Source organism: Nitrosomonas sp. Is79A3 (genome assembly GCF_000219585.1).
GTDB lineage: Bacteria > Pseudomonadota > Gammaproteobacteria > Burkholderiales > Nitrosomonadaceae > Nitrosomonas.
The window spans coordinates 1499460-1552801 of record NC_015731.1 but is presented as its reverse complement, the minus strand read 5'-3'; the positions used below and the strand labels follow the sequence as shown (position 1 = coordinate 1552801).

78 protein-coding genes and 1 pseudogene (2 of these 79 cut by a window edge) are annotated in these 53342 nt (G+C 44.9%); 39 read left to right on the top strand and 40 right to left on the bottom strand.

What is annotated here, in order from left to right:
• From NIT79A3_RS07160 to NIT79A3_RS17825, 13 genes are all read right to left on the bottom strand, one after another.
• Nucleotides 1-433, bottom strand: the 5' portion of a protein-coding gene (locus tag NIT79A3_RS07160; protein ID WP_013965548.1) for a hypothetical protein. 347 nt of this gene lie to the left of the window's left edge; only the first 433 of its 780 coding nucleotides appear in the window; it begins with the start codon at nt 431-433; the stop codon falls past the left edge of the window.
• Nucleotides 434-761: 328 nt separating this feature from the next.
• Entirely contained in the window at nt 762-1568 is an 807-nt protein-coding gene (locus NIT79A3_RS07155; protein WP_013965547.1) for a hypothetical protein, read from the bottom strand.
• A gap of 78 nt (nt 1569-1646) precedes the next feature.
• The gene (locus NIT79A3_RS07150) at nt 1647-2345 is read right to left on the bottom strand and encodes a hypothetical protein (protein ID WP_013965546.1); all 699 of its coding nucleotides are present in this window, start codon (nt 2343-2345) and stop codon (nt 1647-1649) included.
• Between the two features lie 33 nt (nt 2346-2378).
• The gene (locus NIT79A3_RS07145; protein WP_013965545.1) at nt 2379-4244 is read right to left on the bottom strand and encodes a hypothetical protein; all 1866 of its coding nucleotides are present in this window, start codon (nt 4242-4244) and stop codon (nt 2379-2381) included.
• A gap of 6 nt (nt 4245-4250) precedes the next feature.
• Complete coding sequence (locus tag NIT79A3_RS07140) at nt 4251-4757, bottom strand: hypothetical protein (RefSeq protein WP_013965544.1); 507 nt, start codon at nt 4755-4757, stop codon at nt 4251-4253.
• 57 nt (nt 4758-4814) lie between these two features.
• Nucleotides 4815-6509 (bottom strand): hypothetical protein, encoded by a 1695-nt coding sequence (locus NIT79A3_RS07135; RefSeq protein WP_013965543.1) that lies wholly within the window; start codon nt 6507-6509, stop codon nt 4815-4817.
• A gap of 130 nt (nt 6510-6639) precedes the next feature.
• A complete protein-coding gene (locus NIT79A3_RS07130) occupies nt 6640-7128 on the bottom strand; it encodes a hypothetical protein (protein ID WP_013965542.1) in 489 nt (162 codons plus the stop codon).
• A gap of 7 nt (nt 7129-7135) precedes the next feature.
• On the bottom strand, nt 7136-8221 hold the full coding sequence (locus tag NIT79A3_RS17830) for a hypothetical protein (protein WP_013965541.1): 1086 nt from the start codon (nt 8219-8221) through the stop codon (nt 7136-7138).
• A 9-nt stretch (nt 8222-8230) separates the two neighbouring features.
• Nucleotides 8231-8563, bottom strand: coding sequence for a hypothetical protein (locus NIT79A3_RS07120; RefSeq protein WP_013965540.1), 333 nt, complete (start codon nt 8561-8563; stop codon nt 8231-8233).
• An 11-nt stretch (nt 8564-8574) separates the two neighbouring features.
• Nucleotides 8575-9063: a hypothetical protein gene (locus tag NIT79A3_RS07115; protein WP_013965539.1), complete on the bottom strand. Its 489-nt coding sequence runs from the start codon at nt 9061-9063 to the stop codon at nt 8575-8577.
• Nucleotides 9060-9392: a hypothetical protein gene (locus NIT79A3_RS07110; protein ID WP_013965538.1), complete on the bottom strand. Its 333-nt coding sequence runs from the start codon at nt 9390-9392 to the stop codon at nt 9060-9062. Before NIT79A3_RS07110 ends, NIT79A3_RS07115 begins: the two co-directional genes overlap by 4 nt.
• On the bottom strand, nt 9392-10117 hold the full coding sequence (locus tag NIT79A3_RS07105; protein WP_013965537.1) for a hypothetical protein: 726 nt from the start codon (nt 10115-10117) through the stop codon (nt 9392-9394). Before NIT79A3_RS07105 ends, NIT79A3_RS07110 begins: the two co-directional genes overlap by 1 nt.
• A gap of 8 nt (nt 10118-10125) precedes the next feature.
• Nucleotides 10126-10974, bottom strand: a complete 849-nt coding sequence (locus NIT79A3_RS17825; RefSeq protein WP_013965536.1) for a hypothetical protein — start codon at nt 10972-10974, stop codon at nt 10126-10128.
• Nucleotides 10975-11137: 163 nt separating this feature from the next.
• Between NIT79A3_RS17825 and NIT79A3_RS07095 the strand changes: the two genes are divergently transcribed.
• From NIT79A3_RS07095 to NIT79A3_RS17815, 3 genes are read left to right on the top strand one after another with little or no spacing between them, the layout of a single operon-like run.
• Entirely contained in the window at nt 11138-12793 is a 1656-nt protein-coding gene (locus NIT79A3_RS07095) for a hypothetical protein (protein WP_013965535.1), read from the top strand.
• A 3-nt stretch (nt 12794-12796) separates the two neighbouring features.
• On the top strand, nt 12797-13708 hold the full coding sequence (locus NIT79A3_RS07090) for a hypothetical protein (protein ID WP_013965534.1): 912 nt from the start codon (nt 12797-12799) through the stop codon (nt 13706-13708).
• A gap of 8 nt (nt 13709-13716) precedes the next feature.
• The gene (locus NIT79A3_RS17815; protein ID WP_013965533.1) at nt 13717-15738 is read left to right on the top strand and encodes a transglycosylase SLT domain-containing protein; all 2022 of its coding nucleotides are present in this window, start codon (nt 13717-13719) and stop codon (nt 15736-15738) included.
• Between the two features lie 129 nt (nt 15739-15867).
• Here the strand turns inward: NIT79A3_RS17815 and NIT79A3_RS07080 are convergent, their stop codons facing one another.
• Both NIT79A3_RS07080 and NIT79A3_RS07075 read right to left on the bottom strand, forming a co-directional pair.
• Nucleotides 15868-16245: a hypothetical protein gene (locus NIT79A3_RS07080; protein WP_013965532.1), complete on the bottom strand. Its 378-nt coding sequence runs from the start codon at nt 16243-16245 to the stop codon at nt 15868-15870.
• Between the two features lie 16 nt (nt 16246-16261).
• A complete protein-coding gene (locus NIT79A3_RS07075; RefSeq protein ID WP_013965531.1) occupies nt 16262-16915 on the bottom strand; it encodes a hypothetical protein in 654 nt (217 codons plus the stop codon).
• 487 nt (nt 16916-17402) lie between these two features.
• On the opposite strand from NIT79A3_RS07075, the gene NIT79A3_RS07070 reads away from it, so the two are divergent.
• From NIT79A3_RS07070 to NIT79A3_RS07040, 6 genes are all read left to right on the top strand, one after another.
• Nucleotides 17403-17789 (top strand): Mor transcription activator family protein, encoded by a 387-nt coding sequence (locus NIT79A3_RS07070; RefSeq protein ID WP_013965530.1) that lies wholly within the window; start codon nt 17403-17405, stop codon nt 17787-17789.
• Nucleotides 17790-17800: 11 nt separating this feature from the next.
• Nucleotides 17801-18214 (top strand): hypothetical protein, encoded by a 414-nt coding sequence (locus tag NIT79A3_RS07065; RefSeq protein ID WP_013965529.1) that lies wholly within the window; start codon nt 17801-17803, stop codon nt 18212-18214.
• Between the two features lie 436 nt (nt 18215-18650).
• A complete protein-coding gene (locus tag NIT79A3_RS07055) occupies nt 18651-18869 on the top strand; it encodes a hypothetical protein (protein WP_013965527.1) in 219 nt (72 codons plus the stop codon).
• A complete protein-coding gene (locus NIT79A3_RS17810) occupies nt 18866-19339 on the top strand; it encodes a hypothetical protein (protein WP_013965526.1) in 474 nt (157 codons plus the stop codon). Before NIT79A3_RS07055 ends, NIT79A3_RS17810 begins: the two co-directional genes overlap by 4 nt.
• A 51-nt stretch (nt 19340-19390) precedes the next feature.
• Nucleotides 19391-20131 (top strand): phage Gp37/Gp68 family protein, encoded by a 741-nt coding sequence (locus NIT79A3_RS07045; protein ID WP_013965525.1) that lies wholly within the window; start codon nt 19391-19393, stop codon nt 20129-20131.
• A 34-nt stretch (nt 20132-20165) separates the two neighbouring features.
• Nucleotides 20166-21437 carry a three-Cys-motif partner protein TcmP gene (locus tag NIT79A3_RS07040; protein WP_013965524.1) on the top strand — a complete coding sequence of 424 codons (1272 nt, stop codon included), beginning with the start codon at nt 20166-20168 and terminating at the stop codon, nt 21435-21437.
• Between the two features lie 235 nt (nt 21438-21672).
• On the opposite strand, the pseudogene NIT79A3_RS07035 reads toward NIT79A3_RS07040, so the two are convergent.
• The 22 genes and pseudogenes from NIT79A3_RS07035 to NIT79A3_RS06935 form a co-directional block, all read right to left on the bottom strand.
• Nucleotides 21673-21948, bottom strand: a pseudogene (locus NIT79A3_RS07035) (dUTP diphosphatase); the annotation flags it as partial.
• A 15-nt stretch (nt 21949-21963) separates the two neighbouring features.
• Entirely contained in the window at nt 21964-22293 is a 330-nt protein-coding gene (locus NIT79A3_RS17805; protein WP_198009398.1) for a phosphopantetheine-binding protein, read from the bottom strand.
• Nucleotides 22294-22309: 16 nt separating this feature from the next.
• Entirely contained in the window at nt 22310-23830 is a 1521-nt protein-coding gene (locus NIT79A3_RS07025) for a hypothetical protein (protein WP_013965521.1), read from the bottom strand.
• Complete coding sequence (locus NIT79A3_RS07020; protein WP_013965520.1) at nt 23823-24686, bottom strand: hypothetical protein; 864 nt, start codon at nt 24684-24686, stop codon at nt 23823-23825. The genes NIT79A3_RS07025 and NIT79A3_RS07020 overlap by 8 nt, the downstream gene beginning before the upstream one ends.
• A gap of 6 nt (nt 24687-24692) precedes the next feature.
• Nucleotides 24693-25346, bottom strand: coding sequence for a helix-turn-helix transcriptional regulator (locus NIT79A3_RS07015; RefSeq protein ID WP_013965519.1), 654 nt, complete (start codon nt 25344-25346; stop codon nt 24693-24695).
• 57 nt (nt 25347-25403) lie between these two features.
• Entirely contained in the window at nt 25404-25898 is a 495-nt protein-coding gene (locus tag NIT79A3_RS07010; protein WP_013965518.1) for a hypothetical protein, read from the bottom strand.
• The gene (locus NIT79A3_RS07005) at nt 25895-26077 is read right to left on the bottom strand and encodes a hypothetical protein (RefSeq protein ID WP_041360223.1); all 183 of its coding nucleotides are present in this window, start codon (nt 26075-26077) and stop codon (nt 25895-25897) included. The genes NIT79A3_RS07010 and NIT79A3_RS07005 overlap by 4 nt, the downstream gene beginning before the upstream one ends.
• On the bottom strand, nt 26070-26441 hold the full coding sequence (locus NIT79A3_RS07000) for a hypothetical protein (RefSeq protein WP_013965516.1): 372 nt from the start codon (nt 26439-26441) through the stop codon (nt 26070-26072). The genes NIT79A3_RS07005 and NIT79A3_RS07000 overlap by 8 nt, the downstream gene beginning before the upstream one ends.
• Nucleotides 26442-26458: 17 nt before the next feature.
• Complete coding sequence (locus NIT79A3_RS06995; RefSeq protein ID WP_013965515.1) at nt 26459-26785, bottom strand: hypothetical protein; 327 nt, start codon at nt 26783-26785, stop codon at nt 26459-26461.
• A gap of 476 nt (nt 26786-27261) precedes the next feature.
• On the bottom strand, nt 27262-27990 hold the full coding sequence (locus tag NIT79A3_RS06990) for a phage antirepressor KilAC domain-containing protein (RefSeq protein ID WP_013965514.1): 729 nt from the start codon (nt 27988-27990) through the stop codon (nt 27262-27264).
• A 2-nt stretch (nt 27991-27992) separates the two neighbouring features.
• Nucleotides 27993-28403, bottom strand: a complete 411-nt coding sequence (locus tag NIT79A3_RS06985) for a hypothetical protein (protein ID WP_013965513.1) — start codon at nt 28401-28403, stop codon at nt 27993-27995.
• 10 nt (nt 28404-28413) lie between these two features.
• Nucleotides 28414-29121 carry a hypothetical protein gene (locus tag NIT79A3_RS06980; protein ID WP_013965512.1) on the bottom strand — a complete coding sequence of 236 codons (708 nt, stop codon included), beginning with the start codon at nt 29119-29121 and terminating at the stop codon, nt 28414-28416.
• Nucleotides 29118-29810, bottom strand: coding sequence for a DNA methyltransferase (locus NIT79A3_RS06975; RefSeq protein ID WP_013965511.1), 693 nt, complete (start codon nt 29808-29810; stop codon nt 29118-29120). Before NIT79A3_RS06975 ends, NIT79A3_RS06980 begins: the two co-directional genes overlap by 4 nt.
• Nucleotides 29811-29813: 3 nt before the next feature.
• Nucleotides 29814-30023 carry a hypothetical protein gene (locus NIT79A3_RS06970; RefSeq protein WP_013965510.1) on the bottom strand — a complete coding sequence of 70 codons (210 nt, stop codon included), beginning with the start codon at nt 30021-30023 and terminating at the stop codon, nt 29814-29816.
• Nucleotides 30024-30037: 14 nt separating this feature from the next.
• Nucleotides 30038-30370 (bottom strand): hypothetical protein, encoded by a 333-nt coding sequence (locus NIT79A3_RS06965; protein WP_013965509.1) that lies wholly within the window; start codon nt 30368-30370, stop codon nt 30038-30040.
• 4 nt (nt 30371-30374) lie between these two features.
• A complete protein-coding gene (locus NIT79A3_RS06960; protein WP_013965508.1) occupies nt 30375-30725 on the bottom strand; it encodes a hypothetical protein in 351 nt (116 codons plus the stop codon).
• A 74-nt stretch (nt 30726-30799) separates the two neighbouring features.
• Nucleotides 30800-31018 carry a hypothetical protein gene (locus tag NIT79A3_RS06955; RefSeq protein WP_041360221.1) on the bottom strand — a complete coding sequence of 73 codons (219 nt, stop codon included), beginning with the start codon at nt 31016-31018 and terminating at the stop codon, nt 30800-30802.
• A 19-nt stretch (nt 31019-31037) separates the two neighbouring features.
• Nucleotides 31038-31628: a hypothetical protein gene (locus NIT79A3_RS06950; protein ID WP_013965507.1), complete on the bottom strand. Its 591-nt coding sequence runs from the start codon at nt 31626-31628 to the stop codon at nt 31038-31040.
• Complete coding sequence (locus NIT79A3_RS06945) at nt 31600-32421, bottom strand: helix-turn-helix domain-containing protein (RefSeq protein WP_013965506.1); 822 nt, start codon at nt 32419-32421, stop codon at nt 31600-31602. Before NIT79A3_RS06945 ends, NIT79A3_RS06950 begins: the two co-directional genes overlap by 29 nt.
• Nucleotides 32422-32432: 11 nt before the next feature.
• Nucleotides 32433-32660 (bottom strand): hypothetical protein, encoded by a 228-nt coding sequence (locus tag NIT79A3_RS18670; protein WP_156797037.1) that lies wholly within the window; start codon nt 32658-32660, stop codon nt 32433-32435.
• Between the two features lie 24 nt (nt 32661-32684).
• Nucleotides 32685-33284: a hypothetical protein gene (locus NIT79A3_RS06940; protein WP_013965505.1), complete on the bottom strand. Its 600-nt coding sequence runs from the start codon at nt 33282-33284 to the stop codon at nt 32685-32687.
• Between the two features lie 41 nt (nt 33285-33325).
• Nucleotides 33326-33580: a helix-turn-helix domain-containing protein gene (locus NIT79A3_RS06935; protein ID WP_013965504.1), complete on the bottom strand. Its 255-nt coding sequence runs from the start codon at nt 33578-33580 to the stop codon at nt 33326-33328.
• Between the two features lie 87 nt (nt 33581-33667).
• On the opposite strand from NIT79A3_RS06935, the gene NIT79A3_RS06930 reads away from it, so the two are divergent.
• From NIT79A3_RS06930 to NIT79A3_RS06800, 29 genes are all read left to right on the top strand, one after another.
• The gene (locus tag NIT79A3_RS06930) at nt 33668-34030 is read left to right on the top strand and encodes a hypothetical protein (protein WP_013965503.1); all 363 of its coding nucleotides are present in this window, start codon (nt 33668-33670) and stop codon (nt 34028-34030) included.
• A 96-nt stretch (nt 34031-34126) separates the two neighbouring features.
• Complete coding sequence (locus NIT79A3_RS19400; protein WP_013965502.1) at nt 34127-34903, top strand: PEP-CTERM sorting domain-containing protein; 777 nt, start codon at nt 34127-34129, stop codon at nt 34901-34903.
• A gap of 21 nt (nt 34904-34924) precedes the next feature.
• Nucleotides 34925-36010: a molecular chaperone DnaJ gene (locus NIT79A3_RS06920; protein ID WP_013965501.1), complete on the top strand. Its 1086-nt coding sequence runs from the start codon at nt 34925-34927 to the stop codon at nt 36008-36010.
• Nucleotides 36011-36347: 337 nt separating this feature from the next.
• Nucleotides 36348-36665: a hypothetical protein gene (locus tag NIT79A3_RS06915; protein ID WP_013965499.1), complete on the top strand. Its 318-nt coding sequence runs from the start codon at nt 36348-36350 to the stop codon at nt 36663-36665.
• A complete protein-coding gene (locus NIT79A3_RS18665; RefSeq protein ID WP_013965498.1) occupies nt 36662-36811 on the top strand; it encodes a hypothetical protein in 150 nt (49 codons plus the stop codon). The genes NIT79A3_RS06915 and NIT79A3_RS18665 overlap by 4 nt, the downstream gene beginning before the upstream one ends.
• Before the next feature lie 93 nt (nt 36812-36904).
• Complete coding sequence (locus NIT79A3_RS06910) at nt 36905-37720, top strand: PD-(D/E)XK nuclease family protein (RefSeq protein WP_013965497.1); 816 nt, start codon at nt 36905-36907, stop codon at nt 37718-37720.
• A gap of 5 nt (nt 37721-37725) precedes the next feature.
• Entirely contained in the window at nt 37726-38706 is a 981-nt protein-coding gene (locus NIT79A3_RS06905; protein WP_013965496.1) for a hypothetical protein, read from the top strand.
• A gap of 2 nt (nt 38707-38708) precedes the next feature.
• Nucleotides 38709-39281: a hypothetical protein gene (locus NIT79A3_RS06900; RefSeq protein ID WP_013965495.1), complete on the top strand. Its 573-nt coding sequence runs from the start codon at nt 38709-38711 to the stop codon at nt 39279-39281.
• A 15-nt stretch (nt 39282-39296) separates the two neighbouring features.
• Entirely contained in the window at nt 39297-40184 is an 888-nt protein-coding gene (gene rdgC, locus NIT79A3_RS06895; RefSeq protein WP_013965494.1) for a recombination-associated protein RdgC, read from the top strand.
• A gap of 2 nt (nt 40185-40186) precedes the next feature.
• Complete coding sequence (locus NIT79A3_RS06890) at nt 40187-40489, top strand: hypothetical protein (RefSeq protein WP_013965493.1); 303 nt, start codon at nt 40187-40189, stop codon at nt 40487-40489.
• A 2-nt stretch (nt 40490-40491) separates the two neighbouring features.
• Nucleotides 40492-42210, top strand: coding sequence for an AAA family ATPase (locus NIT79A3_RS06885; protein WP_013965492.1), 1719 nt, complete (start codon nt 40492-40494; stop codon nt 42208-42210).
• A 3-nt stretch (nt 42211-42213) separates the two neighbouring features.
• Nucleotides 42214-42381 carry a hypothetical protein gene (locus NIT79A3_RS18660; RefSeq protein ID WP_013965491.1) on the top strand — a complete coding sequence of 56 codons (168 nt, stop codon included), beginning with the start codon at nt 42214-42216 and terminating at the stop codon, nt 42379-42381.
• The gene (locus NIT79A3_RS06880; protein ID WP_013965490.1) at nt 42374-43015 is read left to right on the top strand and encodes a hypothetical protein; all 642 of its coding nucleotides are present in this window, start codon (nt 42374-42376) and stop codon (nt 43013-43015) included. Before NIT79A3_RS18660 ends, NIT79A3_RS06880 begins: the two co-directional genes overlap by 8 nt.
• Entirely contained in the window at nt 43002-43565 is a 564-nt protein-coding gene (locus NIT79A3_RS06875) for a hypothetical protein (protein ID WP_013965489.1), read from the top strand. The genes NIT79A3_RS06880 and NIT79A3_RS06875 overlap by 14 nt, the downstream gene beginning before the upstream one ends.
• Complete coding sequence (locus tag NIT79A3_RS06870; RefSeq protein WP_013965488.1) at nt 43558-44172, top strand: hypothetical protein; 615 nt, start codon at nt 43558-43560, stop codon at nt 44170-44172. The genes NIT79A3_RS06875 and NIT79A3_RS06870 overlap by 8 nt, the downstream gene beginning before the upstream one ends.
• 2 nt (nt 44173-44174) lie before the next feature.
• Nucleotides 44175-44372, top strand: a complete 198-nt coding sequence (locus tag NIT79A3_RS06865; RefSeq protein WP_041360217.1) for a hypothetical protein — start codon at nt 44175-44177, stop codon at nt 44370-44372.
• A complete protein-coding gene (locus NIT79A3_RS06860; RefSeq protein WP_013965487.1) occupies nt 44365-44553 on the top strand; it encodes a hypothetical protein in 189 nt (62 codons plus the stop codon). Before NIT79A3_RS06865 ends, NIT79A3_RS06860 begins: the two co-directional genes overlap by 8 nt.
• Nucleotides 44546-44926, top strand: coding sequence for a hypothetical protein (locus NIT79A3_RS06855; protein WP_013965486.1), 381 nt, complete (start codon nt 44546-44548; stop codon nt 44924-44926). The genes NIT79A3_RS06860 and NIT79A3_RS06855 overlap by 8 nt, the downstream gene beginning before the upstream one ends.
• A gap of 10 nt (nt 44927-44936) precedes the next feature.
• A complete protein-coding gene (locus NIT79A3_RS06850; protein ID WP_013965485.1) occupies nt 44937-45209 on the top strand; it encodes a hypothetical protein in 273 nt (90 codons plus the stop codon).
• Nucleotides 45206-45460 (top strand): hypothetical protein, encoded by a 255-nt coding sequence (locus tag NIT79A3_RS06845; RefSeq protein ID WP_041360213.1) that lies wholly within the window; start codon nt 45206-45208, stop codon nt 45458-45460. Before NIT79A3_RS06850 ends, NIT79A3_RS06845 begins: the two co-directional genes overlap by 4 nt.
• Complete coding sequence (gene ssb, locus NIT79A3_RS06840; RefSeq protein ID WP_013965484.1) at nt 45444-45908, top strand: single-stranded DNA-binding protein; 465 nt, start codon at nt 45444-45446, stop codon at nt 45906-45908. The genes NIT79A3_RS06845 and ssb overlap by 17 nt, the downstream gene beginning before the upstream one ends.
• 19 nt (nt 45909-45927) lie before the next feature.
• On the top strand, nt 45928-46455 hold the full coding sequence (locus NIT79A3_RS06835) for a hypothetical protein (protein ID WP_013965483.1): 528 nt from the start codon (nt 45928-45930) through the stop codon (nt 46453-46455).
• Between the two features lie 42 nt (nt 46456-46497).
• A complete protein-coding gene (locus tag NIT79A3_RS18655) occupies nt 46498-46872 on the top strand; it encodes a hypothetical protein (protein ID WP_013965482.1) in 375 nt (124 codons plus the stop codon).
• Nucleotides 46873-47031: 159 nt separating this feature from the next.
• Nucleotides 47032-47220, top strand: coding sequence for a hypothetical protein (locus NIT79A3_RS06825; protein ID WP_013965481.1), 189 nt, complete (start codon nt 47032-47034; stop codon nt 47218-47220).
• Entirely contained in the window at nt 47204-47431 is a 228-nt protein-coding gene (locus NIT79A3_RS06820; protein ID WP_013965480.1) for a hypothetical protein, read from the top strand. Before NIT79A3_RS06825 ends, NIT79A3_RS06820 begins: the two co-directional genes overlap by 17 nt.
• Nucleotides 47424-47627: a hypothetical protein gene (locus NIT79A3_RS06815; protein ID WP_013965479.1), complete on the top strand. Its 204-nt coding sequence runs from the start codon at nt 47424-47426 to the stop codon at nt 47625-47627. The genes NIT79A3_RS06820 and NIT79A3_RS06815 overlap by 8 nt, the downstream gene beginning before the upstream one ends.
• Nucleotides 47627-47953 carry a DUF4326 domain-containing protein gene (locus NIT79A3_RS06810; protein WP_013965478.1) on the top strand — a complete coding sequence of 109 codons (327 nt, stop codon included), beginning with the start codon at nt 47627-47629 and terminating at the stop codon, nt 47951-47953. Before NIT79A3_RS06815 ends, NIT79A3_RS06810 begins: the two co-directional genes overlap by 1 nt.
• 2 nt (nt 47954-47955) lie before the next feature.
• Nucleotides 47956-48180 (top strand): hypothetical protein, encoded by a 225-nt coding sequence (locus NIT79A3_RS06805; protein WP_013965477.1) that lies wholly within the window; start codon nt 47956-47958, stop codon nt 48178-48180.
• A gap of 14 nt (nt 48181-48194) precedes the next feature.
• Nucleotides 48195-48428: an AlpA family phage regulatory protein gene (locus tag NIT79A3_RS06800; RefSeq protein ID WP_013965476.1), complete on the top strand. Its 234-nt coding sequence runs from the start codon at nt 48195-48197 to the stop codon at nt 48426-48428.
• Here the strand turns inward: NIT79A3_RS06800 and NIT79A3_RS06795 are convergent.
• The 3 genes from NIT79A3_RS06795 to guaB all read right to left on the bottom strand — a co-directional run bounded on the left by NIT79A3_RS06795 (nt 48415) and on the right by guaB (nt 53000).
• Nucleotides 48415-49611: a site-specific integrase gene (locus tag NIT79A3_RS06795; protein ID WP_013965475.1), complete on the bottom strand. Its 1197-nt coding sequence runs from the start codon at nt 49609-49611 to the stop codon at nt 48415-48417. The two genes, NIT79A3_RS06800 and NIT79A3_RS06795, sit on opposite strands and share 14 nt — an antisense overlap.
• Nucleotides 49612-49961: 350 nt before the next feature.
• Nucleotides 49962-51524 carry a glutamine-hydrolyzing GMP synthase gene (gene guaA, locus NIT79A3_RS06790; RefSeq protein WP_013965474.1) on the bottom strand — a complete coding sequence of 521 codons (1563 nt, stop codon included), beginning with the start codon at nt 51522-51524 and terminating at the stop codon, nt 49962-49964.
• A 12-nt stretch (nt 51525-51536) separates the two neighbouring features.
• Complete coding sequence (gene guaB / locus NIT79A3_RS06785) at nt 51537-53000, bottom strand: IMP dehydrogenase (protein ID WP_013965473.1); 1464 nt, start codon at nt 52998-53000, stop codon at nt 51537-51539.
• A 172-nt stretch (nt 53001-53172) separates the two neighbouring features.
• Between guaB and NIT79A3_RS06780 the strand changes: the two genes are divergently transcribed.
• Nucleotides 53173-53342, top strand: the start of a protein-coding gene (locus NIT79A3_RS06780) for a DUF4124 domain-containing protein (RefSeq protein WP_013965472.1). It continues 280 nt past the right edge of the window; the window shows 170 of its 450 coding nt (coding positions 1-170); the start codon lies at nt 53173-53175; the stop codon falls past the right edge of the window.

The following is a 53342-nucleotide window of genomic DNA, read 5'->3' as shown; positions in this document are numbered from 1 at the left end:
TTCCAGATATGTCTGGAATTTCACCGCTTACACGCTCAATTGATTCTGCCATCGCGCCGGTTAGGTGCCTTATATGCCAGATATCCCCACCAACTTCACCGATCTTGATATGGGTTTCGATTAAACCGGAATCGTTGCTACCATCTAAATAGTCTGTATACCGGCCTTTGCCAATCGTGAAATCCGGTTCGCCATCTGAAGTGGATGCCAAGTAGTGACAGACAGTCATGATTCTTTCTTGAACTGTCCAATGCGCGGGATCTTCGATAATATCCTTGCCCTTCACACTTTCGACGGCATACCGAAGCATGGCGGTGTTGGTCGCCTCTTCTAAATGCACCGGCATGGATGCAATCTTTATCGATTCGCCAATTGATAGTTCTCGCAACTGCACTGTTAATCGCCGCATTCTGAGAACGGGAAAATAAATCACCAGCAACACCTCTTATGGTCATGAAACTACATGCCATGATTGTGCTAAATTGTGTTGATGGAATTTGGTGGATTTTCCGCTATTGAATTTCTATCAAGAAGTACGTTTTGTTACCTACCGCACAGATGTATTTGAGAATTATATTCATAATTAAATTTCATACTAACTCCCAGTTAATATGAATACCGCATGACGAAGTGCTTTCTGAGCATAGCCGGATTCGTCAAGGAAGTAGGTTTAAGCCATATCCCAGTGCCCTTTTTCGGACTCTCTCTCGGGGCACTGGATTCATCTGTATTTAATTCATGGAATATTTCGCGGCTAAAAGTTACAAACTGCCGTACTTAACCCAATCATCCCGATCTATAGCCGTCAGTGTTGCAAGTGTCATCGTTACCGCCTTCTCAACATACCGGCCATTTCTATCAATGGGCGATGCTATCGGGTCATTTATGGCCTCAATAACCAATGGGGAATAGATGCGATTCTTGTACTTCATAGCTACTGTGGTGGGCGCGATGGATGGCACCAAGGCATCAATAAATCCGGTGTTGCCTTTGACGGCCTGAGCGGATCTTGCTAGCACAGAACCATCGGGAGAAAGTTTTACTGGCAATGCCCACTCCATTAACTTGTTAAATGGTGCCTCTACTTCAGCAAATGGATCACTCCATGCCCGGAATAAAGCGGTAACCTGAAACTTAACAGGCGGCATGCCATTGAATACTTGCGTTGAATTCAGTTTGGTAATGCCGGTTCTGCCCTCGAATTGTCGAATAAAGTCATTTGATCTTTGCTGCGCTTGCGTGGCCATGCTTGAAGCATCATCGCCTTTCAGAAAGGCATCAATTAATGGCATCAATGCACCCGATTGCAACATAGCAAGCAGCGTGGGCGCGCGCGATTCCGGTCCGGCATGCTCAAATGGACTCTGCCAGCTCAAAGATATTTCCATGCTGGCTTCAGACAACGGAGCAAGTACGGTCACTGGATCTGCTTTGGCTCTCGACCAAACACCGTCATCATTTTTCTTGATTTCATAGAAACTGGCTATCAAATGTGGCGATAGGCCATCCCAAAGTGATGAGAGTGATTGCCCTTCCAGGCTTGGCGGTTGCGATGATGTTCTATTCATAATTTAGATGTAAAAAAGCGCTACCGGACGTTTTTCTCGATACGGTAGCGCTCAAGGGCTGCAGTTAATCTAATGTTATTACTTCAATCCAGCTTTTCTGCGAATCTTCATCGATTTTGCCCGGCGCATTCTTGCTGTGGCTGAGTGGCTTTTCATGCGCGCCTTACGAAGCCCAACCTTCTGGGCGGCACTCAATCGAACGGTTCCAGATACGCGCTTTCTGATGCGCATTTTCTTGCCCTTGCGAATCGCCATTTTCATCTTGTATGCCGCATCCAAAGCCGGTTCCTGATCGCTGGCACTAAAGGCGAAGTTATCAATATCAGAATCAGATTCATCCTCGCCTTCTGGCAATACGGACGCTACTAGGTCGCGCACGCGGTCAGCAACGTCGCCATCCCAGTCATTTAGCAGCACGTCAAGATCCTCGTCTGAGGCACCTTTACTGGATAAATAGTCCCATGCTGCATTGAGCGCCATATCCAGAACGCCTTGCTCATCATCAGTGATATCGCCGTCATGATTTTCATCAGCGATTCCAACCATTAATGCCAGCAAGCGATCCGCATACGTTTCGCCATCATCAAGATCATCCGTTTCCACCCATTGTTGTATGACTGCGGCAACAGATAATTTAATATCTTTCAACGTGAAGTCATCAGCGCCCATCAATTCAGATCCGGTATCTTCAACCGAATCCAGAACAGGCTTAGTTGAAGCTCCGCTCTTCATTGCGTCTCGCAATACGTCAGTCACTGCTCTATTTGCTAATTTCATGTTCTAATCCTCTTTTAATAAATACCCAAGAAATTACCGGGACAATGTTTGCGTGACAAAAATCTGTCTTGCAACACCGTCGTAACGCAGCCAATACGAAACATCCATGTTGTCATAAGGCCGTATCGCATTAGGCCGAACGTCGAATTTCCACGCCTTGCCGCCCATATCCGGCGAATCGCTTGGAACCAGCCAACCCGAAGCTTCCGCGCCCTCAAACAACAAGGTGAGATAACTACTCATTCGATTTACCGCTACCTGCATTGGCAATAGCAGAACATCTTTGCCATAGCGGGTAACCGCATCATCAATACTGGTTGACATATCAGCTACCGAGATTAATTTCTTCAAGCTGTTATCCACCAAAGCGCAGGTAATCTCATCTCTGAACACGTAACTTCCGCCGCCTGAGAATACTTCCCATAACACAGGATTTATCTTGGCTTTTGCAAGCGCATTCAATTCCTGGTTACTTGGGAAATACGTCTGAACCATGCCGGATCTGCGAACAGGCCATTCTTTACCAGCTATCGGGTAATTCTTTGGAGCAAAACCCCTGGCATTTTTCTGTGCGTTACGCAGGCACGCATAAGCAATGTTCAGCGTGGCTGTGCCAAAGAAGCCCTTGGGATTGATGCCGGTAGGGTCGATTGATTTAATCGGGGTCCAGAAAGCCTGCATCAAATGCGATGTTTGGCTCGCGCCCATATTCAGTTGCTCTACAAATGCGATAGCTGCATCCACATCAAGACTTCCCGGCACATCGAAACGCAGTTGACGGTTAGTATCAAACGCCAATTGCGCCAATTCACTTAACAATGCCACGGCCTGAGACCCGCCCGAAGCAATATAAGCGTAGTCGTGAACCGTATCGTTCAGCTTGATTCGCGCAGCTGCGTAATCATCGTTTGAATAGGTCGTACTGCCCTCAACAAAACACGTCAAAACGCTTGATTTAGCCCATTTCTCCTTGCCGTTTGAGTCATAACCATAAGCATCCGAAGTAGGCTCAATATCAGCCGCAGCACCGGTTACACCGACAGTCACCACAACAGAATCGGTGATTGCCGCCACAACATCAGGCAGATAAGCAGATGCGCCAAAATCATCCTTCGCAAGCGGATCTAAAGAGCCAGTGAATTCATACAGCAGCAGACCGTCTTTATCCTTGATGCGCAGAGTAAGCGTAGCGTTTGCTACCGCAGATCCACCAGATTTCTTTTCATCCGCGCGAATTTCTACTTTAATGCCGTCGTTAAAGCATTCCAGGTGTTTAATTGCAATCAGATACGTTCCCACCGGCTCCGTTGCTGCTGGCAAGCACGATAATGCTGGCGCAGTTGAATATCCGGTTCCAGGGGTTGTTACCGTAACCGAAGTGATAACCCCGTTACTGAATACCGGCGTTAGCACCGCGCCAGTACCAGGACCGCCCACGGTGATTGTCTCAGTACCGGCGTAATCCTTGCCGCCACTCACAACAGTTACCGAAGCAACGGCCCCGGCATTGACCGTGGCCGTTAAAACAGCGGGTGTATGTGAAGTTGCGAACGCTGGTGTATCGGTTGTCGCTGTTACAACAGCCCACTTCAGCACCGCCGCACTGGTAACGAGGCGCTGAACGACGGCTTCATACGCGCCATTATTCAATGCCTCCACCACATGCACCCAGGCTTCATTCAATGCCGATACCCGGATTTGCTCACCATTACCCAGCTTTCTCTTGACGTTTCCACGATCCACCTTGAAAGGTTTGTCGATTCGACCGCGTAGAGAACGCATCATGATTGCAAATACCTGATCTCCATTTACAGAGGCTGGTATTTCTGAATTGTCGCGCAGCGGGTTAAGCTGCACGCCCACTTCAGAGCCAAGCTGTCTCACAAAATTAACGGACATGGTTTATTACCCCCCTTTAGTTTTGTGGGAACTAGACGCTTTTTTTGCATCAGCTTTGGCCTTTGCCTCTGCTTCAGCCGCTTCCTTCTCAGCATCAGCCTTAGCCTTTTCAGCGGCAGCTTCAAGTTCAGCTTGAACTCTTGCAGCATCCGCTTCAGCCTCAGCGCTGGCCTTGGCTTCCGCTTCAGAATCATCTTGCACAGGCTCATCAACCACTTCCTCAACGGTCATGGCCGCATACTGGTAATCATTCAGCATGGATATTTGCCCGATATTCGAGGCCAGGCGCTGCAATTGATCGAAGCCTTGTAACTCAACTTCGCGCCTGTTCTCGCCTTCCGGATTGCATACATGCCGCAGGAATAATCCAATGTCAGGCAAGGAAATATCCCGTGGCATGTTGTTTGTGATAACCACCTTAACCGGGTAGGTCGCGTCAGCGAATGCCCCGATTAAGCTGGCAATGGCCACCTTCACGAATGAAGGTGATCCCAGTTCTATTTTTCTTGCCATAATTGCTAACTCCTTATTAACGTTACTTTGAATTTGCTTCAGTTATTAATCTGACGCTTAGATCATGTTTGTAACGTTGATAATCGCGCACCCAAGAGAAGCTTGCTTGTATGGGTTAACTGCGGTGAAATTGCGCGCATAGAACGCAGCCCCACGCTTCATGTCAGCATTAACGGCTAATGGTTGAACGATTGGCGCTGTCGCATCACCCAAGACAAACGGATTGAGCGCAACGTTAGTAGCTTTACCGATGCAAAGAATTTGCCCAGCAGCCGCTGTGTCAGTCAAACCTTTTGGTGTGTAATACACGTCAATACGACCGAACAAACGACCGATACGGTATATGCCGGGTCTTTCAGCGATTCCAGAAGGCTCAAATATTTCGCGCGGCAATGACATCCAAGCAGAGGCAATGTATTTGCCGACATACATGTGCGTAATGCCGTGATCCATCGTATCAACAGCCATTTGTTGCGATACCGCGCCCAGTGGAGTGGCGAAGTCGAGCCAAATTTGCGCACGGGTTTTCTGTCCTTTTTGGTTAGGCCAGTCGAAGTCATAATCAATGCTGTTGTTTTTGGCCAAACGACGCGCCTTGAGCAGAACCTGGTAATGCCGCTCATTGGAGAATTGATTTTGGATAGAAAGAATGCTCTCGCCATAGGGATCAAGACCAAGCTCATTTGACATTTGCGTGGCTGAATCAATGGTTATTTGAGTGATCGCTCTCCATGGTGAAGCGTACAATTCGTACATGGTGGCGGCGGCTATGATGGATGGCGTGAATTCTGGTGCGCGCTCGTAATCAACAAAACCTTCCACCGCCACAGGAACGGTTGTGCCTAATGCCGGGGTTGTGGTCAGTGAATAAACGCCGGTATCGGTATTGATCGATCCGCCGATGACATAATCAGTTCCAGCAACATTGATCGTCCCGCTAATTGTGGAACTGCCAGAACCTGTTTGATCCACCTCTTTTGCAGCAACCACGCCATTGACATAAACCAATGTTCTGCCACGCAACAGTTTGATTGTTGCCGCTGCTGAATCACAAGTTTCATCGGTTGCCTGAACCGCTGTTAGCGCGCCCGTAACGGCACCGGTAGATACCGCTGGCAAAGATACGTGAACGCGCGATGCTGAGATGTATGAATTGCCTGAGTTAGCACCATCCATTGATCCGCCTGCAGCGTACTGACCGTAGGTGTTGCCTGCCTGATGCGCCATAACAGCCAGAACGCCTTTGTTAGAACCAATATCCGCTGGCAGATAATGTGCAAAAGGAATTGCATCACCCATGGTAGACAATATGGCAAGCACGGCGCGATTCGGCTGCAATCCAAGATTGTCTTGATGGTCTGAAGTGGCAGAATCAAACTTGTACTTTCTTTTCGCGGTATCGCTCGTTGAGTATGCTAAATGCAAGCCAAGCTCAATAATGTCTGCGGGGGCATTGCAACCGTGCTGCGATTCGTAGATATCAATACCGTCAAGAATCGCCCGTGTAACAGCATTCCGCGCAGCATCGCCTTTTTCTCCAGATGGCATTTCATCCAGGACTATTTGCAGGTTTTCCGGAACTTTTACGCCAGTATTATTCTGGTTGATCGCCGCTGCCATAAAATCATTAGCAGCCGCAGAATCGAAGGTGCCGTCTTTGTTTGTGCCTTGATCTCGCAACCCAGCCGCAAATACTGCTACTTCGGCGGTTTGTTTCTTGAGATATTCTTGGTGAACCGTTCGCTTGGTCATAATTCTTCTGTCCTATGGTTAACATTTCTCACCCGGACGGATGACCGGGCACCTCCAACGTTTTAAAACATTGGTAAGTGCCTATTCTGGAATCTGGAAATTTGCTGAAACGGGGGTTTTTCCGGTTTTATCAACCGAGCAGGTCTAAATCACCACGGCGGTTTGTTACATAGCGCATTGCGAACGGACTGATATTCATAACCGTCTCAGGTTCTACTATCTCGTATGCCAATCTAACCTCATCTGATATCACGATAAGCATCACATCGCCTTTCTTTATCATGAAGCTGCCATCTGCCCCGGTAGGCTGTTCTGGCTCAATCAGGAAACGAAATTCATTGGCAAATCCATTATTCGCATCCTGCCGCTCCATCATCGGCGATGGCGAGAATGGCTCAGCCTGAAGCGCATAGCCGCTGCCAAGGAAATCGTAGGAAATATCCTCCTCATCTTCCGCGCTCATGACACCAATCCCGCCAATCGTTGGCATACCAGAAATCATCGATTCATTGTTTCTATTAACATACTTCCTGTAGATCTGGCACTCAAATGAATTAGGGTGATTGATGACGATATTGCGCGCCATGCGATTAATTCCTTTCGGTACATTCGTTAACATATCGCTCCTATTCTTTTAATTTTGCAGCAACCTGCTTATCGGTGAATCCCAGCCTGCGTAATACTTCAAGATCCGATGCAGACAATTTTCCCGCTGCAAGCGCGGCTTCTATCCTGCGCGTGGCGGCTGGTTTCTTGGTCATGCGTGTTGCCTGCTTTGCTTTTTTATGCAGGGATTCGCGCTCTTTGGCTCTTTTTCTCTCTGCTGCACGCTGATCACTGGTTTTGATGGCGTTTACACGCGCCTTCGCTTTCTTTTTGATCTCATCGTCATGCTCTTTCTGCTTTATTCGATGCTTGGCTGTGTTGTCTTGGGAATCACGCAGCTTTTCCATGTGTTTCGATAGGAAATTCAGCATAGACGTGGATGACTCGACCTCAGACATGACGCGCAGAACGTGCTTGCACGCCACGCCCTTCAGGTTTGGATTGCGTATTTTTGGAAACCCAAGTTCTTTTCGACCGGCGTTGAAATTCCCGATAGTGCTGATATAACGAAACCAGTACCGATGCCGCCCGCAATCACAATCGAATGCCAGCTTTTGTTTTCTGAGCCAATTGGCGGTTTGTTTGGGATCTTTACGCTCTTTGGCGGTCGATGCCATCAGCTTATTGGCGGCTTCAGCAAACGCATTGAAGCGCACAAGAACATGATGCCTGGTAACATCGGAGTTCGGGCCAGCATTGGTAATGAAGCGTACCTCATTGTTAAATGCCGAAACCGGAACCGCCATTTTGATCTCGTTTCTAGCTCTATCGATGTCGCTATCTGATCCAGGAACCTTAAGCGGTTTGGATGACGCAAGGTCTATAACCTGACGGGCGGTAATACCATCGCCGTTAAAGTTCTTTTGCGCCATCCGCATATTGTGACGGAATTGCGCCAGATCATTGGTTGTGATCGGGCGCACGGCACCACCTAAGGTTGTAAAAAGCACCCGGCTGGCATCCCATTCGCCTTGAACTTCGCGCTTAGTAAGTATTATAGAATTGGGTGACTTTTCCGCAGCCTCCCGCTCAAGCCTGTCGGCTTTGGCGCGATCTTTGGCCTCGCTGATATGTCCCTTGATCTTGCCTAAGAATACATTGACCATGATTTGACGCTAGGCCGCCCAGGTGGGGGAGAAATTAAACCGGCTATCTGCCTTTGATTCAAACCCTGTTCTGCGTTTAATGGCGTATAGCTGCGCCTCAGTAGGCAATGTCAGGCGCTTTTGCGGCAAAGCTTGATCGACCATATCCAGACCTGCAGCTGCCATAATCACCAGAAATTCATCACGGCGGCCATAGACACGTTGCGAAACCAGCGTCAGATCATGCGCCTCATCTGGTTTGGTTTCATACGATATCTGCGTTTCCCAGGATTTGGTTCTTTCAGAGAATAGGCGTATTTCTTTATAGAAATTTTTGGCCGCAGTGGAGTTCTTATCTATCATCAGCGGAATCCTCAAATAGTGATAATTTCGCCGCGTGTAAGTGCGTTAAGCGCATCAAACATATCCAGCGCTTGCTCAATCGTGCCGGAACGCGAAGCGTGCAAGCAGGTTGCTAATGCCGCCATCTGCCCGCAGGTAATGCCTTCAGATATGCGAAAACGCGGTCCGGATGAATCCATTCCATCCTTTTCAATCGTTTGTTCTGGGTTTGATCTAGTAGCCCGCTCCGAAAACACCAATCTTTGGCTTTTGTTGTCATTGGCAAAGCCGGTCTTGAACGCAAAGAAAGCGGATATCGCAGCCTTGATATCGTCATCAGTAAATAAGCTGTCGTAGGGTATTTCTGGGTTGTTGGTTATGACGATACAGCCATCCATGCGGTCAGTTCTGTAGTCAGATTCAACGCTGACAACCAGAACATTAGAATCAGGATCAATAGCCGAAAACAGGGTGCAGGCGCGCCCGCCATAGCCAATGAATGTGGCTTGGATTTTGATCATAGCGCTCCGACAAGAAAGGCGATAATGACAGAAGCAATTAAGGGGTAAACCACTACAACCATAAATGTGGGAGTGCTCTCACCCCATAACACATCTTTAGCAGGCATTAACCACCCGGGCCATGAGAATATCCAGCAGAACAAGTTGTACGGCCATCCGATAACAGCGGCCAGAATGACAATCCCAAGCTTCTGATTGATAAACTCATAATCATCCTGATTCCTCGCGCACATCCGCAGCACGATTAGCGCCCAGACCAATCCGATTAATAGCCAACCCAGGGCAAGGTTATTTAGCAGATCAACATCAGCATCAATGTAGATTTCCATCAAAGCACATCCTCCTTATCGTAGTTAACTTGCACAACCACTTGATATCCAGACGGGTCGCTTGGATCTCCATCGGTGCCCTTACCATCATTCGGGTCGCTATCTGCAGGCGCGCTGAATAATGGTATCGATGCTCTTAATGTGACATCGCATGCCAGTATTGTTAAATTCTTCGAGTCCGTTTGAATGGACATGGCGGGATTGTCTGGGGATTCAATTTGCACCGGCCAAGTGAGATCCTGACCGGCAAACGTGTAGGTGGCGAAAAAACGCCTATTCTCCATGTTGTCCAGATATAAAAGGAACTGGGCTGCCAATGATCTGGCGGTTGGTTCATCGAATGCACAAAACACAACCTGCGCGCGAACATCGCCAGAAATAACCCGCACCTTGAAATCACGCTCTTTGGTATCGCCCGGCAATATGACTTCCACTTGTTCGGATATTTGCCGCGTGTAATCACGTCCGGAGGGCGTGTAATCTTTTGCTATGGCCACAAAGATAATGGGCATCTTTGCCGGTTGGGTGGGTGCGCCATCGGTATCGTTGCGCTGCCATGCTGAAAGCATATCTTCTATAGCATCAACCATTCTCGAAGGTGCCCACGCAATGCTTTTTGCGAGACCGCGCGCAACATATTCATGCAGCCCGCTGGTGGTAGGCGCTATTCCCGCGTAGAACGCGCCCATATATTCACCAAAAGCTACTTTGACTGGCTCAAGCATTCCCCGCCCTACCGTGCAAATCTATTAAGCATGCGACTGACAACAGAACCGGCTTCTTCCTTTACCTCTTTCACGGGGGAAACAAAACCTGGTAACGAATCCATGTTTTTGAAACTTTCCATATCCCGCTGGATTGAATCAAGCGTTCCACCGGATACCATGATGGGCGCAATATAAGACGCATCAAGCACCATGGAAGGGTCGATACCTTTCTTTGCCAGCATCGATAGCAATTGCTCGTTTTCTTGCTGCAACCGCTCTATTGTTTCGCTGGAAACGTTGCGCTCACGATCCAAGCTATCCAGCAGCATAACCATTGCTTGTTTCTGCTCGTCTTGCTCAGCCGCGTAGATGTCGTCGTAAGTCAGCTCACCTAAATTGCCGCCCATGACATCATCCAAAACCACGCCACGGAAAGAATTGCCCAGGTAATTCGGCTGCATCACGTAGTCAAAACCGTAGAACGCTGGCTTTTTCTCATCAATCGCGGAAGAAAACCCGCCAACCCTGCCATTCCATGCCTTAGCCGCAATTATTCCCGCTGCGGTATCCAGGAATTCAGCCTGATGCCGGATGATTCCCTCTGGTGTTGCGCTCAGGTGTGTGGTAACGAATGCGGGATCGACCGGCACATACTTGCCGCCATCCATACCGCCCTCCGATGGCATCATGCCAAAGCGCACGCGCGGGAAATGGCCGTAATATCCCACCATCCCACGGGATGAAACCATTTCCTGACAAGCTGGGCTATTAATAGCGTCGCATATCAATTTAGTATTGAAATTACGCGCCTGCCCGGTATGCTTTCGCCCCCTGTCTTTGAGGGAATACTGAATCATTGGTGTAGATATAGGCATATTGACTCCTTGTTTTGTCTAATTGAGTCAATAATGCCTTCTGAAAAAACGCGCTTACCCGCAGTTTTCCGGTAACGCGTATCTGTTGCGGAAAATCAAGGCATTTCTGGGGTTGCAAAACCATAACATCATGGAATTATCATGTTCATGGTGCAATCACCTTATGCCGCAACCTAAAGAGAAAGTAAAAGCCAATAGCTTCCTTGCCAGCATCGGCATGACAGCACGCAAATTTTCCGCGTCTAATGTGGTTCCAGTAAGCGAAATCAAGGAATCTGACGCATATCTGTATGGCTCTGGCCAGACCACGGTCGCATCATTGCTTGGCAGCACAAGGCACGTAGCAAGATCGCGGCAGCAGATTTACAACAAGTGGTCAATGATGGAATCGGACCCTATTGGATCGACTGCAATAGGATTATTGGTTACCTGTGCGCTTGGTGGGCATGAGACAAGCGGGGATCTGGTTTTCATCGAGAAAACGGTGGAAGCTAAAAAGAATAAAAGATTGGAAGCGGTTGTTGATGAAATATCAGCTTCTTTGTCACCGATTATCAACCGCGAAGCGCGTTCAATAGCCTACACCGGGACTGCTTTTGGGGACTCTTACGCGCGTATTTACACACAAGGATCGCGCGGCGTTGTGGATCTTTACACCGGAGAAATGATCAGGCCGCAATTGGTGCAGCCGTTCGAGAGGGGGAATAGAACAGTAGGTTACGCCGTATACACGGGACCCCGTAACTTTGACCGGCTTGACATCACCCAAATGGCCAGACTCAAAATGCCGCGCACGCAATGGGTGGCGCAGTTCGGTGTTGTAGAGAAGGCCGCTAAGATAGCCATCACCGAAGATAATATTGATAACCTGCCAATCATGCCTAGCATGGCCGGTGGGTCGCTGTTTTATAACGCGGAAGGACCTTACGATAATCTGTATTCATCGCTTGTCGGCATTGTTGGCCAACGCTGGCTTGATTCGATTGATGAGCAAATGCTGCAAGTAAATCTAACGTCTATGACGATTGAGCAACAAAACAGATTCCTGGCTTCCATAAAAGCCATGCTGACCTCTTCAAAACAACGCGCTGAAGATGCTGTTAAGAATGGTCAGCCGGTGTTGGAGCGGATCAGACACATTATCCCCACATTCAATGAGAAACAACTCACCACTGTGAGTAATTCCAATGGCGGGCAAACCGGTCGAACCAACAACATCAGTATTGAAGATATCATGCTTCACGCGCGCATGTATGCGGGCGCTATTGGCGTCGATCTGGCTATGCTTGGCTTTGCCGACCAGTTAGCTGGCGGGCTTGGTGAAGGCGGTTTCTTTAGGATGTCGGCACAAGCAGCAGAAAACTCAAGGATTATTCGTAATTCACTGGCAGAGTTTATTTATCATGTTATTGATATCCATACGATGCATAAGTATGGAACGGTGTTTGATCCTGATAAGCGGCCATTTACCGTTAATTTCTATGGCTCAATATCAGCGTTGGAAGCAGAGAAGCAGCGAACTAAAGCCGATTCGATGAATTCCGGCATGATGCTGGTGCAAGCCATGCAGCAGATGAAGGACTTGGGCGCAACGGAAGAAATGATGAAAGAATTCTTATCCAAGACCATGATGCTCGACGAAGATCAGGCAAAAATGTACGCGCCAATTGTAAAAATGAAGGACGAAAACCCGGATGACGGACCAGGCGGCGGTCCAGGGTTTGGTCAGGGATTCGGTCAAGGAAAAATGGATAGCGCAATAGAAGTCGAGCCTCCAATCATCCAAAACCGCAAACAACGCCGCAGAAAAGGCAGATAACCCATGTCCTTATACAATAACGTATCAGAATCGCTATCCAGGCAAGGAACGATTGGAGCGACCATTTCTGGCACCACGTCAATCACAGGCGCAATAAGCAGCAAAGCAGCAAGCATGATGGGTGGCGGTGAGTTAGCTCAGGCCGTAACGAACATTGGCGGAGCCATGGCAACCAATGTGGTCAGGAATGCGATTAACCAGCATATCCCTATCGAAGCCCATAGAGCATTGAACGTGGGCGGCGGTGTCGTGGGCGATTTAATGCGCGGCGATGTTAATGCTGCCGGTCTGCGCGTACTCGATTCCGGATTGCTGAATGATTTTCTACCGGGAATGAGCGGCATCGCTTCACAAATCAAATATTGGGGCAGACCAACGCCACTATTTGGCGGCATCACGCCTACTGAAGCCCGGCAAATCTACCAAACGATGCGAAATGCCCGGCTATCGAAAAAGAATCTGTTTCTGATTGAGGTATCAAGCGCGCTTATGGGTGATTGGATATCGCAGTGGTTCAATCTGTTCGCCACGGAGCTTGATTACACACCACTGACCATATCCGCAGATAAACGCAAGGTAGGCGGTGCTGTTCTTGATTTCCCTCAAAGCAGCGAACCTGTTGAGTTGCGCGTAACCACAATGGATGATCAGTACGGCACGATAAAACGCTGGTATGAGCAACATCATGCGGCAACCATATCCCAGGATGGCACCACCGGCACTCCTAGCCAGTACGCCATACAGTTCAAGATCGTGCATTCCTTTATCACTAGACAAAGCACACCAGCGGAAGCTTACGAGAGCATTGGATGGTTCAGGCCATCGAATCTGGAAATAAGCCTATCCCGGCGCGATGATGCGATGCAGGAAATCCAAATGGTTTTTTCCCAACTAGACACTTTTATTAAATTGTAGATAACCACATGGCAAATATTAAAAGCGACAATCAAGGATTCCTGATAGGCGAACCGCTCGACCTAAATAGAACGTTCGATCTATGGAGCGATATCAGGAATGACATGAGAGCCGTTAGACTGGCGCTCAGTGGAAAGGTTGTGTCCGGATTACCATCTGACAGGCAAGTATCAACCAATCGCAAGAGTGACAACGAACGCATACCGCAGCAACCCGTAGCCGTACCGCAGCGAAGGGATGATGTCGCACGCCAATCCAATAATAATTCGCCTGTCTCAGCAGCACCGGCCACCGTCACCCGCAAGGCTTTACTAGAACCATTGAAGCCCGCAGTAACACCGGGCAATATCAGATCACGGGCAAAACCGAGCGCAAGCGCTGAAAGAGACACGAAAACCGGGCGATTTACAAAGAATGGCAGCAGCAGCCCGTTATTCGGCAATGAAAGTGCTGGCAGCAACGATAGGTATGTTGATAGCCCGCCACCCTACGAAGATAGCACGGTGAGCATGGCAGCGGAAAAGATTGCCAATGCTGTGAGTTCTGCCAGCAGCGGGATGGAAGAGACTGATCCGGCAATCAAAGCATTCAGCGAAGTAGCGCAGCCCATGGCGCGCGGTTATGAGATCCTGACAGCCGGTACCGGGCGGGAACAAAAAGATACTTTCAGATGGTTTAGGAAAATATTCGGTGAAATAAAGCTATTCCGCAGGGATGAAACGGTTTTCAATAAAGCTGCCAATAAAAGCCTCAAGAATATTGAAGAAAATCCAGCCGGTGGCGATGCATCAGGCGGCGATAGCAGCTGGCTAAGGAGATACATTCTCCCGATACTTGCTATGGCATTGCCATTCATTGCTTCCGGGGCTTCCATAACCGGCGGGGCAATTGGCAAAGCATGGGAGTCTACTGTAACTGATTTTAAAACAGTAGCAACCAAGATTCTTAGCGCATGGGATTCCACAACAGAGAAATTCAACAATGTACTCAGCAGCATCGGAAGCAAAATAGACTCATTCTGGAACGCTTTCACGGGATTTGTAAAAGATAAGCTTGGCATTGATATCCCAAAAGCAATAAAGCCGGTAGCTGAAAAAATCTCCGAGAAAGTATCTGGCGTAACGGACTCTGTAAAACGTGCTTATGATGTCGCAAAAGCTAAAACCGGATCAGTATTAGAGAATGTAACGCTTAAAGGATATCGTCACAAAGCGATGTTTGACGGTATCAAAGGCGGCGATGATCTGGCGAAATATGGAACCTATACCGATGCTGAAGCGCAACGTATACGCGCGTTAAAGACAAGCGCGGCCAACACATCAGCCAATATTCCAGGCGGTATGTCCCAAGAAATACAGGATAAGATATCAGCCCAGGCCAAGAAACATGGTCTTGACCCGGTAATGATGCAGAAAATAGCAGCCATGGAAAGCGGCGGCAATCCTAATGCTATAAGCAAAACAGGCGCTCTTGGGTTATTTCAATTCACCGGCCAAACAGCATCAGGCGTGGGCATAAAGAATCGGTTTGATGTCGATCAGAACATTGAAGGCGGCATGAAATTAACAAGCCAGAACATGGCTATGCTTAAAAAAGCAGGATTGCCGGTCACAGCAGAAAATATTTACATGATGCACCAGCTTGGACCAAGTGCCGCACAAGAGATCATACGCGGATCTGTGGGTGGAAAATCGAAGGCTGATTTATCAGCCAATACCCAGAGATCGATGAATCTTAACTACGGAGCAAATAGCCGAACGGCAGCAGAGTATATTGATACTAACCGGGTTGCACTGGATAAGCGTTATGCCGCAACCGTGGGTAATGTCCAAACCGCTCACGCGCAAGTACCAGAATCACCCAGAATGCCTTCACCTCAATTGCCAGCGGATGAGCCATCAATTGTAGAGCCATTGGCAAGCACTGGCAGCAGGAACCAGAACGTTATCGCTTCAGCGCAACCGGAAGTGGGTCAGGATGTCAAAGACCGGCGTATTGCTCATATTGTTACTGGTGGGTTAAGTAATTGATAAGCATACGGCATCAACTAACACATCATGGTATTACCCAAAAATGGGGCATGCTGCCCGATCCCTGACGCGGATTATCTTTATCCTGACTTCCTCTTATTGCCAAACAGAGTTTAATAGTTCTTGCCTTTAATGACTGACTTTTGAGCATCGACCCTTTGCTACAAGCATTGTTAACGCCTCTTTGTTTCCGGTAAGCCACACTATAGTAAAAACGCCGTCTGGCCCCCTTATAAATGTACCGCCATACATTTCCTTACGTTCGCAAAATGACGAACTAATACACTTGTCAAATATTGGAATTTCGTTGCCTAACTCTTTTACTACCCACTCGCCTTGTTCATTGCTTTGAATATATTTTTTATTACTAACGTCGTATATCGCTGCGTGGATTCCTTTATCGCCATGCTCTACACCGGCTCCCGCTTCAGCGATACATATATATGTCTCAGCAGCATATGCAATGTTTGATATTACTACGAGTGCTAACGCAAATAACCTTACCATAGTCTGCTGACCTCTTTTATGGAACAACTGGTTCCAGGAATTTAAGCTGAAATTTTGCCGCAGAGGCGTCAATTTCACCCGACCGGAAACGCTCCCATATTTCGTGAACTATCGGCACCATGTTATTAGGATGCATCAGACCGCTTTGTCCAGAGGTGATTTTTAGCCAAATCGGTTCCAGTACATCATGGACAGCTAGCCGAGCAGAATCTAACCAAACGGCATTTTCTGAAGTGAGGTTCCGCGCACCAGACCAATGCAGATATCTTGATAGAACACCCCATGCTTTCATCAACGACGAATGATCCCAATAAATAAGTTTCGGTGCTGAAGGTTCAAGCGATAAAATAATCTGGGAAAAAATTTGAAGGAGCTCATAATCCGGGCTTAATTGAGCAATTGTCCTCTTAAAGAGATTCTTTTCATTTACGCACTTCTTGTATTTTTCAACCGATAGGTTGGCACCAGTACTAATGACTAATTCCTCGAAAAGTAAATACTCGATACCGTTACGGCCTTCAGCGCAAGCGTATAGCAATGAAGAAAATTTCTTTGTTCTTTTGTGGTAGTCAAGCCATGCCATGCTGCGGTAGAGATAGCTAGCTGAGTCAAACAAATCAATGCCAATAATTTCGTCGGGACTCTTTCCGATGTAATTAGGAATGTACATTACAAATTTGATTCACAAGTTGTATATCCAACAATAAAAGTCTCATAATCTTGAATGGATTTTCATTTATTTTCCCCATTTAAATAACAGGGCAGATTAAGATCCACAATAGTAGCATGGAGTTTAATCCTACTGTTTTTCCCTTATTGCTAAACAGGTTTATATTTTGTTTTTCCTGTCGCTAAATTCTGTTTTTATCCTGCAAATATGTTTTCTAGGCTGAATAATCTCTGCTGGCATATGCGCTACACGCGCAATAAATCTGTTAAACGCAAATATTATCGATATGTTTTGAAGGAAAAAAATGCCTGATTGAATCAGGCGTTGATGCTGAGGAATATGCTGAAATGCAATCCTTCAAAAGAAAAATTCTCACCGAATTAAATAGCGATGTTGATTTTATCGACCACAAATGAGGGCTGAAAAATCAACAAACCATGCAACTTTCACAAAATCGCAAACTGAACAGAATGCTTGAGCAAAGAACATGACGCATGAAATAGACCAATCCCTACTCCCCGGCATCCTGCTTGAAATCAGCGAGCTGATCGGAATAAAAGCCACGCTCAAGCTGGTAGCCAAATACGGCGGAGTGCGGTTGTACGTGCCTAAAACACTTAGACCAGATCATGACCTGGTTGAAATCATAGGACGCGAATCAGCGGAATACATGACTGATCGTTTTGGCGGCGAAGTGCTTGAAATCCCAAAAGCCACCTTGGCCAACACGGCGCTTAGAAATATCTCGATTAGGCAAGAATATTCATTCTTAAGCCAAAGACAACTCGCACTGAAATACCAAACCACTGAACGCCACATCAGGCGGATTCTGTCGGGTTGCGATCAGAATGATAATCAAATGGATTTGTTTTAAATGGTGAGCAAATGACTCTATCAAAACAACGTTGGGAAGAAATTGAAAGAACGCTCCACCATTCATTTGGCATGGTAAAACTCAAGTGTGATGGCTATGACATTACAGCGGCGGTCGAGACCTGTAAGATGAAGCTGCACGTAATGATTTATATCGATGGCCGATTCGAAGGGAAATGGTTGGATGGGAAAGATGAGCGCTGCATCAAGTTTTATCAATGTAAGAAGAGGTTCTCTGCCAGAGGAGCAGCTCGGAAAAATTTGATAGCAGCGTCAAATAACAAGCGGCTTGGCAAAGACTATAGAGCTATGTGTAAAAGTCATTTGGAGGACCATTTTTTTTGGTGGACTCCATACTGGACAAGCCCCAAGGCGTTCTGTCGGCATATCCAGAAAACTTGCCAATCCATTGAGTTTATAGAATGACGGACGATAAAAAAATAACCGATCTCTCAGTTGTCAGGTATCAAAAATACAAGGCAGAAGTCGAGCTAATTGATGGCAGGAAATTATTTAGTGATCCTAATTTCTGCGAGCACAGAAAATTTCTCATAGATTCCAAAAGTGCGCAGGTTGAATGCAAAGATTGTAAAACGCTGCTAAATCCAATGTGGGTGCTGGAGCATCTATGTAATGAGGAAACGCGCTTCATGCGCGAGAAGAAGCGGTATATTACATTACTCCGAGAGTTCAAGAAGAAAAGCAAATGCAAATGCAAGCACTGCGGGAAGTTTACGGACATACGTCTATAAAAAAAGCCCGATGAAAGACGGAGTCAATCACCGGACCTAGTAAAGCGGCTTCTATGTGCAATAGCATTGTCGGCAAGGATTCTGAAAACTTTAATTAAAAGGTTAAACTTGTGAAAACATTTAAAACGCTTATTGTTTTATGCTTGCTTGGTGTGTTGCTTGGCATATTGCAAGTTGTGGGAATGAGATTTGGGCAAACCATATGGCCGGAGGAAACATTACATGTTGTGCATTATCTATGCATAGAGGGTGACGATGGGGATGTGGCATGTGGAAAAATCAAAGATCTGGATTTGGCAAAGAAAATTAAACAAGGAAAAACTCTGTGAAACTACTGATTATTTTGATTGCTGTAATAATCGCAGGCTGCCAATTGCCGCACGAACGTCGGGAAATTGAAAGACAGCAACTTGACCGTGCTCTAGCTGACCCATCATTAACTTACGAGCAGAAAGCCGAACTCGTGCGCCAAAGCATGAAATCGAAACAAAATTCTAGTGGTTACCGCCCGGTAGTTGATCCTGCATCATGCAAAGGCTGTAATTACGAAGGCGATCTCATCCAATGCCGCGCCATCGCCGCAGATAACACAAACTATGCTGGCAACACGTTAGGTGGCGCTGCGGTAGGAGCCGGAACGGCGGCATTAATTGGCGCAATCGTTGGCGTAGATGCCGGAATGATGGCGGCAGCAGGCGCAGCTGGTGGAGCAATCGGAGGACTAGGAAACGAAGCGCTCACCCACAATCAAATGATCGCGCGCTGCATGGCCGGACGTGGGTATAGTGTGTTGAGGTAAGCAAGAATGACTTACTTATAATATACTTTAGATAGTAAAAGGAAATAAATTATGACCACAACAAGTAGTATTGAATGGACGGAGCAAACCTGGAATCCAGTTGTGGGATGTACAAAAGTATCTCCAGGCTGCAAAAATTGTTATGCAGAATCTATGGCACAACGTCTGAAAGCTATGGGAACGCCAGGATATGAAAATGGATTTAAGTTATCTCTAGTACCGCAGCGTTTGAATGATCCTCTAAAACGTAGAATACCAACAATTTACTTTGTTAATTCTATGTCTGATCTTTTCCATGAAGAGGTACCATTTGAATACATAGATCGGGTATTTGAAACTATTTACAGTGCTAGCCACCATACTTTTCAAATATTGACCAAACGTGCTGAACGCATGGCTGAATATTTTTCTGGAAAACAAGCACCATCCAACGCTTGGCTAGGAGTTTCTGTTGAGGATAAACAATACGGTATTCCTCGAATAGATCAATTACGTCAAATTAATGCTGGAATTCGTTTTCTTTCAGTCGAGCCTTTGCTGGAAGATATCGGTAAAATTAATCTGACCAATATTCATTGGGTTATTGTAGGTGGTGAATCTGGGCCAAAAGCACGACCAATGAAACAGGATTGGGTTGATGCGATTCAAGAACAATGCAAAGAAGCCAAAGTTGCCTTTTTCTTTAAGCAATGGGGAGGCTGGGGAGCTGATGGCAAAAAGCGCGCAAAAAAACAAAATGGACGTATTTTGAATGGCAGAGTGTGGAATGAAATGCCAATTTCATTTATGTAGTCAGACACTGAATAAATCTTAAATGAAATAGATAATGACAGAAGTTCACTATGAATGGAAACCGGGACAACCATATCCACTAATTCAGCAACATAGCGTAGTAAAGCATGAGATATTGCGCTCATATCTTATAGCTTACATTAAAACGCTCATTTCGAATCCCAGGAGAGAAGAGTTCAGGCTTGCTCTAATTGATGGTTTTGCTGGAGGCGGAGCTTATCAACATGCACTTGATAGCAAAGAGCTTCTTGGTTCTCCTTTCATAATGCTGGAATCGGCAAAAGAAGCTGAGCTCATAGTCAATAAAGACAGGCATAAACCGATCGTGCTTAACCTAGATTTTTTCTTTATCGAGGAAAATCGCCAAGCTTCAGAACATCTGAAATATGAATTAATTAAACGTGGATATGGTTCTAGAATCGATAAAGATATTTTTCTGCATACTTCTTTGTTCGAACAACAAGCCGACTCAATTATAGAATATGTGAAGAAACGCAGTCCTCGTGCGGCTAGGGCAATTTTTTTATTAGATCAATACGGTTATTCTAAAGTGCCTAAGCTTACTATTAGGAAAATAATGCAGGAGTTGCATGGGAGTGAAATCATACTAACTTTCGCTGTGGACTCCATGCTTAATTATATAACTGATAAAACTGACGTGACTCGCGAATTGCTTGATAAGATAGGCATTCCTGAAATTTTGCGTGGGCGTACTATCGAAGATATAAAAGATAAAGAGCCCGACTGGCGTTTGTATATTCAATCCTGTTTATACAAAGATTTGGTAGATGGCTGTGGTGCTAAATACTTCACTTTATTCTTTATAAGATCAGAAAAAGGGCATGGTGATTATTGGTTAATACATTTTTCACAGAAGGCTCGCGCTAGAGATGTTATGACTCGTATACATTGGGAGAAAAATACTAATTTCATTCATTATGGCGGCCCAGGAATGGAAATGTTTTCTGCTCTTGGCTATATTCCATCATATGATGGGTCATATACAGGGCAACCAGGCTTTCTTTTTGATGATTATGCGAGAGATCAAAGTATTAAAACTCTGATGGAACAGATTCCATACATAATCTATCCAGATCCTGATGGTATGCCGTTTGGGGAAATGTTTGCAACCACATGCAATATGTCGCCTGCGTCCGCTCAAGTATATCGCGATGCTGTGGGAGAGTTAATTCAGTTGGGCGAGTTGGAAGTTATTGGACAAGATGGCAGTAAGCGTCGTTCAGCTAAAAATATCCACGATACTGATCAAATTATTGCTCATAGGCAAACAAGATTTTATTTTTAGGGACATATTAAAAGAGCAAGGGTTGTTAGTGCAGTAGGTAGATCTAATTGACACTACTATGAATCAGTAATAATCTGTAAAACCTTCCTTCCAGATCATCCGGGAGGATGCGCGTCCGCCTTAATATTCCCCTCATCCGCTGCCATCATGGCGGCATGAATACTCGACCAATCAACGGCATCATCATCCAGTGCGCGGCCACGCTAAATGGGTGCTGGCATAACGTGCAGGAAACGATCAATGGCACCAGGTTACCAAGCACAAGCCCTTTATGCCCCAATCCTGAGCGCGGCAATATCATCCCGGCGTATCCTGGGCTTTCGATATGAATAGCGATTCCAGTACCAATTAATATCACCTCACCAGGATTGATATCAACAAAACCGTCATTGTTAGCTGAAATCGAAGGAAATGACACCGCCATCAGATCGATACCGGCGCTCCCAGATGTCTTTGGTTTCAGATGATCCTCAGTAACCATGCCATTCAATATACGCAATTCAAATTTCATACTTCTCTCCTTTAATCAAAAATTCTCATGATTCAAAGCTACCAGATTATTTGATGCAGTTGGTTTTATCCTAGAATAATCCCGTCGATTCTTTACCTTCATCACACTATTGGCAGCATCAATCAAATCCCTAGCCTTCAATTCGCCAAAAACATCACCAATACGCTCATCATCGATCTCAATATTCAATTCCCGCTCGATTGCGATGATTATTTCCAGGATCTTCATTGAATCCGCACCCAGATCATTAACAAGACCCGTTTTAACGAAAATCCTTCGTTTGTCACACTTCAGCGCCTTTGAAATGATTTCTTTGACTAATGCTGTCGTTTTTTTATTACTCAATCCAAAACCACTCCTTTTAAACACCAGCAAACATATCATCAACCTTTTCCTGAGCGGTTGCTGCTATTGAGCCACCAGAACTTCCTACACCACCTTCCGCAACAATGTAATTCACATCCTCAAGAAAGAAAAAGCACACCGCATCCCACAAATCCGGTGAACCCATACCATCCCACTCAGTAGACCCTTTTGGTGGCACGCGGATGCGCCCTTTATCAGTGAATGTCTTGGGTATCCGCGATGATTGATCCAGCATCACGTTTTTATAATCCAGTGTCAGCACTGATAACCGGCCTTCCTTAGCTGCTCTGGCCGCTTGATGCATGGCTTGCGCGCGCAGATTGAGGTATCTGTCCTTATTCTTGTTTTTAAAGCACGGATTGCCCCAGTTAACCCGGTGAACAACCTTATTCAAATCTTCCAGGTCCTGGCATACGTTGATACCCAGGCCACCTGAATCGACAACATGGGTTACATTGCTGTACTCAGCACCCTCATCAGCCAGATAACCTGAAAACACGTTCGAGCGGATCTTGTTTGTCAGTAATGGAATTTTGACCAATTCCACTCGCCGCGCATCCGGTCCCATGTCACCATAACCAATGACGCGCCCGATAACGCACGACGATTTATCCCGCAATCCTTCACCAGATGCGATATCACCGCTCACAATCCAGCCAAAATTCTCATTGTCATCAATTATTCTTCCGCGCCGGTACATGGCCTCGGCCACTTTCCGATTCATCATGTGCTTCGAGGAATCCTGCGGTGAAATTCCTAGCAGGCGAACATTCCTCTCATCATCGTCGTACTGGTCCCACAGCTCTTTGAGTGAGGAATCGCTAACAAATGGTGAATCAAATGAACTGAAACGCAGATTATTCCATTCACCACCATTGCCGATTGATAGCTCATTCTGAGTTCTATAGAAAAAACCGGCATTGCGCGTGAACTGGCTAGTTAAAAGCATTCGATTGTGCTGCTCTGTCAGCGCCCCGGATAATGTGGTCAAAACCGCATCTGGCAGTGTTGATGCTTCATCACCAATCACCAGCAGCCATTCACCATGTCGACCGGCCATTTTGTTCGCGGTTTTTTCATTGGCTGTTTTGCTCTCAGTAAACCAGATCGGCTCAAATCCCTTTATCCGACAAGACGCATCAGCCAATATTTCAAGATGTTCTGCAATCCATCCGTGCCTGCCGCGCCTGATGCGCTCATGAGAAATGCCGATTTCTTTCCATACCGTGGCCTTGAGCTGGTCCATGTCGTTCGCTGTAAGCAAGGTAATTGACATTGGGTAGCACAACTGATGCCACAATACGATAATTGCTATACCGGCTGTCTTGCCGGTACCGTGTCCTGACGCAACAGAAGTGCGCGATCTCGACGGCGATACGCTGGCAAATAGTTCCATTTGCTGATCTGACGGAATAACGCCAACCACTTCGATGGCAAAACGCTCAATATTCCCGGCGTAACGCGCACAAAACGGCTTCCATCGCGGATCTTCTGGCAGTAGAACTCGTTTAGTCATCAATCAATCCGCTATCGTGATCTATAACAATCCCAATCCGTTCGCGCCTGCCAATAAGCATTTCATTGCGTTTTCTGGCCTCTTCAAGCGCCCTGTCGTATATTGCATCCAGCTCTTCCTTTGGTGGGAATACATTGAGGTTGATATCTTCTTTCAGCTCAATCTTATCTTTCCATTTGTCAGGATGACGATTCTTTAACAAAATAAAGGCCGCAGCGGTATCGGGTGGGTAATGTTTGATTAATTCAGTCTTGGTAATTTCACCTTTATAGTTGCTCACATGAGTTTCGGGGTGCGAATAACCCATTGCTCGTTCATACAGTCTCTCGGCAACTTTTGAATCCGCGGCTATCTTTCCCTTTTTTATGGCAGCTCGAAATCCTGCGTGATTTTTCTTCCATCGCTTAATCGTACTAACGTCAACCTCAAAGAACTCTGCTAACTCATCATCAATAGCACCTAATAGGCACAATCTATATGCTTGTTTATTATACTTTTCTCTATAGCCTGTCGGTCTGCCAACAGATCCATTATCTGACTCATCGTCATCTTCCGAATCATCATTGATGGTTTCTATATCGATGGTTTCCGAAACCTTGGCATGGTTTCTCTGCGAAACCTTGGAAACCTTGCTTTTTGACTCTGAATTTATTGTTTCTTTGGGTGTTTTTGTGGATTTTGATGGTTTCTCACTCTTCTTCCACTTATCACGAAGAGAAACCTTGCGCACACCTGGAGCTGATACCGGCAATGCCATGGATTCAACTAACCACGCATAACCCTCACGCGGATCTGACTCCCATGTGTTGCGTACCTTTTTCCACTCTTCCGGGGTTAATTTTGGTTTTGCCGCCATGATTGATTACAACAATTGCCGCTGTACCGGCTTATCGACCTGGGACACAATAACAGCGCCTATCCCTGATACCGCGCACTGATTGCTGAATCTGGTTAATTTTCTCTTACATGTACCCGTTAAATTAAATAATCGGTCAACTGATGCAAGCAATTTCGCCCCGCCGCGCATGTCATCGAATGTTTCTGAATTAAGCTCAATGAATCTTCTAAACGCATCTTGCACATCCTGCGATGCAGAAAATAGTCCGGTTACCGTTTCGCTGATAGCATTCATCCTTATTTTAAGCTTCCTCAAAACTTCCAAATCTTTCTGTCGACCGGCTTCCCATGCTTCCATCATCCATTTGGCCATATCGCGCTCTTGTAATGCTCTGGCACTTAGTTCCCAGTCATCTGATTCGCCGTAAATGTAGTCGATTGATACATCATAGAGCCTGGCCGCCCTCAAAACGACCCAATGCGGCACTGAATTCGTATCAGTACCACCCTCGATCTTTGCCAGTTTCGTTTGATTGGCATAACCTAAACGCCGGGCAGCTTCACCCTGCGCCATACCTATCGATTCTCTTGATGCGCGCAGCCTGAGACCCATGTTCTTTGCCAATGCTGCGCGTGAATTTGCTTTAGGAACTTCTAAGACTGGCTTTTCTTCGACCATATAAACTATTTACCTCGTGTATTTGTCGATATTCATTCTGTGGTACCGCGCCTGCTATTATTCAAAAACCTCAATTTTCCAACCACCACCCTGTTTATTTGATTTCTTCTGAACAGCTATAAATCTGAATGGGTACAACCCTGCTGCCACCTTGATCTTCACTCTCGCGTCATCCATCCAATATCCTTTTACTTCATGCGCTTCGAGTTCTCCCGATGCTTTCATTACAAAGAAATCTACCGTGTAAAAAGTGCTATCAGCCAATCGCAGCTTTATCGCCTCAAACTTCCACCAAACAATCTCGCCGCACGACTTCAACGCTTCAAGATGCTGTGAATAGGCGATCTCTGTCTTATTCATCTTGCCGGTTTTCATGCGACCAAGTGCCTGCAGGTTGCGCATTGATTCGCTGCCTGCGCTTCCATTTTTGATTACTGCTGGAACTGATTTAATACCCGGCACTAACACAGGGCTTTGACCGGCAACCTTCAGCGTGCCGTTTTTTATGCGATTCTCGATTTCTTTCTTGAATGCTGGAGAAAACGCGCTCATTCTTTGTTCAGCTCTTCCAATTTGTCGGCCACCTGATGCAATTCTTCTGGTGTAACTGTAGATGTTTGAAAATGAGGCTCATATTCGCCTTCAAAATTCTCAGTAAGCAAACAAATGCAGTCACCGGAAAATTCTCTTCTTACTTGTATTCTGCTAAATGACTTAATAAATCTAAGCATCCGTATCACCATTCAACTGCTTCAGCTTATCTGCGATCTGGTACAGATAATCAGCATTGTCATTAGTATGTAAAAAGCTTATATGGAATCTGCCATTATGTTTTACTAGATCACCAACAGCATCGCCGCACGCATCCATTACATTGATAACACCATCATCTTGCTCTATGAATTGCAGGGTGTTGCCGCCATTTAATTCAAGAAGTTTTGCGGCTATCTGGCGCAATCCATCAACTTTGTCATAAAGGTATTGCAGAGCAAGGCAATATCGCCCGTTATACTTATACAAATTACCAATGAAATAGCCTAATTCGTCTTTTATTTTGATGTCTCCATCGCTGTCCTCTATGAATCTTAGTTGCATATCAATCCCCCAACCTATTAATCTGGATTCTTAACAAATTCTGATAGTTCGCCTGCCCTATCAGCCAATTCATTAACTTCACTAGCCAATTGATCATCACCGTTCTTTTTTGCCTCTTCAGCGTATGCCAGCAATGCCGCTCTCGCATTCCGGTCTTGCAGTTTTATTACGAAGAATTCGTCTTGGCTTTTTGGGAATCCGTACTCAACGAATTCCGCTATCCATGCCAATGCTCTGTCAAACCTTTCGAATGACTTGAAATATCCGGCGCTTCTTAACTTATCCAAACGAATAAGTGCGTATTTGCATGTGCCGTCAGCCGTGGTGTTTCTTATTAACCTCATATTTCACTCCATTTAAAATCTGTTGGTGGTGGGTTATGAAGCCCACGTAGCAACCTCTTTTCAGATTGCCGTTGCACGTTCCGTCATCCGGTCATTACACCAACAACCATGAACACTCTAATAAAGCCCCTTAACCTTGTATTCATTCAATATTAAAAATATTAAAGTGCCCATGGTTGTTGCCACTCCGAATAGGCATCGGAGTACCGCCGTTCTGTTGGCTACTGGATAGATTCTTTATAACTTGTCGCATTGCGCAGTTAATGGGTTCCTTAGCCTTCCACAAGGGATTTACACTCACCAACAACTAGCAGCACTGAAATCCAAATCTTTTTACTGATCTGCAGAACCTTGCTTGTGTCCCGGAAATCAATGCCGCTAATTCTTGGTGCGATTGGATTGCTAAAGTAATCAGCGCACGTACCAGCCATTTAGTTTCGTTGTTAACCATTCTTGCTATATCCTATCTTTGCCCATTAACCAAAAGCCAATTCACTCGAAAATATCTCTGACAGCAAAGCCATGCCTCTCGCCGTGATTCGCGCCTGTGTTTCCACCCACTCAGAACCGTCCGGCCTTTCACCACGGATGATCTTATGTTCCATCAGCCCTCTTTTCAGCTTTTCCGAATAAGCTAGATATCCAGACCCCATCGGTCTACGATATATCCAGCTGCGCTCAACAAGCGTTTGCTTCAATACCTTTTCCTTAACTTGCAGAGTTTTGGCCGCGTCCCTTATACAAAATGATCCTTCGCTGTGCGTTGCTATGCGATCAAGTGCCTTGGCTTTTGGTGCAAGCTCTACGACTTTGTGTTCAAGGGCTAGCCGCTCTTGCTCAGACTCCATAGCTAATTGAAGAATTTGTAACTTCGATAGCTTGGCGTAGTCGATAGTTGGTTGTGTTTCTAGCCCCGTCATCCGGTCATAAACCTTAGCCTGCAATTCGTAGCTATAACTCATAGCCATCAGGCATGCCTCCCGTTTTGGGAAAACGTAACAAGGTTTCTTGCGATTCATTGAGTCCTTGTAGATGCCGGAAAAATTTCCCGCATCTTTCTCACCCAATACCTGTAGCACTTTTTTTAAAAAATCTGAGTGGGCAAGAATCGCTTCACCATCTCCACGCTGAGAATTGATGAATTCAACCAGCTCAATACTGGTCATAGTCACGGTTTTGCCGTTGTGGATTGCTATCTCACTCATGGTCAGACCTCTTCCTTATCCAAATCCACCAGCCAAAGGTAATCTTCAACTGTTTTAATTGGCCTTGTTTCACCTTCATCAATACCGGCCTCGTACCCCTTGTCACCGCATTCATTTTCAAAAAGAAACCAATCAAGCCCGGCCTTGGTATCACCGATCAAGGTGGCAACAATACTGATATAGTCAGAAAGCCGATCATTCACGAATTGGTATAAGCAGGTATCGCTATTAAGCCCCGGATAGTCACCGAATAATTCATGGAATTTCTTCATGAATTCGCTCTCGCGCTTTACGTTCTCAACTAACTTTTGAACCAGCTTTGTCCTGTATTCTTTTGTCGGGTCTTTATGGTCTACAGATCCTGCTGCGGCATTGTTAACCGGTGTCGTGTTCTCAGTAACGAAGTCTGTCATTTATGATCCCTTATGCCGCGTAATTATTAATAACCTGACCAAACAAATATCTTTCAAAATCATCAAGCATTTCTTGCGTAATCTCTGACAGGCTTTCAAGTCCAAGTGAGTCCTTAAATGCTGCCTTAATGCGCTCTGCTGTGAGTCCTACAGCGTGCGGCAACATGACATCATGACGATCTTCATGGCTGGCAGATCCTTTGTGAGAACCGTGCGCCCAAGTCATATGGTGCTTGTGGCATAAAGGCACGCCGTACCAGTGCAGTGGTTTAATTCTCACTCCGGAATTCGCCGATGTTTTTACGTGATGCATAACAACATCGCCATCGCACGGTTTAATATGTGGTGCAAACTTGAATCCGCAGCACGGAAGCGATTGAACGTACTCTTTGTGCATTTCCTGGGTATAAATGCCCTTCTCTTCCATCGCATCCCAAAGCTTGGGATTGCGAAAATAGCCATCACGGTGCATGCTTTGAGCCAGATAATTAGCCTCTTTTCTTTCAGGTTTCCGCTGCTCTTCCTGTACCGGCGCTTGAATTGGCGAATTAATTACCATCGGAGCGATTGCCACCGGCATATCAATTTGCCCAAACAATTTAAAGAACAATTCGCGGTACATTGGATCAATATCGATCTGAACACGAATGGTTCCATCCACAAGCTCTTTCATGCTTCGTCTTGTGCCTGATACTGCTATGGCTTCGTTTTGACTCATGCAAATAGCCTCTCTTGTTTTGCGTATTCAGCTACTCGCTCGCATGCTGCATGGTAGTAATCAATATCCAATTCACACCCAACCATTTCATAATTCATGTTGTTACAGGCTATTGCGCTCGATCCTGAACCAAGGTGCGTATCAAGTATTTTCTGGCCAGGTTTTGAATACTTAAGCAGTAGCCATTCATAAAGCGGTACCGGTTTCTGTGTTGGATGAATGCGCTTATCATTCTTTCGAACGTCTCCGCCAAAACTTCCTTGGTGCATGCCATTCCACATATATTTAAATACTCGGACAGCGGTATCGAATGATGCGTAAGCCAATTCAGCATCAGCAAATGTGCTTGCTCCATTTACTTTGTCCCACACAATCCAGCATGGCGAACTAGAATCAAATAGACCGGCAAAATGATTTGCACCCCAGATAATCTGATTTTTGCTCACACGCTGCAGCTCAATAAAATATTCTCTATCCGGCACTTCCCAAGATTTGCACTCACCATAGTGCTTGGCACGTTGCACACCAAGGCTTGAATATCCTTTGCCGTAATATCCAGATTTGTTAGGACCATCAAAATACGGAGGATCGACAATAGCCAAATCAAAATGCTTGTCACTCACCGTCCGCATGTATTCCATGCAGTGAATGTTGATGATCGTGGCATTTTTGATGGTTTTCTGGCTCATTGATTACTTATAAATCAGGTACTGAACACCGAAAAATTGACGCACTTCAAGAATGCTGTGGCAAGTATTGAACTCCTGCTTTTCACCAAAATGCTTGGCCAAGAAATATAGCCAACCTGGGGCATTCTCAGACGCTTTTGCGGTAGCGTTCCAATCTTTAAAAACGCCTTCTAATTTACGTTTAGTTATCATTACATTTGCTTTAACTTGCACTTTAAATCTCCTTGTTATTGCTTATTATTCTGTTGCTTATCTAAATCAATTATCTTTTTAATTTCTCTCAGATTTTCTATACCCAAAGATTCGAGAGAATGACGAACCATGCTGCATATAGCTTTTTTTTCTATCTCTTCTCTTAGTTGACTTGTTGGCTCGTCAATATGCAGTCTCGACCAATCAGGAGCGCCAACCACGTAGCCACGGCTCTTATTAAATCTATAGCCGTCATCTGTAATAATCATGGTCTTGGTGACGCGATCCACCTTAGCAATACACTTCCCTTCGTACCGGCAAATGCAAACTTCATCACCTGGTTTTAGGTTTTTTAGCCATTCGTACATACAATCATCCCCACAACTCATTGCCGTGACAGCAATCTTTCTCTGCATTACAAGTGCATTTTTCTTCAGCTTCTTTTACTGTCATAGCACCACACTCAACACACGGCGGCTGGCTTCTGTCAGGCTCTTTTGATTCTGGAATATAAGAGAAACATGGCAACCAACCATTACAATCATCAACATTGATTGACAAGCCTCCATGAAGCATAAAAACACGGTCACGATCTTGACTCAAGATTCCAGCTTCCATGTATTTGCTGAAATTATGTTCGATCATCACTTTCTTTCTAACCGGGCAGTCGCTCATTGGTTTGATTTCTGTGACAATTACCTTTTCTTCTTTTTCGAGAATCATTTTCTTATCCTATTCAAATTACGCCGCCAGGTTAAAAGCGGCGTTCTCTTTTCTGGTTTATGCCTTTTGGTCTGTTAACTCTGTCGCATGATCAAGTCCTCCTTTTTGTTTTTCTTTTTCCTTGCTCTCAATTCATTCAGAATTTGATCTGCAAGTTGATCACCGTACAATCTTCGCCAAAAAGCTATGCAGCTAAATTTGTACTCTCTGGTGAAACACATTTCGATAAAGTCAGCACCTTCTTTTACTGTCGGTTTTCTGTACTTAGTTTTATCTTCTGCAGGCTTATCCACGAATCACATTCTTATGTACTTATGATTTGTTAATTATTTTCTTGTCGAGAATTGCGTGGGCTTCGGCAAATCTTCTTGCTGACTCTTCTCTCGACACAGTTACTTTCCCTGGCGCTGGTAATGCGACCAGTCTTTCCGGCACTGTGCTAGGCAACCTTCCATCAGAAATTTTCTCTCTTGCTTTATCGAAAGCTGACTTCCAACGGGCGCGGATCGATTGATATGGATGATTATTCAAATCGTTGCCAATATCAGCAGCAGCCCAGTAAATCGCCGGATTCGACCATTCATCATTACCGGTTTTACGCCGGTGCATTTGCTCGACGGCCTCAACAAAAGCTTGCTCGTAATCGATTGTTGGTCTGCACGCCAGCTTGAACTTATCGCAGTCAGGCATGAATGGATACTGTGCTGACAGGCCGCGCTTTATTTCTTCCGGAGTAAATCCTGCAAGCTCTTCACCCCATACATTTTTCGCATTAGAAATACCCATATCTTGACCATCTGCACAAATTATTCCGGTGCAGTATTCAGCAAGAAATCTATTACCAAACCTTCCGTGGAAACGTTTGAATATTTGATCAACCCAATTGCTTGGCAATGGTTCCACGCTCTATTACCTCCCCATGAATAACTTTTTCTTGTACTTCGTTACTAAAAATCGATCTTGCTGCGATTGATGCTTGTTGCTGCTTTACTGTCATCTGCGTTAACGCATCCGGCTTTGGCTCATCTTCCCATCGGTGTTGATTTAAGTAAGTTGCTGGGTTTGGTATGAATCCTTGCTGCCATTGCTGCGAATTTCTTTGCCACTCCAATGCAGCAAGTATTTTTTGCAATGGAGGTTTAATTTTTTGCCATTTTTTAAAAGCATCTTGCTTCCCAGTTTTGTTTGGGTATGCATTCCAAAATAAATCAAAATTTGTGATTTTCTGTACTGATGGTTCTATGGTGGTTATATGATGGTTAATGGTGGTTCGGGTGTCATGGGTGCTAGGGGTCTCGCGCATGGGTGCTAGGGGTAGTGCGCATCCATGCAAGGGGTCTCGCGCATCCATGCAAGGGGTAGCATCGGCGCGAGGGGTAGCATCCATGCAAGGGGTAGCGTCAGTGCTAGGGGTAGCATCCATGCAAGGGGTTGAAAGCATTTCAAGATTAATTCTGTAATGCCGAGATTGACCAGGATTGCCACCTTGATGATTAGCAACAACAGTTAAGAATCCCTCTTCAATAAATTTGTGAAGTATTCTTCGTGCTTGAGACTCGCTAACATTGATTTTCTTTGCCACACCTGAAATAGATGGATGCAAGCTTCCGCCTTGATCATTACACCAATCAGCCAGTGCGAGCATTGCTAACTTCTCGCTTCCTCCGCGATTGAAGTTATCCCAAACTAATGACATGACTTTTATGCTCATCTAAACCACAATAAAAAACCCAGTGCGCCAAACAAGGGAGGGAACAAAGCGCACTGGGCTGCTGTAAAACCGGGAAGAGCTGGCAGGAATCGAACCTGCGCACATAAAGGATAATGTGCCAATCTTTTTGCAGCCCTTGTGTATGAAACCCAATTCAACACTCCACCGATATCTCGTATCGTCTTGATGCTGTTTCCAGCACTTGGGTTAAGAGGTTTATTCATGGTCTAGTGAGTTCATGAATTCTGTTAATTTTTTGCTGCATTGATTGATTTAACATTCAAGGCAGAAAGTTTTGAATCAACTAATGCTCTGGCATCCTTGACGCTTCTTTCCAAATCTATTAGCTCTTGCTGCGCTTTAACCAACTCATCGTAAGTTTCTCCGTCAATGAGATCAGTAATTGCGTGGCAAGCTTCCGCGCTTTCTTTTATCAATGATTTAAGGTGTGAAATTGGTTTATCTTGAGAAATTATTCCTTGTTGCTCTACTGAGCCTGCAACGATATCCATTGGTCGCAACATTTCATTCAAACAGTGCAATCGAATGCCATCCGGCAATGCTTGCAGGATCACTGATAGAAAGTTTGAATCAAGGAAATTCTTATCTTTTGTGCGGTCATCAAGCCAGCGGAATATGCGCGTTGCATTTACCCGGTTGCGCGTGAACATGTCAGGGTGATTTGAGAACTCTTCTACCCCAGGCAATCCATTTGGATAAATCTCATGGTATTTGTTCACTATCGCTTCTGCAGTAGTTTCACGACTCCACTTATTTGCCGATTTCCACCCTTCAACATGGTCAGAAACAACTGAAATCCACGATCTTTTATGTGATTTATGTTGCATGACTTACCTCAATATTTTTTCTAAACTAGGATGATGAAAAATCATGCCGCATCTTTTGAGTTTGTTTGGGCTTGCTTGCTTGTTCCTCGCAAGAACCCCCAATCAACATCTGTTCGCAATTCTTCGCACCTAACTGCACCTTTAGATTCGCGCTCTATATTTATGCATAGATTTTCTCCGGCAATCTTGTATCCGTATGCAACGTTCCTGAGATGCTTGAGTGTTGTCTCGCAGTTTTCAGCGAAAACGACTCTTTCGTTTACTGATAACGACTGGATATATATTTTTAATTTCATGCTGCACAGTATACACCGTACGGTGTACTGTTTGTCAACACCAAATAGTGAATTTACCAAATGATGATTACTTGTTGTAATGCAGATATGGCTATACAAGATATCCGCAGAGCAAAACTACAAGCGATGGTTGATGCGCTAGGACTGAGTGTTGTCGCGAAAAGATTCAAGAAACCAGATCGGCAAATTAATGACATGCTGGCTGGAAGAAAGTCTTTTGGCGAGAAGGTCGCAAGGGCAATGGAGGATGTCTCTGAACCCAAAGTACCTAATGGATTTTTCGATCAAGATGACAACACGATTACTTTAAATGTAGACGACAAAGAGCTTTTGCAGTTGATGCGACTGATGGTTAAGTTGCCTCCAAAAAAGAGAACATCATTGAGAAACTTTCTTGATGAGGAGGTTGAACAAGACAAAGAACCAGCCATTAATGGAAATAATAAATAACGAAACAATTGATCAGTTAAAAATTAACGTTATTTACATCAATGCCTGGTGTGAAATGGAAGAATGCAAATGCAAGGCTAGAAAAGGATAATAAAAATGAAGAAAAAACTAATTGCAGCATCAATAGCCGGTGTTTTAACAATCGGATTGGTATCAAATGTCTCAGCGGAATTAATCACTTTTGACGGACTGGCAGGAAGTCACATGCTCGGAGAGGACATAAGCCGTCACGATAGCTTTGTAACCGTGTTCACCAATAGCTCGGTAGCCAATATTGATGGATTTAAGTTTACCAGCATTGGAACTAACCTTAATTCATCAATAAGTATAGACAATGCATTGTATATGGTTGATATGCAGAATTGGGGCAGCAATACGGGGCTGTCTGGGTCTGTGATTGATACGTTCTTAACAGCTTGGAACGGGACGGATTACGCGATGTTTTCACCCTCATTGACATTCAGTCTTGCCAGCAACGAACCATTTTCACTAAATTCCTTGGATTTGGTTATGTGGCAGGCTGGTTATGGCGAAACTGAGACTACTATTACAGGTAATTTTGTTGGTGGTGGCTCAATTAGCCAATCTTTTGGACTTGATTCCACCGCTCTTAATAGCGACATTCAGATTGGGAATGACTTCACCCACCACGACCTCACCGGATTCACCAATCTTGCGAGCGTAACAATCACCAAAGACAGCACTAATTTCCTTGCGATAGATAATATTAACGTAACACTGCCGCCACCAGTTATTATTCCTGACCCTGATCCAGTATCACAGGTTCCAGAGCCGGAAACATACGCAATGCTACTGGCGGGGCTTGGTTTGATTGGGTTCATGGCACGCCGCAGAAGATCATTAACAGAATAACTTTACAATAAATGCAGGTAAGTGAACCCGGAATTCGTTAATTTCGCCGTCACACCGCTTTATGCAGCAGCATGCCCTTACCTGCATCATATCAAGACCAATGAGGGCGCAAACCCTCATCAGATACTTGCTTCAACATCCCACACGTTGTATTTATGGGCTATTGGTGTTACGCAGCTAATCAATCATCCGCCATTATTATCAGGTACCGCTAGAACATTAGGTGAGGCGATTCACTTTGCTACCCAATTCGGCTTCACAAATGTTGACACAAATAGCCGCAATCAAGCTAATACGGCTTTAAGAGAGTTCATTTCCTGTAACACACCGATAGTTTCCAAACTAAAAAGACAATCTGGCGATTACGCGCTGGCAGCTTGGCATAATCGCATCCATTACCTGATGGGCGCGGAACCGGCTTTTTATTCGGACCATATTGATCCATCGTCTATCACTGAAATAATACTGGAATACGGCAATAACAATCCATTCGCTGCAGAATCAAACGGTGAATTCATTCGCAGCTATATCCGCAAGCGCGAAGCTATGCGAAAAATTGGCGCTATTCCATGCAACACGGATGATTTCGTATCAAAGATTGAATTTGTTCACGCAGATCATAACGAACAGGATTATTCAACCAATAAGAAAAACTGGCAACGTCATCGCATTATAAAAGTGACTGATAAGTATGTTTTTATTGATTCCTATCCATTTTTTGGCAAGGCTTATTTGCGTCAAGGGTGGCAGGCAAGAATCATTTACATGCGTATTCTCGATAGAGAAATATTTGAGCGGGATGGAGAGTATTACCACAGACCATCACACGCTACTTTCTACTCAGAGCAAACTGTAAAAAAACGCCGATGGAAATGCAGGTTAAATGATTTAGAAGAAAATATCGTTATTGAACTTCCATCCAATGATATTGATTGGGCTATGAAAGTATTGGGAATTGATGCGTGGCCAACAACTATTTCTGTTATTAAAAAAGCTTTTGTTAAGAAATCATTCATTACTCACCCTGACAAAGGTGGGAGTAATAAAGATTTCATCCAATGCAGGTCTGCGCGTGATTTTTTACTTGATATGTGTGACGATGAATAAGTAATTAATCGCTCTACACGCACCACAGAACCCGCTCAGGCGGGTTTTTTATTGCCAAAAATTCAGGCGTAAGAAAAAATATTCACCATTTGGTGTTGACTTAATGTACACCGTATGGTGTAATAATCTCATCAACACCCCATAAGTCGTAAGCGCTGGTGAGTTGATCAAGCAACCATACGGAGCGAGTAAAAATGGTCAAGTGCGTAATAACAATCAGGACTGCAAGCAAAATTCATAGCCCAATTGAGGGTTTATTCAAATCAACAATGGAAGCCACGATGCATGCATTAGCAATGGTCAGCGAGCCTCCATACATCAAGGTAGCGGTGCTGAAATGAGCTTATCAGAGAATGCAAACCTTTCGCCAGACGCGATTGAGAAGCGAAAAAACGAAATTCTTTGGGATGCCCTGGAACGCGCTCTTGATGATGTTCTGCAAGACCGTGAGCATAAAGCTAATGCCATCCTTGTTTTCAAGCACGTTCAGGCAGCTTTCACTAAAAGAATGGGGAGGATTGATCCATGGTCAACCGAACATAAGACACTTGAGGGCTACGTGAATGCTTTGGATGTGATGATTCTGACCATGGAAGATAGTGATGATCACTCCGCGGTGAATATTGTTATCTCCAACACAGGGGCGCAACCATGAATGAACTAAAAGGTTTCAAACATCTGATATTCGGGATCGCCGTGGTGATTGCAGTTGTTAGCTTTATTGATTTTGATAAGGCAAACGAACGGTGGTGTAAGACATACGAGTTTTGTGAGGATAAAGATCATGGTTCTGCACAGTGAATTAAGTTTCTGGCGGCGCATTGGTAACTTTGCTTGGTTCTTAAAGCGCGGATATTCGCCAAATAAAGCATGGGAATACTCAAGGGTTGCGACATGAGCAACGAGCCGTCATTAACCGTTCGAGCATCCTCTTGGCCAGGTCTTTTTGACTGTGCGTATAGATGGGAGGGAATCCACTTGCTGGGTATGCGCAACACAGTCGGGCTGCGAGCTGCTCTGGGTACTGCAATTCATGCTGGAACAGCGGTGTTTGATCAAAGCAGATTAGATGATTCTGGTGTGAGCATCATAGATGCTGCTGGCGTAATGGTGGATAAATTGCGCGATCCTGAAAATGAATTCGATCATGGCAAGGATGATATCACTATGAAAGAGGCGGAATTTATTGGGATATCTCTTGTATCCGAGTATTGCGCCAAATGGTCACCAAAATACAACTTTGTGGCTATCGAAATGGATACCAAGGAGTTTGATATTGATTGCGGAAACGGAGTTGTTATCAGGCTGAAAGGAACGCTAGATAGAGCAAGGATTAAGAAAACCTCTATGGGTGTCGGAATCGCGGATTTAAAAAGCGGTGGAAATTCTGTTCAAAACGGCGTTGCAGTAACTAAGGGTCATGCTGCGCAAATAGGCACGTATGAATTGCTGTATGAACACACGACCGGGCAACAAATAACCTCTGAGGCTGAGATTATCGGACTAAAAACCAAGGGCAAGGCGGAAATAGCTACCGGGGTAATAGGTAATGCGAAACAGATCATGGTTGGGGATGAAAACAATAAGGGGTTGATTGAGTTTGCTGCAAATATGTTTCGGAGCGGCATGTTTTACCCAAATCCGAAATCGACCCTCTGTTCTGTGAAATATTGTCCTCGATGGAAAAAATGCATTTTTAAAGGAGATTAAATTAGATGAATGAAACAACGGCAAAACTTGGGGATTTAAAAACCCCACAACCTGCAGAATCTAGGATGCCTGAAATAACACCAGGATTCGGATCGCTGCAATCTTTCGAGCTGATGCAACGCACAGCAAAACTACTGATAACCAGCACATTAGTTCCTGCTGCCTATCGTGCAAATGATGAAAAGAAAGGACCGAATCCTAACGCTCTGGCCAATTGTGTTGTAGCGCTCAATATGTCGCATCGAATGAATGCTGATCCGCTGATGGTAATGCAAAACCTTTATGTGGTTGAAGGAAGGCCAAGCTGGTCATCGCAATGGATTATCGCTGCAATCAATGGCTGTGGAAGATTCTCGCCTCTGCGATTCGATATTAAGCAGATTGGTAAAAAATCAGTCGACTATGTTTCAACCTATTGGGAAAACCGAGAAAAGAAAACCAAAACTATAACCGAAAAAATTCAAGACAAAGTATGTGTCGCATGGGCGATTGAGAAAGGTACTGGTGAGCGCATAGAGTCCCCTCCGGTCACTATTGAAATGGCGGTTCAAGAAGGCTGGTATAGCAAGAACGGCAGCAAATGGAAAACCATGGATGAAGTCATGCTTCGCTACCGCACAGCTAGTTTCTTCGGGAAACTCTACGCGCCCGAATTGCTAATGGGTTTGCAAACCGTTGAAGAAATACAGGATGCAAGGGTAATAGATGCCTCACCAGACGGGCACGGCGGCTACTCTGTTGATATTGATTCTCTGAAACCTTCAAAACCTGAATCCAGCGATATTGAGTCAAATATTGTTGATGCAGAAGCTGGCGAAATATTGAAAGATGAGCCAGCTACGCAGCAACAAATCGAACAAGACAAACCAGAAATCAAAGCCGAAGAAATTCAATCAAAAGAATCATTCGAGCCATCAGCAGAAGAGCAAGCCAAGATTCGTGCGCGCGAAATAGCGGAATCGCAAGCTGAATTCAGCATCGATTGATCATGACAAGCAATCAAGTTAATGAGATTAGCGTTCAATCCCAATCATGGATGGTATCACTGGGATGTCTGCGTCCACCTGCTGATGAGAGAAGAAATGCCTGTGTTGTGGAAGAAACTAAAAAGCCCAGAAAAAAGAGGGAGGCTGACAGAAGCAAAATGCTTGTCAAAAGCCGCCCAGGTAAAAAACTGCGTCGTGGAATATTCGCGCTACTGCGGAAAGGAATTGATGATCAGGTTCAGGTTTACGATCTGCTTTTTTATCGCGGTTTCATCAAGCCGCCAATTCCTGGTAAGCGCGGTAGCGGAATATCTAAACTAGAGTTTTGCATGTATCTGTCACAAGCAATGGTGAAACTGGGAGTGCCAAGAAAAACAAAAGGTTTCCTGTTTGTTTCGATGTACAAGGAGGGCAAAGATGTAGGGCAAATAGCAAAAGAGCTATCTACAAGCCGGGCTTTTGTAAGGTTGCGATTAATAGAGGCTGGCTTGATAGAGAAATTGCCTCAGAAAGTAGCAAAAATTAATCCACCCGCTTGGAGCAAGAGCGGAATCATATCAGCACCGAAAAATTAACATAGGAAATAAATCATGAAAAATTTAGCTGTATGCAGATCGCCAAAAGGCTGGGTACCGGACCTGGAAAAACTCAGAGAAGAAATTTCAATACCTGGCAATGTAGGTTATGCGTGGAAGGAATTACGCAACGGCGATCCATTCATTGAAGTAGGCCAAAACATCATGCTGGTTTGCGAAAAACAAGAGAAATTGTTGCCTGCCAGCGTTATTAATCGGGAGTTAAAACTGCGAGCAGCTGATTTGTGCAAAAGACTTGATGTAGCCAGACTTACAAAGAAACAGTTGTCGGAATTAAAGGATCAGGTAACTGCAGAACTGTACGCAAAAGCTTTTGTGACAAGCAAATCAATAAATGTCTGGATTAATACCGAACATGACTTGCTGTGTGTTGAATCAACTTCGAGCGCCCTTGTTGATGATGTGTTGACGCGCATTTATAAGCACCTTGGATATGAAGGCGCAATACTGAGATTTTCCAATTCAGTGGAAATGTTTATGCGCAGACTGATTCTTGATGATGATTCAAGTATTGATAATCTTTCCTTGGGCAGGAGTTGCGTTCTTGAAGATGCAGAAGCGAAAAGCAAAAGAATCACGTACAAAAATGAACACCTGGATACGGTCGCGGTTACCAGTTACGTTCTGCATGGTAAGCGCCCGGTTAAGTTAGAAATTGTACTTGGCACGGATGAATGCTTTTTCACGATTGATAACAAATCGATGATTAGCAAAATCACCCTTCCTGATCTGGTTGAGGATCGCTCTGAATTCGACACAGATGATGACTATTTTGATAACGAGTTCACTATCAGGTCAGGACAGTGCTTAAAGATAATCAATGAACTCATCAGCACTCTGGGAGAGCAGCAGCTATTGAATGAGCAAGATAAGGCGGCTTAATCATGGAAATCAGAACTTCAAACAGGTTAGATATGCATCTACGAGACCGGGAAATTGATGCAATGAAAGGGATTCTTCGGCTAGCTGCAGCTCAATTAAATAGTTCAGATGTTGTACACATGAGAGGATCTGGAATCCCAAGCCAAGCGGGTTTTTGTGCTGGCGAATTGCTTGAAATCAGAGACATGATTGAAAGATTGGGAATGAGCATTGGCGCTGATATTACCTTGACTGATTTAAACCAGAAAAAAACAAATGCCTACCAATCGATAGATAAAAATATGTCATTAATCGAGGTTAAATAATTATGAAACTAGAAATACTGAAAGTACAAAGTCTAATAGCAGCAAAACAAGTAGACCTGAAATTAAAAGCGGCAATTAACTTGATCTGCGGATCAAACGAAGCAGGCAAATCGAGCATTTACGAAGGAATTATTCACGCTCTGACGGGAGAAAGTACCCGCGTATCTAACAAAAAAGATTACAAGCACTTGGTAAATGATGGCTCAACAGTTGGCTACTGCTACCTTGAGTACGATGGCGGAAAACAAGCAAGCATAACGCTGCCAAATGGTGCCAGAGAGATAAAAGAGCAAATGCACTCAGCCCTACCCTATTTACTCGACCCCAAGCTTTTTTCTGCGGCTACCGAGGAAAACAGACGCTCTCTAATTACAGAGATAACGGCCACAAAAAGAGACGTTAATAAAATCCGTGCGAAATTGCTGGAACGCGGATGCAATACAGCAAAGGTTGACGGAATAATACCTTTTTTAATGTCAGGATTTAGCAATGCTGAAAAGCAAGCAATCGAAAATACCAAAGATGCTCGATCAAGTTGGAAAACAACTACCGGTGAAGTGTATGGCGATAAAAAAGCGGTCGCTTGGAAGGCGGCGAAGCCAGAAGTGGATCAATCAGCAGTGGCCGTTGCACAAAAAGCGCTCGAAAATATCAGCGCTGAGTTTGATGAAGAAAACAAGAAACTGGGATCACTTGAAACAGAGTTTAAAAATGCCGGTGAGAAAGACAAGGAAATTAATGGCTTGCGTGAAAAATCAGAGAAGATTGAGCGCATTGAAACCAAGTTGGCGCTAGATCGTAAAGGACTTGCCTTGATGACGGTCAAAGTAGAGGACGCACGCAGACTTTCGCAAGGATCAACGCCTGACAATATCGCGTGTAAATGCCCATCATGCGATTCTGAGTTATTTTGGAATGGTAAAGAACTTGTTAAGCGTGAAGGTGATTTGCAAGGCGATGAAGATGCTGCCGTGAAGCTTCCGGAATTAGAAAGCGCACTTACATTGCTCAAAAATTCAGTGGAAAACGGCGAGCGTGATCTTGTGGCGGCGAGATATGCAAAAGACAAGCTGGCAGAGATTGAGAAGGCAGAAAAAGAAGTAATCAGTGAAGAAATAATCAATCAACTTAAGGAAAAGATTGAGGCTCTGAGAACAAAACGTAAGGTAGCGCAAGAAGCACTGGATTTGATGAATGAAAACACAAAACTTGCTGCTACTGCCGATGAAAAAACCGAGAAAGCAGCCGGATATCACACCGATGTTCAAGAATGGGGCGCGATAGCTGCAGCACTTGCACCCGATGGGATACCCGGTGAAATACTCAAAACAGCAATAGCGCCGGTCAATGACCGACTAGCAAAAACATCCGAGATAACCGGCTGGAAACTGGTTGTTATCTCTGAAGATATGACCATCAGTTATGGCGGCAAACCATACGGCCTATCCTCACAATCGGCCAAGTGGCGCATAAACGTCATGATTGCCGAAGCAATAAGCTATGTGACCGGGCTTAAATTCTTCATGTGCGATGAATTTGATCTACTCGACAATAACGGGCGCATTTCATTTATAAAATGGGTCGATTCTCTCGCTCGCTCAAACGATATCGAAACATTAATGGTTTTCGGAACGCTGAAAACACCTCCTACCGGCTTGCCGTCAAGCATTGAGACTCACTGGATTAGCAACGGCGTTATTGGTGCTCTGGAGGCGGCTTGAACGATGATTAAAATTATCCAGCTTATTGTTTATAACGGCGCATTACTTGCGCTCTGCGATGATTCAAAAATACTTGAATATGACGAAAGATCAGGAACGTGGCTGACTTTTTCATCAATAAACTCAAAACTTCTTGAAGAACTAGCAAAGAAAGAGGCGCGCGATGAGTAACCAACATGAATGTACTCAAGAACGATTCTTGAATGATGTGAAAGACCATCAAATCAGTATCGAAAAAGATGATGGGGTACATAGATTTGTCAGGTTCAGACGTGCTGAAGGTGGTAGTTATTATTGGTTCGATTTAATTACTTGGCCTGGGAATCTGTGCATTTCTGGTGATTGCGGTACTTACGTTTTCTCGAGAGTTCACGATATGTTCGATTTCTTCAAGATGGATGATAACGACTTCAATAAGAAGAAAGGCGTGCTGCTGAATATCAATCCGCATTATTGGGGTGAAAAACTTAAAAGTATTGGAACAAATGCCGGGTATATAGAGTTTGACGCTGATATTTTTGAAGAAAGAGTCAAGAATCATTTTGAGGACGTCATGTGTGATGATCTTGGAGATGAAGAAAAAGAAAGGCTTTGGAGCGCAATTAAAGAAGATGTCCTTTATCACAAGGACGATGAGCATAGAGCGTATGACGCGGTTCATGGTTTTGAGTATGAGGGCATTGGGTTTACTGATTTCTTCGATAGTGGCGGCACCGAGGAATACACATTTCACTATATCTGGAATCTGTACGCGATTGTGTGGGGAATCATGAAATATGACGAGGCAAAAAATGCAAGCAAATAGCCCAGAAAAACCAATATTCCCAGAATCCGAGGAAGCGGCGAAATTTGTCACAGGCATTAGCGGGTGGGTTGATCGTTATGGCGGGTTCTTCGGTACTAACGAGAAATTAGCAAGATATTCTGGATCAACGCACAAGCATTGTGGATGCGGAGCGGCTATCCCGAAGAATTCATATTGCGAGCCATGCTGCAAAAATAAAAACTCGGAACTTTACTTGATTATAGAGAGGCGAGAATGGGATCAAAAAACGCCGCTCTTTTCGCAATCTCATGATAAGTATCTCTTTGATAAAGATGATCTGTTTGATTTGATGTGCGAAGCCCAAGTGACAGATCCCGATGAATTAGAGCTGTTTATCTGCGAACCAAATCACTTGGGGGAGATTGAAAGCGATTATTGGGCTGATTATTTGCCTGATGATGGTGAATTGCCACCTGAAGTTGAAGCCGCATTAGAAGAATTTAACGCTGTAATACGCAAATCAGAGCCAGTTAGTTGGAGTCCTGGGAAGTTTGCAGCAATAGTTGATTTGGAGGCAAAACATGATTGACATTAATCAATTCTGCGGAAAAGACGATATTCGCAGCCATCTAAACGCACCATTCATTGTTGACAACAGAATTGTTGCAACTAACGGACACGTAATTATCGTAATGCCAAACGACGGCAAAAACGAGTATCCGCAATGCCCGGAAAGGTTCAACGCTGCGCGGGTGATAAATATAATCGAATCAGCGACCGCATGGGTAACTGCGAATAAAGATGAAATGGTTTTGCCGGAGATGGTGCCTTGCCTGGTGTGCCGTGGCACAGGCAAGGCAAAGAAAATAAAGTGCAAAGAATGCGAAGGCGATGGCACTGTTAATGCGGAAACAGACTACAGCACATACCATGATCTTCAGTGCGCGTCATGCGGTGGAGCCGGTTATGACAACAATCTGGAAACCGATGAAACATGCCCGGATTGCAATGGCTCTGGGAAAGTATACGAGCCATACGCTTGTGTGGAAATTCTCGGAATCAATGTGCAAGCAAAGTATTTGCGGCTAATAATCGACGAGGAAAGCCTGGAATTCTCTTCCGCAAAAGAAAACGGAATGCTCGTGTTTCGGACAGGCTCTGACACAATCGGGGCAATCATGGGCTGTCGGATTTAAAAATGCCCTGCTACCTAGACAAACGATTTTGCAGCCAGCCGTGTGCGAATGCCGATTGCAGCCGGAATTTTAACGATGTCGTGATGGCGCATGCCCGCGCATGGTGGGGAACTGAAGGTGAGCCGCCTATTGATTTTTCGGATATGCGCACTGATGAGTGTGGGTTTGTGCCAATGAATGGAGACAATAAGAATGCCTGATTTTGATAATGATCACTTAAAGATGGTTGAAGAGTGCGAGTTCAATGAATCGCTACTTAACGATTGGGAATGTGATTTTATTGATTCGATACGCAATCAGATTGATGAAGGTCGGAATTTGAGCGAACGGCAGATCGAGAAGCTTGAGGATATCTGGGAAAAGGTTACTGAGAATGCATAACGAATATTACCTGCAAGACAGCAGATCATTTGTCGGCAACGACATGCTTTTCTGGAAGAAAGACGGCAAGGGATACACAACCAATTTACGCGAAGCCCATGTTTACACGAAAGATGAAGCTGTAAGACAGCACCAATGCCGGGAAACCGATATACCTTGGCCGAAGGATTACATCGATGCAAAGACACGGCCAGCTGTTGATGTTCAGTATGTTTCGGTTGAAGAGGCATTGAAGGATACCGGGATCGCGTTGATAAAACCTCAGAGACCAAAGAATGAACGGTACAGGTGTCACGGCTGCGGTGTTTTTATGAGCGAGATCGAATATTACTCAGCACCTTGCAAGAAATGTGACTGCGGTAACAGACCCTAAAGGATTAATTATGAACGATCAACACTCAAGTATGGCCATGAATGCAATCAGTCACGCTGCATTAATGGTGCAGCACAGCATACAGCAAGCAATATGCGACTATCAAAGCCCAAGCGCAATTTATCGGCCAAAGGTTTTTCCTGATGGAAATGCATGGTGCGCTTTATATGGCGACAATATACAAGAAGGCGTGTGCGGCTTTGGTGATACACCAGCAGAAGCTATTAACGATTTCAATCAACGCTGGAATGGTTGGGGTAAGTATACGAAGGATAAATCATGAGCGCACAACATAGAAAAGTAATTGTTTATGAGGGTCGGTATAGCGGAACTCCAAATCGATACGAAAAAATTGAATATGGAATCGGAGTTTTTATCCAATTCGGCCTGGCTATCGAGGAAGATGAGAAAGGATTTAGTAATTACAGCGTTGCAATTGTAGAAATGCCGGATGGGACTGTGCTTACCCCACCGCCAACTATGATCAAGTTTATTAATGACGAATCGGAGTCTGGCAATGGCATCAGTAAATAAAGTAATACTCATTGGTAACTTGGGCAAAGACCCAGAAACTCGCTACATGTCGAACGGCGATGCTATTACTAATATCACCATAGCAACGACAGACACCTGGAAAGACAAAAACGGCGAGAAGCAAGAAAAAACTGAGTGGCATCGCGTTACGTTCTACAGAAAACTGGCTGAAATCGCAGGCGAATACCTGAAGAAAGGCAAGCCTGTTTACATCGAAGGCAGGCTTGAAACCCGGAAATGGACTGACAAAAGTGGTGTGGAACGCTACACCACAGACATCATTGCAAATGACATGAAGATGTTGGGTAGCGGCGGTAGATCAGATCGTGGTGATTCTGGGAATGATGATGGTTTTGAGCAAAGCAGATCATCCGCGCCAGCCGGGTCCAAGAGCCGCACACCGGCAGGAACCGGGTTTGATGACATGGATGATGATATCCCGTTCTAGCGGGTACCAGGAGAGCTATATGGGCTGGAAAAACGTAAAAGAGCATTACCGCATTGAGCATATCGTGCACGTGACTGATGAAGGTATCTGCATAGGATCACAATACGCCAGTGAATTGATTGTAATTGGTTTGGACGGGAAGTTAATTAAGAAAAGTTCACTTATTTCTGACAATGAAAGCGGCAATCTTGGGCGGTATCTTAAAGAAATGAATAGCGATCTCTTAATGCTAGAGAGTCTAGTTAAATCTGAGGACAAATTCGATAAATCGATCACGGTTTATACCTATGACGGTGGGGAAATTATCGAAAAGCAATGCGAGATTCCTGGATGGCCGAACGTTACTCATGACGGCGATTTGATGTATGAGAACACATATTCAACTGACAGAGAATTTATTGTGGCGGAGGCGAAATGTAGCGCTGCTACGGATATAAAATTTATTGGAGAGGCAATAAAACGGGCAGAAATTGAATTATCTGAAAGAATAAAAATGCTTGATGAGTCGAAAGCAAACCTAGCTAAATTGGAAGCTGAATATGGGTAATCAGGTCAAAGAGCATCCAATATTATTTAGTTCGCCAATGATATGAATATCGTCCCATGCCACACGTGTGAATCAGAGACAGATTTGACGTGCCGGGACTGTGAAGAACCGGTTTGTGAAGATTGCTGCGTTGTCCCGACAATTCACAACCAGATCGAGTATGCGCTTTGTAAATCGTGCGACATGGGATACGAGGTGGAAAGATCCATTGAGGCAGACAGAGAATGGAATCTGTCTGAGCAAAAACGCATCAAGAGGGAAGCTGCGAATGCCAAGCGCAAAGCCACATATTGGAAACCTGAAAATATAGAAAAGCGCAGGACGGAAAAAGCAAAAAGGAATGCTGAACGAGTTGAGCGCAACAAAGAATTGTTGGCTGAAACTTTCAGGATAGTTAATTCGATGATGGGTAGATAGCTGGAATTTAAGGTGATATCAAAATGACTCTTAAAATAATACCGAATTATAAAACTCCAAGAAAATGTTGGGGCTGCGGTTATATCTGGAAACCGGAAACTTCAATCACTAAATGCCCTGCGTGCAACTGCTATCAAACTGAGGAACTAAGGCTGGAAGATGGCTATTAATTTCGGTGAAAAGAAAAGCGACGTTGTCCAGGTTTTCAGAGGAAAAACCTTTTCTGGATACATCATCGTGCTGCCTGACGATGTTATTTTTAACGGTAATTCGATTGAAGAAATAGAGCAAGTCCTGGCAAAAATGAAAGAATTAAAGGGCGAGGTTAAAGATGTCATCAGTAATTGAAATAATTAAACAGCACTTGGTTGATAACGGTTTTGATGGACTTGTGAACGGTGATGCGGAATGTGGCTGTGAATTAAGTGACCTGCAGCCATGCGGTGAAAGCTTCGCTGATTGCAAGTCAGCGTACAAATATCCAGATCCGACAGGGGAAAGTAACTTTCTAATGTTCGAAGAAAAGCAGGAAGAATCGAAGGATGATAAAAATGCCTGACTTAAAGCATATACCTGAAAACGAGCAAGAAGGCGTACTAGGAACATTCTGGGCAATGCTGAAAGAACTAGAATCAATCGCTCATAGCAACGAAAACGATGTGATTCTACGGCATGAGGTGACCGCGTATTACAAACAGTGGAATCGCATAACCGGCGACAACAAAAGCCCACGTTGGGTAAAGGCAATCGAATAATGAAGCTACAGCGAGTTCAGCTTAAACGTACCAAAGGCTGGCGTATGCCGGAAAACACGGTGAAGGTGGACCGCACGACAAAATGGGGCAATCCATTCGTTATCGGGAAAGAGAATCCATTTATACCTGGCGCTATGGTTCAAGATAGACGACATGCTTTTGTTCTTTACCGATCGTTCGCTCAACACAACGATAAATTGATTATCGCCGCAAGAATGCAACTTGCCGGGAAGAATTTAGCGTGTTGGTGCCCTACTCCTCATGAAATGTATCAAGAGGATGAATGTCACGCAGCGGTTTTGCTGAAGATTGCTAATGAGGTTTAGGAATGCCAAATAAGTTTGAATTTGTGCAATGCGAATGCGGTAATGAACCTTCGATATTAAATATTAGAAATAGCGTACTTGGTCTTGTAGTTGCTGGCTGCAGCAGCTGCAAGACTTCAGGTCCGGCAAGAATGACTGCAATGAAGGCAATTGCAGAATGGAATAAAGGCCGAAGAGTTCTTATCAACGGCGAACAGGTTTCAAATAGCAACGTAACGATTAATTAATACAGGCAATTTATATGACGGATATATTAATGAAGAAACTAATTAACAAAAAAACATTACTTTCACTCATACCGCTGTCTGAGAAAGCCATTTATAACATGGAGAAACGCGGCGATTTTCCGAAGAGGATCGCTCTTACAAGTCGGAATGTAGCATGGGTTCTGGCTGATGTAGAGGCTTGGATTAATGAACGTCAGGAATCTGGCAAAGAGGCTACGCGCCCTGGAAGAACGGTTATCGCTTCTTGATAGTCCAACCATCAATCATGTCTGCCCAATCCTGCATCATGGCTGTGCGTTGCTCACGATACTCGGCTTTGTTGTAAACAAGCCGGGTACCACGTTGTTCATGAGCCAGGCACTTCTCAATCCAATCCGTGTTGTATTCTGCTTCATGCAATAGCGTGCTGGCTGTTCTTCTCAGATCGTGAGGCCCAAATTTTTCCAATGACTTGCCATCCTTCTGAGCCGCCTTATATACCAACTCAAGAACACGGTTCAATGTAGCGTCACTCATCGGTGCATTTGCATCGTAGCGCGAAGGCAGCACATATTCAGATCCGCCAGCAAAAGTTTTTAGCGCAATAAATATATCCAAAGTCTGGTTTGATAAAAAGACAAGGTGCGCGCGGCGTAGTTTCATGCGCTCTTTCGGTATTGTCCAAAGCGCATCAGTAAAATTGATTTCAGTCCATTTGGCATTTGTTAATTCACTTTTGCGAACCATTGTTAATAAAAGCAGCTTACATGCCACACGAAATTGAGGACCGGCAGCCACCTTGTCAAGGTATTCGTACATCAATCCGATCTCATCTGGGGATAAAGCGCGTTCCCGTGGCTGGAATACGGCTATAGTTCTTGGGCGCACCATATCAGCCGGGTTTATCACATTCTGGCCACGCTCATTTGCCCATCTAAAAACCTGCATTACAATTTCGCGCGAATGAATAGCCGTAGCTGGCGCACCGCGCTCAACTATTTTGTCGCACAAGGAACGCAAATCATCGTGATTGATCTCGGACAGTAATTTATTCCCGAACGTATTTTTTAGCTCACGCTCGTAACACGCCCTGCGCATATCGCGCGTTGAGTCGGCCATCTCTGCACTTTTTAACCATTTTGTCGCCCAATCTCCGAATGTTTTGGCACCTTTATCATGTTTTTTGGATCTCGCCTTCTCTTTTGCCGGTGATTTCCCTGATGCTATAATGCGCTTCGCCTCATGCAACATCGTGCGCGCATCAGCCAATGTAATGCCGCCTATTCCGTATTTCCCGAAAGTGATAGTTTCCTGCCTGCCGTTAAATGTGTAGTTATACCGGAATGAAATGCCACCTGATTTTGTAACCGCAACATACAAACCATCACGATCAGACACTTTGTACATCTTTTCCTGGGGCTTTAGATTTCGTAGCTTGGTATCAGTCAGCAATTTATATCCTTATTATTCAGTCCATTAAGTTATATATACATCTCAATTAATGGCATCAATCAGTCTTTTAATACCATGATTTTTAAAACCGAAAAAGTATATTTAAGTTACTGTTAATGAATGATTTATTACATATCAATACCATGATTATCCGAGATATCAACGGATGGTATTGATGGATACTTTAGACTTAAAGATGAATCATACCATCGAGTAAACCATACATAAAACTTTCTTGAGGATGCTTTCTTGTGCATGATATTACCAGACGCAATGAACAAAAAACCCGCACTGGAGCGGGTTTGGAGAGAGTTGTTACAGTTCTGTGCTAGGCATTGCGAGACATACAATCATTCCCACTCAATTGTCGCTGGTGGCTTACCGGAAATATCGTAGACGACACGATTGATACCACGAATTTCGTTGATAATCCGGTTGGAAACCTTGCTTAATAACGAGTATGGCAGTTCCGCCCAGTTGGCGGTCATGAAATCCTGGGTTTGCACCGCTCTGAGGGCTATAACGTATTCATAAGTGCGCCCATCCCCCATCACACCCACCGACTTTACAGGCAGAAAAACCGCAAATGCCTGCGATGTTTTCTCGTACCAGCCGGAGCGTTGCAATTCTTCGATAAAGATTTGATCTGCTTGTCTTAGTAATTCGGCGTATTCGTATTTCACTTCACCGAGTATGCGCACGCCTAAGCCGGGTCCGGGGAACGGGTGACGAAATACCATTTCGCGCGGCAAGCCAAGTGCCAGCCCCAATTCACGCACTTCGTCCTTGAAAAGCTCACGTAACGGCTCGAGTAATTTCAGATGAAGTGTTTCCGGTAACCCGCCGACATTGTGATGCGATTTGATTGTGTTTGCTTTCTTGGTTTTTCCCCCGGCAGACTCAATCACATCGGGATAAATAGTACCTTGTGCCAGCCATTTAGCATCGCTTATCTTTGCCGATTCGCGCTGAAATACTTCAACAAATTCCCGCCCAATAATCTTTCGCTTGGTTTCCGGATCGGTAATACCTAGAAGATTCCGGTAAAAATCACGGCTGGCGTCAATATGAATTACTTTCACGGTCAGGTTACTGGCAAAAGTTTCCATCACTTGTTTGGCTTCATTGGCACGTAACAGACCATTGTCCACAAACACACAAGTGAGTTGATCACCAATGGCACGATGGATTAATGCAGCAGCCACAGATGAGTCTACACCGCCGGATAAACCCAGGATTACTTGATCCTTTCCAACAGTTGCACGAATCTTACCGATCGCCTCATCGACATATCCCGGCATATTCCAATCCCGGCCAATCCCGCAAATATCGTGTACAAACCGCTCGATAATCGCTTTACCTTGCAGTGTGTGTGTAACTTCAGGGTGAAACTGAATACCATAAAACTGCCGCTTGTCATCTGCCATGGCGGCAATCGGCGTGGCAGCATTAAGGGCCATCACCTGGAATCCTGGAGGTAAAGCAACCACTTTGTCCCCATGACTCATCCAGACATCCAAAACATTGTTTCCAGCCGGATTCGTGCGGTCCTTAATTTCCTGAAATAACACACCACTTTGCGTTGTTTGTATTTCTGCGTAGCCGAATTCCCGCACCGCTGCATTTTCTACCGTACCGCCCAATTGCGCCGCCATGGTTTGCATGCCATAGCAGATTCCCAAAACCGGTATATTTAATTCGAAAACAATTTGCGGTGCGCGCGGTGTCTCATCTTCAGTCACCGAAGCAGGGCCGCCGGAAAGTATGATTCCTTTGGGCGAGAATTCCTTGATAAATTCCGGGCTGACATCATAAGGATGCAATTCGCAATAAACGTTTGCTTCACGAACACGCCGGGCAATAAGCTGTGTGTACTGCGAACCAAAGTCCAGAATGAGAATTTTTTGATGCATTAAGATGAATTCTTACTTAACATGATAGTTGGGCGCTTCTTTGGTAATCTGCACATCGTGCACATGTGATTCACGAATTCCCGCAGAAGTAATCTCGACAAACTCTGCTCTATCGTGCATCGCAGCGATCGTTTCACAACCCAGATAACCCATGCTTGAACGCACGCCCCCCATCAATTGATGAATAACTCCGGAAATACTGCCTTTGAAGGGAACACGGCCTTCCACGCCTTCGGGCACCAATTTGTCATTATTTTTTTGTTCCTTTTCCTGGAAATAGCGATCACTGGATCCTTGTTGCATGGCGGAAAGTGAGCCCATACCACGATAGCTTTTATACGAGCGGCCTTGAAATAATTCAATTTCTCCCGGTGCTTCTGCCGTTCCGGCAAACAAACCGCCCAGCATAACCAGATCCGCCCCTGCTGCCAGAGCTTTAGCAATATCGCCCGAATACCGGATACCGCCATCGGCAATGGTGGGCACGCCACTGCCCTTTAATGCTTCGGATACATTGTGTATGGCGGTAATCTGCGGAATACCGACACCCGCCACAATCCGCGTGGTGCAAATGGAACCGGGGCCGATACCAACTTTCACCGCATCCACACCATTATCCACCATCGCTCTAGCCGCCGCAGCTGTTGCAACATTTCCGCCAATCACCTGAACGGACGGAAAATTCTTTTTTATCCATGCAATGCGATCCAGAACACTCTGCGAATGACCATGTGCCGTATCGACCACGATCACATCAACGCCGGCTTCAACCAATGCGGTCGCACGCTCTTCACTTCCCTCCCCGACTCCAATCGCAGCACCGACGCGCAGACTTTCTTGTTCATCTTTGCAAGCCAATGGATATTCCGAGGTTTTAATAATATCTTTAACCGTAATAAGACCGCATAATTCAAATTGATCATTGACTACCAGCACACGCTCAAGTCGATGCTTATGTAATAACGCCAAAACTTCCTCGCGCGAAGTATCCTCTTTGACAGTCACTAACCGGGTCTTGGGAGTCATGATGTGCTTGATCGCCTGATCGAGATTTGTTTCAAAACGAAGATCCCGGTTGGTCACAATACCAACAACTTTCTTGCCATTCACGACAGGCAAACCAGAGATCTTATGCCGTCGTATCAGTTCAAGGACTTCACGCACAGTCATGTTCGGGTGAATGGTAATCGGGTCCTTTACCACACCGCTTTCAAAGCGTTTGACTTGTGCCACATGTGCTGCTTGGGCTTCGATTGACATATTTTTATGAATAATCCCAATACCGCCTTCTTGAGCCAGAGCAATAGCTAAGGGCGCTTCGGTGACCGTATCCATAGCAGCCGATACCAAAGGAATATTGAGTGTAATGGTGCGTGTTAATTTTGTCGCCAAGCTGACATCACGCGGCAAAACCGTTGAGTGTGCAGGAATTAGGAGAACATCATCAAAGGTGAGCGCTTTTTGAATCAATTGCATAATAACAATCCTTTGCAAAGCGACATTATAGCCAAATTCAAGTGTAAATTTCGCCCCAATTCAGCCAAGAATGCAGCATATTTTCAATTATTATGATTTAATGCGATAAATCTTCAAGTTGCATAAATACGATACCGATGTATTTCAGATACATATATTTCTGGAGCACACAATGAGAATTTTTGTATTTAGCGGATTAATAGTACTATTCAGTATCACAGTCAACGCGCAAATTTATAAATGGGTTGATGAAAAAGGTAAAACGCAATACACAGATGTACCGCCTCCACCCGGAGTAGCCACGGAAGGACGAAAATTAAATATCAAGTCGTCTCCTGCAGC

Excerpts from the sequence above, each read along its gene's own strand:
- NIT79A3_RS07155 (WP_013965547.1), bottom strand. The coding sequence starts at position 1,568 with ATGAATAGAACATCATCGCAACCGCCAAGCCTGGAAGGGCAATCACTC.
- NIT79A3_RS07150 (WP_013965546.1), bottom strand. The coding sequence starts at position 2,345 with ATGAAATTAGCAAATAGAGCAGTGACTGACGTATTGCGAGACGCAATG.
- NIT79A3_RS07145 (WP_013965545.1), bottom strand. The coding sequence starts at position 4,244 with ATGTCCGTTAATTTTGTGAGACAGCTTGGCTCTGAAGTGGGCGTGCAG.
- NIT79A3_RS07140 (WP_013965544.1), bottom strand. The coding sequence starts at position 4,757 with ATGGCAAGAAAAATAGAACTGGGATCACCTTCATTCGTGAAGGTGGCC.
- NIT79A3_RS07135 (WP_013965543.1), bottom strand. The coding sequence starts at position 6,509 with ATGACCAAGCGAACGGTTCACCAAGAATATCTCAAGAAACAAACCGCC.
- NIT79A3_RS07130 (WP_013965542.1), bottom strand. The coding sequence starts at position 7,128 with ATGTTAACGAATGTACCGAAAGGAATTAATCGCATGGCGCGCAATATC.
- NIT79A3_RS17830 (WP_013965541.1), bottom strand. The coding sequence starts at position 8,221 with ATGGTCAATGTATTCTTAGGCAAGATCAAGGGACATATCAGCGAGGCC.
- NIT79A3_RS07120 (WP_013965540.1), bottom strand. The coding sequence starts at position 8,563 with ATGATAGATAAGAACTCCACTGCGGCCAAAAATTTCTATAAAGAAATA.
- NIT79A3_RS07115 (WP_013965539.1), bottom strand. The coding sequence starts at position 9,063 with ATGATCAAAATCCAAGCCACATTCATTGGCTATGGCGGGCGCGCCTGC.
- NIT79A3_RS07110 (WP_013965538.1), bottom strand. The coding sequence starts at position 9,392 with ATGGAAATCTACATTGATGCTGATGTTGATCTGCTAAATAACCTTGCC.
- NIT79A3_RS07105 (WP_013965537.1), bottom strand. The coding sequence starts at position 10,117 with ATGCTTGAGCCAGTCAAAGTAGCTTTTGGTGAATATATGGGCGCGTTC.
- NIT79A3_RS17825 (WP_013965536.1), bottom strand. The coding sequence starts at position 10,974 with ATGCCTATATCTACACCAATGATTCAGTATTCCCTCAAAGACAGGGGG.
- NIT79A3_RS07095 (WP_013965535.1), top strand. The coding sequence starts at position 11,138 with ATGCCGCAACCTAAAGAGAAAGTAAAAGCCAATAGCTTCCTTGCCAGC.
- NIT79A3_RS07090 (WP_013965534.1), top strand. The coding sequence starts at position 12,797 with ATGTCCTTATACAATAACGTATCAGAATCGCTATCCAGGCAAGGAACG.
- NIT79A3_RS17815 (WP_013965533.1), top strand. The coding sequence starts at position 13,717 with ATGGCAAATATTAAAAGCGACAATCAAGGATTCCTGATAGGCGAACCG.
- NIT79A3_RS07080 (WP_013965532.1), bottom strand. The coding sequence starts at position 16,245 with ATGGTAAGGTTATTTGCGTTAGCACTCGTAGTAATATCAAACATTGCA.
- NIT79A3_RS07075 (WP_013965531.1), bottom strand. The coding sequence starts at position 16,915 with ATGTACATTCCTAATTACATCGGAAAGAGTCCCGACGAAATTATTGGC.
- NIT79A3_RS07070 (WP_013965530.1), top strand. The coding sequence starts at position 17,403 with ATGACGCATGAAATAGACCAATCCCTACTCCCCGGCATCCTGCTTGAA.
- NIT79A3_RS07065 (WP_013965529.1), top strand. The coding sequence starts at position 17,801 with ATGACTCTATCAAAACAACGTTGGGAAGAAATTGAAAGAACGCTCCAC.
- NIT79A3_RS07045 (WP_013965525.1), top strand. The coding sequence starts at position 19,391 with ATGACCACAACAAGTAGTATTGAATGGACGGAGCAAACCTGGAATCCA.
- NIT79A3_RS07040 (WP_013965524.1), top strand. The coding sequence starts at position 20,166 with ATGACAGAAGTTCACTATGAATGGAAACCGGGACAACCATATCCACTA.
- NIT79A3_RS07025 (WP_013965521.1), bottom strand. The coding sequence starts at position 23,830 with ATGACTAAACGAGTTCTACTGCCAGAAGATCCGCGATGGAAGCCGTTT.
- NIT79A3_RS07020 (WP_013965520.1), bottom strand. The coding sequence starts at position 24,686 with ATGGCGGCAAAACCAAAATTAACCCCGGAAGAGTGGAAAAAGGTACGC.
- NIT79A3_RS07015 (WP_013965519.1), bottom strand. The coding sequence starts at position 25,346 with ATGGTCGAAGAAAAGCCAGTCTTAGAAGTTCCTAAAGCAAATTCACGC.
- NIT79A3_RS07010 (WP_013965518.1), bottom strand. The coding sequence starts at position 25,898 with ATGAGCGCGTTTTCTCCAGCATTCAAGAAAGAAATCGAGAATCGCATA.
- NIT79A3_RS07005 (WP_041360223.1), bottom strand. The coding sequence starts at position 26,077 with ATGCTTAGATTTATTAAGTCATTTAGCAGAATACAAGTAAGAAGAGAA.
- NIT79A3_RS07000 (WP_013965516.1), bottom strand. The coding sequence starts at position 26,441 with ATGCAACTAAGATTCATAGAGGACAGCGATGGAGACATCAAAATAAAA.
- NIT79A3_RS06995 (WP_013965515.1), bottom strand. The coding sequence starts at position 26,785 with ATGAGGTTAATAAGAAACACCACGGCTGACGGCACATGCAAATACGCA.
- NIT79A3_RS06990 (WP_013965514.1), bottom strand. The coding sequence starts at position 27,990 with ATGAGTGAGATAGCAATCCACAACGGCAAAACCGTGACTATGACCAGT.
- NIT79A3_RS06985 (WP_013965513.1), bottom strand. The coding sequence starts at position 28,403 with ATGACAGACTTCGTTACTGAGAACACGACACCGGTTAACAATGCCGCA.
- NIT79A3_RS06980 (WP_013965512.1), bottom strand. The coding sequence starts at position 29,121 with ATGAGTCAAAACGAAGCCATAGCAGTATCAGGCACAAGACGAAGCATG.
- NIT79A3_RS06975 (WP_013965511.1), bottom strand. The coding sequence starts at position 29,810 with ATGAGCCAGAAAACCATCAAAAATGCCACGATCATCAACATTCACTGC.
- NIT79A3_RS06965 (WP_013965509.1), bottom strand. The coding sequence starts at position 30,370 with ATGTACGAATGGCTAAAAAACCTAAAACCAGGTGATGAAGTTTGCATT.
- NIT79A3_RS06960 (WP_013965508.1), bottom strand. The coding sequence starts at position 30,725 with ATGATTCTCGAAAAAGAAGAAAAGGTAATTGTCACAGAAATCAAACCA.
- NIT79A3_RS06945 (WP_013965506.1), bottom strand. The coding sequence starts at position 32,421 with ATGTCATTAGTTTGGGATAACTTCAATCGCGGAGGAAGCGAGAAGTTA.
- NIT79A3_RS18670 (WP_156797037.1), bottom strand. The coding sequence starts at position 32,660 with ATGAATAAACCTCTTAACCCAAGTGCTGGAAACAGCATCAAGACGATA.
- NIT79A3_RS06940 (WP_013965505.1), bottom strand. The coding sequence starts at position 33,284 with ATGCAACATAAATCACATAAAAGATCGTGGATTTCAGTTGTTTCTGAC.
- NIT79A3_RS06935 (WP_013965504.1), bottom strand. The coding sequence starts at position 33,580 with ATGAAATTAAAAATATATATCCAGTCGTTATCAGTAAACGAAAGAGTC.
- NIT79A3_RS06930 (WP_013965503.1), top strand. The coding sequence starts at position 33,668 with ATGGCTATACAAGATATCCGCAGAGCAAAACTACAAGCGATGGTTGAT.
- NIT79A3_RS19400 (WP_013965502.1), top strand. The coding sequence starts at position 34,127 with ATGAAGAAAAAACTAATTGCAGCATCAATAGCCGGTGTTTTAACAATC.
- NIT79A3_RS06915 (WP_013965499.1), top strand. The coding sequence starts at position 36,348 with ATGAGCTTATCAGAGAATGCAAACCTTTCGCCAGACGCGATTGAGAAG.
- NIT79A3_RS18665 (WP_013965498.1), top strand. The coding sequence starts at position 36,662 with ATGAATGAACTAAAAGGTTTCAAACATCTGATATTCGGGATCGCCGTG.
- NIT79A3_RS06910 (WP_013965497.1), top strand. The coding sequence starts at position 36,905 with ATGAGCAACGAGCCGTCATTAACCGTTCGAGCATCCTCTTGGCCAGGT.
- NIT79A3_RS06905 (WP_013965496.1), top strand. The coding sequence starts at position 37,726 with ATGAATGAAACAACGGCAAAACTTGGGGATTTAAAAACCCCACAACCT.
- NIT79A3_RS06900 (WP_013965495.1), top strand. The coding sequence starts at position 38,709 with ATGACAAGCAATCAAGTTAATGAGATTAGCGTTCAATCCCAATCATGG.
- rdgC (WP_013965494.1), top strand. The coding sequence starts at position 39,297 with ATGAAAAATTTAGCTGTATGCAGATCGCCAAAAGGCTGGGTACCGGAC.
- NIT79A3_RS06890 (WP_013965493.1), top strand. The coding sequence starts at position 40,187 with ATGGAAATCAGAACTTCAAACAGGTTAGATATGCATCTACGAGACCGG.
- NIT79A3_RS06885 (WP_013965492.1), top strand. The coding sequence starts at position 40,492 with ATGAAACTAGAAATACTGAAAGTACAAAGTCTAATAGCAGCAAAACAA.
- NIT79A3_RS18660 (WP_013965491.1), top strand. The coding sequence starts at position 42,214 with ATGATTAAAATTATCCAGCTTATTGTTTATAACGGCGCATTACTTGCG.
- NIT79A3_RS06880 (WP_013965490.1), top strand. The coding sequence starts at position 42,374 with ATGAGTAACCAACATGAATGTACTCAAGAACGATTCTTGAATGATGTG.
- NIT79A3_RS06875 (WP_013965489.1), top strand. The coding sequence starts at position 43,002 with ATGCAAGCAAATAGCCCAGAAAAACCAATATTCCCAGAATCCGAGGAA.
- NIT79A3_RS06870 (WP_013965488.1), top strand. The coding sequence starts at position 43,558 with ATGATTGACATTAATCAATTCTGCGGAAAAGACGATATTCGCAGCCAT.
- NIT79A3_RS06865 (WP_041360217.1), top strand. The coding sequence starts at position 44,175 with ATGCCCTGCTACCTAGACAAACGATTTTGCAGCCAGCCGTGTGCGAAT.
- NIT79A3_RS06860 (WP_013965487.1), top strand. The coding sequence starts at position 44,365 with ATGCCTGATTTTGATAATGATCACTTAAAGATGGTTGAAGAGTGCGAG.
- NIT79A3_RS06855 (WP_013965486.1), top strand. The coding sequence starts at position 44,546 with ATGCATAACGAATATTACCTGCAAGACAGCAGATCATTTGTCGGCAAC.
- NIT79A3_RS06850 (WP_013965485.1), top strand. The coding sequence starts at position 44,937 with ATGAACGATCAACACTCAAGTATGGCCATGAATGCAATCAGTCACGCT.
- NIT79A3_RS06845 (WP_041360213.1), top strand. The coding sequence starts at position 45,206 with ATGAGCGCACAACATAGAAAAGTAATTGTTTATGAGGGTCGGTATAGC.
- ssb (WP_013965484.1), top strand. The coding sequence starts at position 45,444 with ATGGCATCAGTAAATAAAGTAATACTCATTGGTAACTTGGGCAAAGAC.
- NIT79A3_RS06835 (WP_013965483.1), top strand. The coding sequence starts at position 45,928 with ATGGGCTGGAAAAACGTAAAAGAGCATTACCGCATTGAGCATATCGTG.
- NIT79A3_RS18655 (WP_013965482.1), top strand. The coding sequence starts at position 46,498 with ATGAATATCGTCCCATGCCACACGTGTGAATCAGAGACAGATTTGACG.
- NIT79A3_RS06825 (WP_013965481.1), top strand. The coding sequence starts at position 47,032 with ATGGCTATTAATTTCGGTGAAAAGAAAAGCGACGTTGTCCAGGTTTTC.
- NIT79A3_RS06820 (WP_013965480.1), top strand. The coding sequence starts at position 47,204 with ATGTCATCAGTAATTGAAATAATTAAACAGCACTTGGTTGATAACGGT.
- NIT79A3_RS06815 (WP_013965479.1), top strand. The coding sequence starts at position 47,424 with ATGCCTGACTTAAAGCATATACCTGAAAACGAGCAAGAAGGCGTACTA.
- NIT79A3_RS06810 (WP_013965478.1), top strand. The coding sequence starts at position 47,627 with ATGAAGCTACAGCGAGTTCAGCTTAAACGTACCAAAGGCTGGCGTATG.
- NIT79A3_RS06805 (WP_013965477.1), top strand. The coding sequence starts at position 47,956 with ATGCCAAATAAGTTTGAATTTGTGCAATGCGAATGCGGTAATGAACCT.
- NIT79A3_RS06800 (WP_013965476.1), top strand. The coding sequence starts at position 48,195 with ATGACGGATATATTAATGAAGAAACTAATTAACAAAAAAACATTACTT.
- guaA (WP_013965474.1), bottom strand. The coding sequence starts at position 51,524 with ATGCATCAAAAAATTCTCATTCTGGACTTTGGTTCGCAGTACACACAG.
- guaB (WP_013965473.1), bottom strand. The coding sequence starts at position 53,000 with ATGCAATTGATTCAAAAAGCGCTCACCTTTGATGATGTTCTCCTAATT.